Origin of the sequence: Streptomyces sp. NPDC058751 (genome assembly GCF_042746485.1) — a bacterium.
Classification (GTDB): Bacteria; Actinomycetota; Actinomycetes; order Streptomycetales; family Streptomycetaceae; genus Streptomyces.
In genome coordinates this window covers 1-57,523 of the sequence record NZ_JBHYPZ010000033.1, presented here as the reverse complement: position 1 = coordinate 57,523, position 57,523 = coordinate 1, and the positions used below count along the sequence as shown (strand labels likewise).

The following is a 57,523-nucleotide window of genomic DNA, read 5'->3' as shown; positions in this document are numbered from 1 at the left end:
AACGCGCTGGTGCGGGCGCTGCCCGGCAGCTCCGAGGTGGCGCTGTACTGCCACAGCTACGGCTCGGTCCTGTGCGGGGTGGCCGCCTCCTCGCTGCCCTCCCGGGTCTCCGACATAGCGGTGGCGGGCAGCCCCGGCATGCGGGCGGCGAACGCGGAGAACCTGCGCACCACCGCCCGGGTCTGGGCGATGCGCGACGCGGACGACTGGATCCAGGACGTGCCGCACCTGGAGGTCGGGGGCCTCGGACACGGCGCGGACCCGGTCTCCAAGGGGTTCGGGGCACGGGTGCTGTCGGCCGAGGGGGCGAAGGGTCACGCCGGCTACTTCGAGCCGGGCACGGAGAGTCTCCGCAACTTCGCGGAGATCGGGATCGGCGCGTACCGCGCCGTCAGCTGCGCGCGTGACGACGACGCCTGCCGGACGGGTTTGTCCGCCGGTGCGTCGTCCTGACGCGCGTAGAGGACGAAGAACTGCGGTCCGCCCAGAGAGGCGACGGAGGCTTGCGTGCCGCATACGATGGCCCGCATGGGTGACGTACTGGCCGGTTTTCATGCCGCCTGGGAGTTCGAGTCCGACTCCGTGCTCATCCGCTTCGAACGGGGGATCCGTACACCGAAGCTGTTCCAGGCGCTCGGCGAACGCCGTGTGCCCCTGGAGGCGATCGCGGCGGTGACACTGACACCCGGGAAGCGAGGCACGGTCGTTCTGCGTGCGGTGCCGAGACCCGGCGCCGATCCGCTGATGGAAGCGGCCGCGGGACAGCTCAAGGAGGGGTGCGACCCGTACCGGCTGGTGCTGCCCGCCGACCGCGAGACGCTCGCCGAGTACTACGCGGACGAGCTGCGCGGACAGCTCACCGCGGACGGCGAGCCCGCCGAGCGCTTCCTCGTGAAGCCGCCCGAGGGGCCGCTGACCTTCAAGGCCTACGACGGGAAGGCCACCTTCGACGGCAGGACGGTGTCCTTCCGGTGGTTCTGGACCGGCGCGTCCTCGGCGAAGTGGAAGGCCGGCGACCAGACCTTCCCGGTCTCCGCGCTGTGCGGGGTCGAGTGGCGCTCCCCGGAGGTGTTCGAGGGCCATCTGCGGCTGCTGCGGCGGGAGCCCGCCCCGGCACATCCCGCCCAGGCGGACCAGGACCCGGCGGCGGTCGTCTTCGGCCTCGGGTACGGGCCCGTCCACGAGTCGCTGCCGTTCGCGGCGGCCGTGCTCGCCGCCACGCGCTCCGCGAGTCCCGCGCCGCAGGACGCGGTCCCGGCCCCGCACCGCGACCCGGCCGACATCGCCGACCGGATCCGGCACCTCGGGGAACTGCACGAGGCCGGGCTCGTCACTGACGAGGAGTTCTCCGTGAAGAAGGCGGAACTGCTCGCCCAGCTCTGAAACCGGTGCCCCGCGGCCGGGCGCGCCCGGTCCCGGCGCGCCCGGACACCGGCCGTGTCCGGGGCCGGGCCGTGTCCGGGGCCGGGCCGTGTCCGGGCCGTGCGGTGTCAGAGCCGTGCGGTGTCAGGAGTGCTCCGGCGCGAGGGCGCGGCTCGCGTCCCCGTAGAAGCCGATCTTCCGGTCGAGGACGGCCAGGGTGTCCTGGAGCTCGGCGATCCGGGCCCGGACGTCCCGGCGGGTCGCCTCCAGGAGTTCGCAGCGCTCCGTGTACGTGTGGTCGCCGGCGCGCACCAACTCCGCGTAGCGGACCATGTCGGCGACCGGCATCCCGGTGAGCCGCAGCTTGCCGACGAGACCCAGCCAGTCCAGGTCGCGGTTGCTGTAGCGGCGCTGGCCGGTGTGCGAGCGGTCGATGTGCGGCATCAGCCCGATGCGCTCGTACCAGCGCAGGGTGTGCGCGCTGAGGCCGGTGAAGGCGACGACCTCGCTGATCGTGTACTTGTCCCGGCCGTCGGGGCGCCGCCGCTCCCGCTCGGGCGGCCCGGCGCAGGCGTCGGTCCCGGTGGCCTCGGCTGTGGTCTCCATCACCGTCATGCCCTCCACGCTAGAACCTTGGAGTCCGCTCGAGGCAAGCCGAACCGGCCGAAAATCCCGGGACGTGGCCGGGGGACGACGGTTACCGTGCGGATCATGAGTCCCGTACGCCGTGCCACGCCCGAGGACGCACCCGAAGTGCTCCGTCTGCGCCAGGTGATGATCGACTCGGTCTCCGGCCCCGGCGCCGGCTCCTCCAGCGCGTGGCACGCCGCGTCCCTGCCCACCGTACGGGCGAAGCTCGCCGATCCCGAGGGGCCCTTCGCCGCCTTCGTGATCGACCACCCGGACCGGCCGGGCGCCCTCGCGGCACTCGTCGCCGGGACGGTCGAGTACCGGATCGGACGGGCGGACAACCCGCACGGCGCGGTCGGGTACGTCTTCAGCGTCGCCACCGATCCGGACGCCCGGCGCCGCGGTCACGCCCGCGCCTGCATGGAGACGCTGCTCGACTGGTTCCGCAGGCGCGGTGTCGCCCAGGTCGACCTCAACGCGTCCGCCGAGGCCGAGCCGCTCTACGCGTCCCTCGGGTTCGTCCGCAAGCCGGACCCCTCGATGCGGCTGAGTCTCGGACCGGCTTAGGCTCGGGGCATGTCCTTGCAGAGCCTGGCGCTGATCTCGAACTGGCCCGTTCCCACCGCCGCAGCCGCGGTCGTCCGCGCGGACGGCACCGTGGCCGGCTCGCACGGGCCGGGCGGGCACCGGTTCGCGCTGGCCTCCGTCACCAAGCCGCTCGCCGCGTACGCCGCGCTCGTCGCGTACGAGGAGGGGGCGATCGAGCTCGACGAGCCGGCCGGGCCCGCCGGTTCGACGGTCCGTCATCTGCTCGCGCACACCTCGGGCCTGGCCTTCGACGAGCACCGGGCGACCTTCACGCCCGGGGAGCGGCGGCTGTACTCCAACGCCGGCTTCGAGGTGCTCGGGGACCACATCGCCAAGGCCGCGGACATGCCCTTCGCGGAGTACCTGCGCCAGGCGGTCCTGGAACCGCTCGGCATGACCGCGACGACGCTGGACGGTTCGCCCGCGAAGGACGGCGTCTCGACCGTGGACGACCTCGTCCGCTTCGCCGCCGAGCTCCAGGCGCCGCGGCTCCTCGACCCGCGCACGGTCGCGGAGGCGATGACCGTGCAGTACCCCGGCACCAAGGGCGTCCTTCCGGGCTACGGCCACCAGAACCCCAACGACTGGGGACTCGGCTTCGAGATCCGCGCCTCCAAGTCGCCGCACTGGACGGGTGCTTCGTCCTCGCCGCGCACCTTCGGGCACTTCGGGCAGGCCGGTACGTTCCTGTGGGTCGACCCGGCCGCGGGCGCCGCCTGCGTCGCGCTGACCGACCGCCCCTTCGGCCCCTGGGCGATCGAGGCGTGGACGCCCTTCACGGACGCGGTGCTGGCCGACCTCGCCTCCTGACGCGGGCGGGCCACCGCGGCCGGAACACGGTACGGCCGGCGGAAGGCCCCGGCCTCGCGCACCGGCGTCGGCGTCCGCGGCAGCGCCGTCAGCCGGCCGTCATCTCCCACACCAGCAGCTCCGCCGGGGCCCCCGCGACCAGTTCCAGGTCCTTCGCGTCCGTGATGCGGGCCGCGTCGCCCTCCTCCAGTTCCACGCCGTCCAGCCGGACCTCGCCGCGCACCACGTGGACGTAGACGCAGGGCGCGTCGGGGACGGCCGTGCGCTCGCCCGCCGTCAGCCGCCGCACGTGGAGCATGGCCCCGGCCTCGGGAACGGCGTACGGGGTGGAGTCGGCGATGCCGCGGACGGTCTCGTAGGCGGGGTCGCCGCCCGGTTCCAGCGGGGCCAGCCACATCTGGACGAAGACCAGCGGCAGCTCTCCGTCGTTGCGCTCGACGTGGCGGACCCCGCCCGCCGAGCTCAGCCGCTGGACGTCTCCGTGCCGCAGCACCGACTCGTTGCCCGCCGAGTCGCGGTGGGTCAGCTCGCCCTCCACCACCCAGGTGACGATCTCGGTGTGGCTGTGCGGGTGCTCGTCGAAGCCCGCGCCGGGGGCGAGCCTCTCCTCGTTGCAGGCGATCACCGCGCCGAAGCGGAGATTGTCCGGGTCGTAGTGCGGACCGAAGGAAAAGGCGTGGAGCGAGGAGATCCCGGCCGCCGGGTCCCCTCCGCGGTAGCGCTCGTCGGCGCGGCGGACGTCCATCACCCCACCACGGTAGCCCCGGACCGGCGACGGCTCCCCGCCTACTTGCGACCCGCCGCCGCACGGCTCCGTCCGGATAAGGCAGTCTTGTCCCGTGCCCGAACCCGAAGCCAGCAACACCGAGCGCCCGGCCCACGACGTCGACTCGCACACCGCGACCCTCAGGCGGCTGGAGAAGTCGGCCGGCAGTCTCGCCGCCCAGGCCATCACGCGGATGGACGAGACACTGCCGTGGTACCGGGCCATGCCACCGGAGAACCGGTCGTGGATCGGGCTGGTCGCCCAGGCCGGTATCGCGGCCTTCACGGAGTGGTTCCGGCACCCGGACGCTCCGCAGGCCATCTCCACGGACGTCTTCGGCACCGCGCCACGCGAGCTGACCAGGGCCATCACGCTGCGGCAGACGGTGGAGATGGTGCGGACGACAATCGAGGTCATGGAATCGGCCATCGACGAGGTGGCGGCACCCGGCGACGAGTCCGTGCTGCGCGAGGCGCTCCTCGTGTACGCCCGCGAGATCGCCTTCGCCACCGCGCAGGTGTACGCGCAGGCGGCGGAGGCACGCGGTGCCTGGGACGCCCGGCTGGAGTCGCTCGTGGTGAACGCGGTGCTCTCCGGCGAGGCGGACGAGGGCGCCGTCTCCCGGGCCGCCGCGCTCGGGTGGAACTCGCCCGAACACGTCTGCGTGGTGCTGGGCACCGCGCCCGACGGTGACAGCGAGCTGACCGTCGAGGCGATCCGGCGCGCGGCCCGGCACGCCAAGCTGCAGGTGCTGACGGGGGTGCTCGGCGACCGGCTGGTCGTCATCGCGGGCGGCAGCGACAACCCGCTCGCCGTCGCCAAGTCCCTGATCGGTCCGTACGCCGCCGGATCGGTCGTCGCCGGGCCGATCGTGCCCGACCTGCTGGCCGCGACCCGGTCCGCACAGGCCGCGGCGGCCGGGCTGAAGGCGTGTTTCGCCTGGCAGGACGCCCCGCGCCCGGTTCTGGCGGACGATCTGCTGCCGGAGCGCGCGATCGCCGGAGACCCCTCGGCCCGCGAGCAGTTGGTGGAGGAGATCTACAGACCGCTGGAGGAGGCGGGCTCGGCGCTCCTGGAGACGCTCAGCGTCTATCTGGAACAGGCGAGCAGTCTCGAAGGCGCGGCCCGGATGCTGTTCGTCCATCCCAACACCGTGCGCTACCGGCTCCGACGTGTGACTGACGTCACCGGCTGGTCGCCCTCGGATGTTCGGTCGGCGTTCACGCTGCGGATCGCGCTGATCCTGGGGCGTCTGGCCGATGGAGATCCACAAACCTAGCCTTTTGTCGGGGACCTACAATTCCCCTTCGTGTTCTTCGTCCCTGTCCCCACGGGCGGCCGTGGCCGTCCACAAGAGAGAGTGTGAGAGTGCTCGTACTCGTCGCTCCCGGCCAGGGCGCTCAGACGCCCGGCTTCCTGACTCCTTGGCTCGACCTCCCCGGTGCCGCCGAACGCCTCGCCGCGTGGTCGGACGCCATCGGGCTGGACCTTGCCCACTACGGCACGCAGGCCGACGCGGACGCGATCCGTGACACGGCCGTCGCGCAGCCGCTCCTGGTCGCCGCCGGTCTCCTGTCCGCCGCGGCACTCGGTGACGTGACCCCCGGTGCCGTCGCCGGCCACAGCGTCGGCGAGATCACCGCGGCCGCGTTCGCGGGAGTGCTCGACGACGCCGCCGCGCTGGCCCTCGTGCGCAAGCGCGGCCTCGCGATGGCCGACGCCGCCGCCGTCACGCAGACCGGCATGTCGGCGCTGCTCGGCGGGGACCCGGACACGACGGTCGCGCACCTGGAGAAGCTCGGGCTGACCCCGGCGAACGTGAACGGCGCCGGCCAGATCGTGGCCGCCGGCACGCTGGAGCAGCTCGCCGCCCTGGAGGCGGACAAGCCCGAGGGTGTCCGGCGGGTCGTGGCCCTGAAGGTGGCGGGCGCGTTCCACACGCACCACATGGCCCCCGCCGTCGACGCGCTGGCGAAGGCGGCCGAGGACCTGACTCCGGGCGACCCGCGGGTCACGTACGTCTCGAACCGTGACGGCCTGGCCGTCTCCTCCGGTGCCGAGGTCGTCTCCCGCCTGGTCGGCCAGGTCGCCAACCCGGTCCGCTGGGACCTGTGCATGGAGACCTTCCGGGAGCTCGGCGCGACCGCGCTGATCGAGGTGTGCCCCGGCGGCACGCTGACCGGTCTGGCCAAGCGCGCGCTGCCCGGTGTCACGACGCTGGCTTTGAAGACCCCCGACGACCTGGACGCGGCTCGCGAACTCATCGCCGAGCACGGCGCCGCCTGAGGAGCCCGAGCATGACGAAGATCAAGGCACCCAAGGGCGCTCCGTTCGCGCGCATCCTCGGCGTCGGCGGCTACCGTCCCGTCCGGGTGGTGCCCAACGAGGTGATCCTGGAGACGATCGACTCGTCCGACGAATGGATCCGTTCGCGCTCCGGCATCGAGACCCGGCACTGGGCCTCCGACGAGGAGACCGTGGCCGCGATGTCGGTCGAGGCGTCCGGCAAGGCCATCGCCGACGCCGGGATCACCGCCGAGCAGATCGGCGCCGTAGTGGTCTCCACCGTGTCGCACTTCAGCCAGACCCCGGCCATCGCCACCGAGATCGCCGACAAGCTCGGCACGAACAAGGCCGCGGCCTTCGACATCTCGGCCGGCTGCGCGGGCTTCGGCTACGGCCTGACCCTCGCCAAGGGCATGGTCGTCGAGGGTTCGGCGGAGTACGTCCTCGTCATCGGCGTGGAGCGGCTGAGCGACCTCACCGACCTGGAGGACCGCGCGACGGCCTTCCTGTTCGGCGACGGCGCGGGAGCGGTCGTCGTGGGTCCCTCCGAGGAGCCGCACATCGGCCCGACCGTGTGGGGCAGCGAGGGCGACAAGGCCGGCACGATCAAGCAGACCGTGCCGTGGGACCAGTTCAAGAACGGCGACGTCTCCGCGCTTCCGCTCGACTCCAAGGGCGAGATCAAGTTCCCTGCCATCACGCAGGAGGGCCAGGCGGTGTTCCGCTGGGCCGTGTTCGAGATGGCGAAGGTCGCGCAGCAGGCGCTGGAAGCGGCCGGAATCAGCCCGGACGACCTGGATGTCTTCATTCCCCACCAGGCCAACGAGCGGATCATCGACTCGATGGTGAAGACGCTGAAACTGCCGGGACACGTCACGGTCGCGCGTGACGTGCGCACCACCGGCAACACCTCGGCCGCCTCGATCCCGCTCGCGATGGAGCGGCTCCTGGCGACCGGTGAGGCGAAGAGCGGCGACACCGCGCTCGTCATCGGCTTCGGGGCGGGTCTCGTGTACGCCGCGACGGTCGTTACCCTCCCCTAGGCACTCCGTACCGGATCATCCGGTCCGTACGGAAAATCGCCACCCCTCTGGAAACACACCGAAGGAGCGCCTGACATGGCCGCCACTCAGGAAGAGATCGTCGAAGGTCTCGCCGAGATCGTCAACGAGATCGCCGGGATCCCCACCGAGGACGTCCAGCTGGACAAGTCCTTCACCGACGACCTGGACGTCGACTCGCTGTCCATGGTCGAGGTCGTCGTCGCCGCCGAAGAGCGCTTCGACGTCAAGATCCCGGACGACGACGTCAAGAACCTCAAGACCGTCGGCGACGCGACCGACTACATCCTCAAGCACCAGGCCTGATCTTCCGGTCACCTGGGCCGACCGCCCGGGTCCGCCGGGGCCCCGTGTCCCGGTTCCCCCGGGCTGATGCCCCGCCACCCGGCGGTGGCGCCGCTGAATCCTCGTATCCGTTGGAGAAAGAATTCCCGTGAGCCCGACCAATCGCACCGTGGTCGTCACCGGTATCGGCGCAACCACACCGCTGGGTGGCGACGCAGCCTCTACCTGGGAGGGCCTGATCGCCGGACGCTCCGGCGTCCGCCCCCTCGAGCAGGAGTGGGCCGCCGACCAGGCCGTCCGTATCGCGGCGCAGATCGCCGTGGAGCCGGGCGAGGTCATTCCCCGCCCGCAGGCCCGCCGACTGGACCGCTCGGCGCAGTTCGCGCTGATCGCGGCCAAGGAGGCCTGGGCGGACGCCGGTTTCACCGACAAGGCCGGTGTGGACCCGAACGCCGACCCCGAGCGGCTGGGCACGGTCATCGCCTCCGGCATCGGTGGTGTGACGACCCTGCTCGACCAGTACGACGTGCTGAAGGAGAAGGGCGTACGCCGTGTCTCCCCGCACACCGTCCCGATGCTGATGCCGAACGGTCCGTCCGCCAACGTGGGGCTCGCCGTGGGCGCCCGCGCCGGTGTGCACACCCCGGTCTCCGCCTGCGCCTCCGGCGCCGAGGCCATCGGCTACGCCATCGAGATGATCCGCACGGGCCGCGCCGACATCGTCGTCGCCGGCGGCACCGAGGCGGCCATCCACCCGCTTCCCATCGCCGCGTTCGGCAACATGATGGCGATGTCCAAGAACAACGAGGACCCCGAGGGTGCCTCGCGCCCCTACGACGTGGCCCGTGACGGCTTCGTCCTCGGCGAGGGCGCCGGCGTTCTCGTCCTGGAGTCCGCCGAGCACGCCGCGAAGCGCGGTGCCCGGGTGTACGCGGAGGCGGTCGGCCAGGGCGTCTCGGCCGACGCGCACGACATCGTGCAGCCGGAGCCCGAGGGCCGCGGCATCTCCCACGCCCTGCAGAACCTGCTCGACAACACCGACCTGGACCCGGCCGAGATCGTGCACGTGAACGCGCACGCCACCTCGACGCCCGCCGGTGACGTGGCCGAACTGAAGGCGCTGCGCAAGGTGTTCGGCGACGAGGCCGACCACTTCGCGGTCTCGGCGACCAAGTCGATGACCGGTCACCTCCTCGGTGGCGCCGGTGGTGTCGAGTCGGTCGCGGCCGTGCTCGCCCTCTACCACCGTCTGGCGCCGCCGACCATCAACGTGGAGAACCTCGACCCCGAGGCCGAGGCCGCCGCCGACATCGTCCGCGGCGAGGCCCGCAAGCTGCCCGTCGAGGGCCGCATCGCCGCGCTGAACGACTCGTTCGGCTTCGGCGGGCACAACGTGGTGCTGGCGTTCCGTTCGGTCTGACGCCGGCTCCCCCGCTCCGCATGACGTGTGGCCCGTACCCCTGGATCCAGGGGTACGGGCCACACGTCGTTCGTTCCCGTCCCGCGCTCCGGCCCGCTTGACGGAGCGTCACGTCACGGCGTCGCGCCGGGCGTCACACCACCTGGTGGAGCCAGCGGACCGGGGCGCCCTCGCCCGCGTAGCGGAAGGGCTCCAGCTCGTCGTCCCAGGGCTTGCCGAGGAGTCTGGCGAGGTCGGCCTCCAGGTCGCTCTCGCCGCGCTGGGAGCGCAGCAGCGCGGCGCGCAGCCGGTCCTCGGGGATGAGGATGTCGCCGTGGATGCCGGTGACGGCGTGGAAGATGCCGAGTTCGGGGGTGCAGCTGTAGCGCTCCCCCTCGGCGGTGGGGCAGGGTTCGGCGGTCACCTCGAAGCGCAGCAGGTGCCAGCCGCGCAGCGCGGAGGCGAGCTTGGACGCGGTGCCGACCTCGCCCTTCCAGGAGAACTCGGATCTCCAGGTGCCCGGCGCGGCGGGCTGCCGGATCCAGTCGAGGTTGACGCGTGTGCCGAGCACCCCCGCGACCGCCCACTCGACATGCGGACACAACGCGCGGGGCGCGGAGTGCACGTAGAGAACTCCACGTGTCGTCACTGGGGCCTCCGGACAGAGCGAGACATCTTGTAACTTAGCGGAACGGCAGTGGCAGGGCGGCCACGTGGCGAGGCTACCCTGCGGCGGCGCAAGGAGTGTGACGTACCGTCGGTCCAAGCGCCGTGAACCTCCGAGGTTTCACCCGGCGGGACGTGTCCGGACTCCCCTGTCGAGGGTCCGGGCCCGCCTCCCGGGCGGAGCCGGCCGCACCGCGGAACGCGGTGTGACCGACCGTGTACGACGTGGTGCGACCGACCGCGTGGAGCGGGTGCCGACCAACCCTGTACAACGAACGAGGAGACCAGGGGATGCGGAATCGCAGCCACCGTTCGCGGTCCGTCCTGGCCGCCGTCGCGGCGGCGGCCCTCCTGGGCGTCGCCGCGTGCGACTCCGGCGGTGGCGACCCCGCCTCGCCCGGCGGGAGCACGAGGGCCCGGCCGTCCCCGAAGCCGCCCCTGTGGGACCGCAGCCCGGACTCCGTGGCCGCGGTCGGCGACTCCATCACGCGCGGCTTCGACGCGTGCAGCGTGCTGTCCGACTGCCCCGAGGTGTCGTGGGCGACCGGCAGCGATCCCCGGGTCGGCTCCCTCGCCGTACGGCTGCTCGGCACGGCCGGGGCGGCCGAGCGGAGCTGGAACTACGCGGTGACCGGCGCACGGATGGCCGACCTTCCCGGCCAGATGGAACGGGCGGCGGCCCGGAAGCCCGAGCTGGTCACGGTGATGGCGGGCGCCAACGACGCCTGCCGGTCCTCCGCCTCGGCGATGACGCCCGTCGCCGACTTCCGCGCGGAGTTCCAGGAGGCCATGGGCACGCTGCGCGCCGCCCTGCCCAGGACCCAGGTGTACGTGTCGAGCGTGCCGGACCTGAAGCGGCTCTGGTCCGAGGGGCGGGGCAGTCCGCTGGGCAAGCAGGTGTGGAAGCTGGGCATCTGCCCCTCGATGCTCGGGGACGCGGACTCGCTGAACGCGGCGGCGACCCTCAGGCGGAGTCAGGTGCAGGACCGGGTGAAGGCGTACAACCAGGTGCTGCGCGAGGTGTGCGCCAAGGACCGGCGCTGCCGCTTCGACGGGAACGCCGTCTTCGACTACCGCTTCGGCACGGACCAGCTCAGTCACTGGGACTGGTTCCACCCGAGCAGGGACGGCCAGGCGCGGCTCGCGGAGATCGCCTACCGGACCGTCACGGCACGCGAACCCGTGTCCTAGGGTTTCCCTCATGAGTGAACTTTTCGGCACACTTTCCGACGGCACCCCGGTCCACCGCTGGACGCTGGAGCGCGCCGGGGTCCGGGTGCGTGTGCTCACGTACGGCGGGATCGTGCAGTCGGCCGAGGTGCCGGACCGGGCCGGGCGGGCCGTGGACGTGACCCTGGGCTTCTCCGCCCTGGAGGGTTACACGGCCCATCCCGAGCCGTACCTCGGCGCGCTGGTCGGGCGGTACGCGAACCGGATCGGGGGCGCGCGCTTCACGCTGGACGGGGTGGCCTACCCCCTGGAGCCGAACGACGGGCCCAGCTCGCTGCACGGCGGCCCCGGCGGTTTCGACAAGCGCGTGTGGGACGCGGAGCCGCTCGAACACGGGGTCCGGCTCTCCCGGGTCAGCCCGGACGGCGAGGAGGGCTTCCCGGGACGTCTGGAGGTCTCGGCGGCGTACACGCTCGACGAGCGGGGCGCGCTGCGGATCGCCTACGAGGCGGTCACCGACGCGCCGACCGTGGTGAACCTGACGAACCACACGTACTGGAACCTCGCCGGATCCGGCAGCGCGCTCGGGCACGAACTGCGGCTCGACGCCTCGCGGTTGACCAGGGTGGACGAGAACCTCGTCCCGACCGGGGAGCTCGACCCGGTCGAGGGCACCCGCTTCGACTTCCGTGAGCCCCGCAAGACCGGCGCGGGGTACGACCACAACTACGTGCTGGACAAGGGGGTCACCGGCGCTCCCGTGGAGGTGGCCGAGCTGTACGACCCGGCGTCCGGGCGGGTGCTGACGGTCGCGACGACCGAGCCCGGTCTCCAGCTCTACACCGCGGACCACCTGGGCGACCCGTTCGCCCCGAACGACGGCATCGCGCTGGAGACGCAGCACTTCCCCGACTCCCCGAACCGGCCGGACTTCCCGAGCACCGAGCTGCGGCCGGGCGGGGTGTTCCGCTCCGAGACGGTGTACGGGTTCTCGGTGCGCTAGTTCTCGGTGCGCCGGCTCTCGGTGCGCCAGGGAAAACGGCGAGCCCCGGTCCGGAGGTCAGGTTCCGGGCCGGGGCCGGCCGAAGGGGGGCGCTGTTCACCTCCTTCTTGCGAGGATGCCCCGGCGTTCACGCCGGGGATGAATCGCATCCCGGTGTTGCGGCGCGGAGCGCCGCCGCCTGCGGTCCGTGGGCGCGGAGCACCCGCATGGCTGCCAGGCAGAGCCGGGGAATGCGAACGCGCGCACCCATGATCACCGGTTGGAGTGATGGTCGCGCGATTGGGCATGTGCGTGCGGGCCTCGCACGTACGGTCGCGTTGAGGGAACCGGGGGCTGCGGTAGCGCGGTCCGGGGTGAGGCGAAGGGGTGAGAGGGGCGGCGGAAGTGGGGGAGGCCGAGGAGGTGGGGCATGCCCGCTACACCTACCGCCTTCGGGTGTCGTCCACCGCACGCGCCGCGCTGGAGGCGGAGTGGGACCGGTGCCGGTGGATCTGGAACGAGAGTGTGGCCAAGTCCCAGCAGGTCCACGCCCACAACAGGACCCGGCCCGACGGCACCGACAAAGAGACGTGCGGCCCGGCCCAACTCGACAAGATGCTCACCGGGGCCCGCGCCCGCACCCCGTGGCTGCGCGACGGCAGTTCGGTGCCGCAACAGCAGATCATCCGCGACTTCGGCAAGTCCCGGACGAAAGCACTGAAGGACATCCGCGAGCGGCTTCCGCAACGACAGCGGGCCGGGATGCCGACCTGGAAGACCAAGCGCGAGGCGCTGCCGAGCCTGAACTACACGAAGCGCGGGTTCCGCCTGACGGACGGCCGCCTGCACCTGGCCGGGGGCATCGTCCTCACCCCGGTATGGTCGCGGGAACTGCCCGCCGCACCCTCCTCAGTCCGCGTGTACCAGGACAGCCTGGGGCACTGGTATGCCTCGTTCATGGTCCCCGCCGAGGTGCAACCGCTGCCTCGGACCGGCCGGGTGATCGGCGTCGACTGGGGCGTACGGGAGATCGCGACCACCACGTCCGACGCCCACGATCTCCCCCATCCGCAGCACGGGAAGAAGGCCCGGACCCGGTTGTCCCGGTACGACCGCATGATGGCCCGCCGCAAACCGAAGAAGGGACAGGCCGGATCCAAGGGCTACCGTCAGGCGAAGAATCGGCGGGCGAAGACCTACGCCAAGATCGCCCGGCAGCGCCAGGACACCGCTCGTAAATGGGCGAAGAAGGTCGTGACCGACCACGACGCGATCGCCGTGGAGGACTTCCGCCCGAAGTTCCTGGCGAAGTCGACGATGGCCCGCAAGGCCGCTGACGCGGCGATCGGCGCCACGAAGACGGCCCTGCTGGAGATGGCCCGCAAGCACTGCCGGATCGTGCACCTGGTGCACCCGGCCCACACCACCATGGACTGCGCGCAGTGCGGAGCGAGAACCAAGCACACACTGCCGCTGTCACAACGAACGTATACCTGCACCGCGTGCGGAGCCGTCTCCCCCAGAGACAAGAACTCCGCCCGCGTGATGCTCGTCCGGGCTGGTCTCAACCCGGCTGGTGCCGACGGCGCAAGACCTCCGGGAGCGCCGCTCCCAGAGGCGGCCTGAGCCAGGAATCCCCTCTCATTCATGAGGGGGAGGATTCAAGCCTCGACGATCGTGCTCAGACGGCGGTCCACAAGGGAACGACCTGCCTGAACCTCGTACGAACCCTTCACGAACGCCCAGGTGTCCGTGGCGGTGTCCCAGATCTCGAAGGCGCGGCGCGGGAGTTCCACGACGGCCTCGACGCTCTCCCCGGGCGCGGCCTCGACCCCGGCGAATCCGGCGAGCACCCGCGCGGGCCGGTCGGTGCCGGGGTCGACCGGGGCGAGGTAGACCTGGACGACCTCGCGCCCGGCCCTCCGGCCGGAGTTGCGGAGGCGGACGGTGACGGTCGTGCCCTCGGCCTCGACGGACTCGTACGTCCAGTCGGTGTAGCCGAGGCCGTGCCCGAAGGGGTACGAGGGGGTCCTGCCCTCCTTCTCCCAGGCGCGGTAGCCGATGAACACGTCCTCGGTGTACGGGAGTTCCCCGTCGACGGGACGGACCCGGGTGACCGGGGCGTCGGCCAGGGAGCCCCAGGTGGTGGGGAGGCGGCCGCCCGGCTCGTGGGCGCCGGTGAGGACGTCGGCGAGGGCGGCGCCGCCCTCCTGGCCCGGGAACCAGCTCAGGAGCACGGCGGCGACCTCGTCACGCCACGGGAGTTCCACCGGGGAGCCGGAGTTGACGACGACGACGGTGTTCGGGTTGGCGGCGGCCACGGCGCGGACCAGGTCGTCCTGGCGGCCGGGGAGCCCGAGGTCCGCGCGGTCGAAGCCCTCGGACTCGACGCGTTCGGTGGTGGCGACCACGACGACGGCGGTGTCGGCGGCGCGGGCCGCCCGGGCGGCCTCGGCGATCAGTTCGTCCGCGTCGCGCACGGGTTCCTGGTGGGCGAGGGAGAAGCCGACGGCCTTCGCCCTGCCGTCCCGGGGGACCGTGACGACGTGGGTGAGGGAGACCTCCACCGGTTCGCCCGCGGTGAGTTCGGCCCGGCCGCGGGCGACGGGGGCGCCGAAGAACGTCACGAACGGGTCGTCCTGGCCCGCGCCGTGGACGTCGTCGTAGTACGTCGTGCCGTCGACGGTGAGGGTGAACGCGCCGAGGCCCTTGGTGCCGAAGGTGTGCGGGCCGCTGACGCGCGGGGTGAAGGTGCCGGTGAGTTCGACGCTGTGGAGGGTGCCGGGGGCGTCCGCGGCCCGGGCGGAGCCGGCGGGCCGCGGGAGGGCGACCCCCTCGGGCAGGTCGTCGCCCGTCCACTTGATCTGGCCGTTCGGGACGGAGACGGTGGCGATGGCCTCGCCGGTGGCGTCCCGGCAGACCGCGCGCAGCTCGAACCCCTTGTCGGCGACGGGGAGTTCGACGACGAGGTCGGCGCCGAGGGCGTACGTCACACCACCCTCGGGGAGAGCGGCGGTGAGGCCGTCGAGGGGCGAGACGATCCGGGCGGGGAACACGGTGGCCGAGCCGCCGCCGAGGACACGGGCGTCGCGGGCGGCGGCGCCGACGAGGGCGACCCGGTGCCCCTCGGGGAGCGGCAGGGCGCCCTCGTTGCGGACGAGGACGAAGCCGCGGCGGGCCACCTCGCGGGCCAGCGCCGGCCCGTCCACGGGCGCCGGGACCTCGGTCACGACGGGCTCGGCGCCCTCCAGCGCGCCGACGCGGGCGGCGAGCCGGAGCACGTTGCGGACGGCCGTGTCGACCGTGGCCTCCTCGACCTCGCCCGCGCGCACGGCGGCGGCGAGCGGTTCCCCGTAGACGGTCAGGGGGCCGGGCATGGCGACGTCGAGGCCGCCCTCGATCGCGGCCGTGGTGGAGCGGGCGGCCGTCCAGTCGGAGACGTTGAACCCGTCGAAGCCCCATTCGCCGCGCAGGACCCCGTTCACGAGCCGGCCGTGCTCGCTCATGGTCGTGCCGTTGACCGAGTTGTAGGCGGTCATGACACCCCACGGGCGGGCCTTCTCGACGATGGTCTCGAAGGGGGCCAGGTACAGCTCGCGCAGGGCGCGTTCGGAGACGAGGTTGTCCACCGTGAAGCGGTCGGTCTCGGCGTCGTTGGCGACGAAGTGCTTGACGGTGGTGGCGACCCCGCCGGACTGCACCCCCCGGACGTAGCCGCTGCCGATCTCGCCGGTCAGGAGCGGGTCCTCGCTGTACGCCTCGAAGTGGCGGCCGCCGAGGGGTGAGCGGTGGAGGTTGACGGTGGGGGCGAGCAGGACGTGGACACCCTTGCGGCGCGCCTCCTGGGCGAGCAGCACGCCGGCGCGGCGGGCCAGGTCCGGGTCCCAGGAGGCGGCGAGCGCGGTGGGCGAGGGGAGCGCGACGGAGGGGTCGTCGGCGGTCCAGCGGACGCCCCGGACGCCGATCGGGCCGTCGGACATGACGAGGGAGCTCAGCCCGATCTCGGGGAGCGCGGGCAGCGTCCACATGTTCCGCCCGGACAGCAGCCGGGCCTTCGCGTCCAGGCCGAGCCGGCCGAGTGCCGCCTCGACGACGGCCTCGCGGGCCGCGTCCGCCCGCGCGCCCTCCGGGTCCTTCGCCGTCCCCACCTCGGTGTCCGCCATGGCGGTCCCTCCTCGTCGAAAGCCGTCGGTCTCCCCGTCCCCACATCGTGCAACGGGCGCCCGCCGCCTGCCGAGTGGCGGGGAGCGGCTTCCGGACGGGATCACGCCGGAGCGCGCCGCTCCCCGCCCGCCCCGGTGCCGGACGGCCTTCGGTCCCGCGGTCCGGCGCCGACGGCCGCGACGACCTCGACCTCGACGAGGGCGTCCGGCTCGAACAGGCGCGCGACCTCGAAGGTCATGCTGGTCGGGGCCGTTCCCGTGAGGAACTCCCGGCGTACGGCGCCGTATTCGTGCAGTCCGCCGATGTCGGTCAGATACGTGCGGATGTTGATGACGTCGTCGAGGGTCGCGCCGTGCGCGTCGAGCAGCGCGGCGATCGTCTCGAAGACGCCGCGGCTCTGGGTGGCGAGGTCGGGGCCGTCCGCGACCTGACCCGAGAGGTACAGGAGGGCTCCCTGGCCCGGGAGTTCGACGCGGGCGACCTGGGAGTAGTAGGCGTTGGCGGGCTGCGGCGCGGAGGCCGGGCTGTCGAGCGTGACGCGCATGACGTCCTCTCAGGCGGGGTTCCGGATGCGGGTGACGGCCCGCGCGATGTCCTCGTCGGCCGCGGCCGGGTCCTCGGCGGCGTGCCGGTAGTGCTCCAGCGCGGCTTCCACGGCAGGGAGCCGGGCCCGTTCCGTGGCGAGCGCGAGGTCCTTCACGGCGAGTGCGGTGCCGAAGTGCACGCCTTCGGCGAAGGCGCGGCCGACGGCGCCCGCCCCGACGAGCGGGCCGGCCTTCGCGGGCGTGCGGTTCCACACCGTCAACGGGTGCTGTGCGCCGAGGAGTCGGCGGGCCATGGCGGAGCCCATGTGCCCCAGTCCGAGCAAGGCGATCTTTTCCATGCACGGGACGCTAGGCGCGGCCCGGTGATGCGACAAGCGAATGTCTAGCATGTCCTCCATGCCGAATCAGCATGACTCCGCCGCCCCTCACGACCCCGCCGCGCGCGACGCGGACGGCCCGGAGGCGGAGCCGTACGGCGGGGGCGCGGACGGCTCGGGCTTCTTCGCCGCTCCCGACCTGTCCACCGTCTGGCTGCGGGTCTTCCTCGACGTCGCGCGGCACGGTTCGTTCACCGTGGCCGCCCGGACCCTCGGGTGGACGCAGTCCGCGGTGTCACGCCAGATCTCCGCGCTGGAGGCGGCGCTCGGAGGGGCGCCGCTCTTCGACCGGCTGCCCCGGGGCGTACGGCTGACGGAGGCCGGCCGGGTCCTCGTACCGCACGCCGAGGCGGTGGTGGAGCGGCTGCGCGGGGCCGGGCGCGAGCTGGCCGCGCTGCGGGAGGCGGCGGGCGGACGGCTGCGGGTGGGGTCCTTCGCCTCGGCGGACACGGCGCTGGTGCCCCGGGCGATCGCGGCGTTCCGCGCCCGGCACCCCGCGGTCCTGCTCACCCGCAGGCAGGACCTCACCCCCGCCCTGCTGGACCTGCTGAGCGCCGGCCGTCTCGATCTGGCGGTCGTCTCGACGACGGGCCGCCCCCGGCTGGACGGCCACTGCCTGCACCATCTGCTCGACGAGTCCCTCTACGTCGCCGTCCCCGCCGGCCACCCGCTCGCCGGGGAGCCGTCCGTGCGCCTGCCCCAGCTCGCCGACGCCGACTGGATATCGGGCAGCCCCCGCCCCGAGGGCACCCTGCTCGACGCCGCGCTGCGGCACGGGTTCCGGCCGCGGGTGGCGCATGTGGTCGCCGAGTGGACCGCCAAGCAGGGGTTCGTGGCGGCCGGACTCGGGGTGGCCCTGATCCCCGCGCTCGCCGCCGAGTCCGTACGCCCGGACATCGCGCTCCTGCCCGTGCTCGACGAGGAGGCCCCGGCCCGGGCGGTGTACGCGGCGACGGTGCGGGGGCGGTCCCTGACACCGGCGGCGCGGGCGTTCCTGGCCGCGCTGCGGGAGTCGGCGGCGGGGATTCCCCGCTGAGCGGCGGGATCCCGCCCGGTCAGCGGGGCGGGGCGAGGGCGGCGCGTGTCCCGGTCACGGGGTGGCGCTCCGCGCCCGGGACGCCTCCGCGGAGCCCTCGAAGTCCTCGGGGTTCTCGGGGTCCTCGTCCGCGTCGCCCTCGCGGATCTCCTCGCCGAGCAGGTCCCGGGCCATCAGCGTGGCGCCCGCGACGGCCCCCGGCATCAGGAACACCGCGACGAACGGGACGAGGAAGGCGAGGCCCAGCGGGGTGCCGAAGCCCCAGACCAGGGTCTTGCGGGAGCGGAGCAGGGCGAGGCGCGCCCGGAGGTCGACGTCGCGGCGCTGGAGGGCGACGGCGACGAGTTCCTCGGTGAGGAAGAAGCCCGTGACGAAGAAGCCGAGCACCGGGACGACGGTCTGGCCGACGAGCGGGACGAAGCCGAGCGCGAAGAGGAGGACGCCCCACACGAGGGCCCGCACGAGGATGCGGACGCTGTCGCGGGCGGAGATCCACAGCTCGCGCCACAGCGGCAGTCCGGACTCGGGGGCCGTGCCGTCCGGGGAGACGTCGCGGTCGACCTGCTCCGAGAGGCTCTCGTAGAAGGGCTGGCCGACGAGCAGGGTGACCGCGGTGAAGGTGAGGACGGAGAGGAGCAGGGCCAGGGCGAACAGGACGACGGTGAGGAAGGCGCGGAAGAGTCCTTCCCAGGGGCTGCTCCAGTCGTCGGCGAACGGCGTCGCCCAGGTGACGAAGTCCTCCCCGTACACGGCGAGGGCGACGAGCGCCGCCGCGTAGAGGACGAGCGTGATGAGTCCCGGCAGCAGCCCGAACCCGAAACTCTTCCCGTGCCGGGCCACCCACCGCTGGCCGCGCAGCAGATAACCGAAGCCCACCCCAAGATCGCGCATGGGAAGACCCTATCGGGGCGCCGCGCCGGACCACAGCCCGCGGTGGCGGAGGCCGCCCTTCCCGGGCCGGCCGTCGCCTCCGCGGCGGTCACCCGCTCCCCGTTCAGCCGCCGGCTCCGCGGCGGGCCGGTGTCCCCGGCCCGCCGCCCCTCCCGGGTCAGAGCTTGACGATCATCTTTCCGACGTTGTCGCCGCGCAGGACGCCGAAGAACGCCTCCAGGTTGTTCTCGATGCCCTCGACGACCGTCTCGGTGTACTTCAGTTCGCCGGAGCGGATCCAGGCGCCGACCTCCCGCACGAACTCCGGCTGGAGGTCGTAGTGGTCGCCGACGAGGAAGCCCTCGATGCGGCCGCGGGTCTGGATCAGCCGGGCGAGGTTCCGCGGGCCCGGGGCGGGCTCGGTGGCGTTGTAGACGGAGATCATGCCGCAGACCGCGATGCGGCCGTCCCGGTTCAGCGAGCCGATGGCCGCCTCCAGGTGGTCACCGCCCACGTTGTCGAAGTAGACGTCGACGCCGTCGGGCGCGGCCTCGCGCAGCTGCTGGGAGACGGGGCCGTTCTTGTAGTTGAAGGCCGCGTCGAAGCCGTACTCCTCGACGAGCAGCTTGACCTTGTCGTCGGACCCGGCCGAGCCGATGACGCGCGAGGCGCCCTTGAGCCGGGCGATCTGGCCCACCTGGCTGCCGACGGCACCGGCGGCGCCGGACACGAAGACGGAGTCGCCCTCCTTGAAGGAGGCGGTGCGCAGCAGGCCGGCGTACGCGGTGAGGCCGGTCATGCCGAGGACGCCGAGGTACGTCGACAGCGGCGCGGCCCCCGGGTCCACCTTGACGGCCTGCTCGGCCTTCACGACGGCGTACTCGCGCCAGCCGAGGAAGTGCAGCACGTGGTCGCCGGGCTCGACGCCCTCGGCGTTCGAGGCGATGACCTCGCCGACCGCGCCGCCCTGCATGGTCTTGCCGAGCTCGAAGGGGGCGACGTAGGACTTGGCGGCGCTCATCCGGCCGCGCATGTACGGGTCGACGGAGACGTAGGCGTTGCGCACCAGGACCTCACCCGGGCCCGGCTGCCGGACCTCGGCCTCGACCAGGGCGAAGTCGGAGGGCTGGGGGAAGCCGACCGGGCGGCTGACCAGGTGCCATTCACGGCCGGTGGAGGGGAGCTGGGGGGTCTCGGACATGAGGGTGCGCCTTTCAGGTGACCGGCGAGCGGCTAATGCTTCACTACCTGAAACAACGATGCTCATGAATATTTCATGATGTCAAGTAACGCGGTAGGATCGGGGGCATGGCCACCCACAAGAGACCACGGATCGACCCTTTGACCCTGGAGGTCGTCGAGCTGATCGGCACGGTCGTGGCCCGCTACCACGACGAGTACGAGGACGCGGCGGCCCGGCACGCCCTCACCGGGGCGCAGGCGCGGCTGCTGAGCCTGCTCTCGCTGGAGCCGCTGCCGATGCGCCGTCTGGCGCAGAAACTGAAGTGCGAGCCGTCGAACGTCACGGGGATCGTGGACCGGCTGGAGAGCCGGGGGCTGGTGGAGCGCCGCCCCGACCCGGCGGACCGCCGGGTGAAACTGGCGGTGGCGACGGCCGAGGGCCGCAGGATCGCCGGGGGGCTGCGCGACTCGCTGGACTTCGCCCGCGAGCCCCTGGCGGAGCTCTCGGACCGGGAGAGGCTGGCCCTGCGCGACCTGCTGCGCCGCATGCTGGGCGGGACCCCGGGCACGGCCGGCGACGGCGCCTGAGTCCGCGGGCCACTCCTCGACGGCGCGGCGGGGACGGCACGGCGGGCGGGCGACCGCGTCGCACGCCCGGCACCGGGCCGGGGCGCCCCGGAAGGGGCGGATCACCTCGTACCGGGCGACCCGCCTACGTGCACCACCACAGGGAGCTGCTGCAGTCGTCGTCGGCCGAGGGCGAGGGCGTCGGCCCGGGCGCCGGCACCGTGGGGTCCGTGGCGGCGGGGGCCGAGGTCCCGGGAGCCGGGGAGGCGGTCGCCGGGTCCGAGGCGGACCCGTCCGGGAGGGTGTCGGCGGCCGGGGAGCCGCCGCTCCCGGCGCTCCGCCCGCTCGTCACCGTGGCGGAGGCCGCGGAAGCGGGGACGTACGCGGAGGCCGACGGCGAGGAGCCGGACGTACGGACGGCCGAGGGGGACGCCGAGGGGGAGCCCTTCCTGAGCAAGGACGCCGTCGGCGAGGCCGGGCCTTCGGGCGACTCCGCCGCGGCGGGGCCGATACCGGGCGCGTCGACGCCGACCTCGGCGAGGCTCAGACCAGCGGCCGCGAGGACGAAGCCCACCGCGACGTACAGGGTGCGGCGGCGGCGCCGGCGGTGCGCGGCGGCCTTGCGGTCGCGCCGGCCGCCGCCCGGGGCCCTCGGGCCCCGCAGCTCGTCCGGACCACCGGCCTCCGCGTCCAGGACCTGGCCCCCGCGCCGGCGCGCGGCCCGCCGGGAGCGCCGCTCGACGTCACCGTCCCCGCCGCGACGCGCGTCGGCGTGCGCGGGCACGCGCGTGCCGGCCTCCTCGGCGTCCTCGCCGAGTTCGTCGACCGGGGTGCCGCACCCGGGACAGGCGAGGGCGCCGTTGAGGTGCCTGTGGCACACGTGGCAGTAGTCCATGACGCGGGAAGACTAGGGTCACCGCCGGTAACGTTCCTAGGCACGGTTGTGAAGATGTTGTGAAGAATCCAGCGTTCTGGCACGCCGAGCCCCGTCACCACCCACGACCTCCCGCCATCCTGCGCCCGTCACATCGGAACCGTTGTGCGCGCGACCCATTGACACCCCCCGGGCGGCGTCCTTACTGTCACGCCAACATTTCGAACATGTGACGAAATTTCGAACAGAGTTGAGAGCACAGGGGGCATCTGCCGTGCGCATCACGGGAATCACCACACACGTGGTCGGGACACCCTGGCGGAACCTGACCTACGTCCAGGTGCACACAGACGAGGGCATCACCGGGGTCGGCGAGACCCGCATGCTGGGCCACACCGACGCGCTGATCGGCTATCTGCACGAGGCGCAGGCCAACCATATTCTCGGCTCCGACCCGTTCGCGGTCGAGGATCTGGTCCGCCGGATGAAGTACGGCGACTACGGGCGCGCCGGCGAGATCGTGATGTCCGGCATCGCGGTCGTCGAGATGGCCTGCTGGGACATCAAGGGCAAGGCGCTCGGAGTGCCGGTCTGGCAGCTCCTCGGCGGCAAGGTCACCGACAGGGTCAAGGCGTACGCCAACGGCTGGTACACCACCGAACGGACCCCGGAGGCCTACCACAAGGCCGCCCAGGAGGTCGTCGCGCGGGGCTACAAGGCCCTCAAGATCGACCCCTTCGGCACCGGGCACTTCGAGCTCGACCACGAGGCCACGCTGTACTCGGTCTCGCTCATCGAGGCGGTGCGCGACGCGATCGGGCCCGAGACCGAGCTGATGCTGGAGATGCACGGCCGCTTCTCGCCGTCCACCGCCGTCCGCCTCGCCCACGAGCTCGCGCCCTTCAAGCCCGCGTGGCTGGAGGAGCCGGTGCCGCCGGAGAACCTGAAGGCACTGGAGAAGGTGGCCGCCAAGGTCGACATGCCCCTCGCCACGGGCGAGCGGATCCACGACCGCATCGAGTTCCGCGAGCTCTTCGAGAGCCAGTCGGTCGACATCATCCAGCCCGACGTCGGCCACATCGGCGGCATCTGGGAGACCCGGAAACTGGCCGCGACCGCCGAGACCCACTACATGCTGGTCGCCCCGCACAACGTCGGCGGGCCGGTCCTGACCGCGGCCTCCCTCCAGGTCGGCTTCACCTCGCCGAACTTCAAGATCCTGGAGCACTTCAACGACTTCGCCGACGCGGAGATCAAGAAGGTCGTCAAGGGCGCCCCGCAGGTCGTGGACGGCTACTTCGAGCTGTCCCACGAGCCGGGTCTCGGCGTCGAGCTGGACGTCGACGCGGCGGCCGAGTTCCCGCAGCAGCAGGCCCGGTTCGACCTGTGGGCCGACGGCTGGGAGCAGCGCAGGCCCAAGGGGGCGAAGTGAGCACCGCTGTCGTCGTCGACGGCCCGGGCGAGCACCGGCTGGTCCCGCACGAGCCGGTCCGGCCCGCGGCGGGCGAGGCGCTCGTACGGGTCCACGCGGTCGGCATCTGCGGCAGCGACCGCGAGGTCTACCAGGGCAACCGGCCCGAGGGCTACGTCCGCTATCCCCTGACCCCCGGCCACGAGTGGTCCGGGACCGTCGAGGAGGTCGGCGCCGGCGTCCCGGCGTCGCTCGTCGGCCGCAAGGTCGTCGGCGAGGGCTTCCGCAACTGCCAGGTCTGCGACCGCTGCCACGCGGGCGAGACGACGCTGTGCACGGCCGGGTACGAGGAGACGGGTTTCACCGTGCCCGGCGCCATGGCGGGCACGCTGACGCTGCCGGCCCGGCTGCTGCACGTCCTGCCCGACGACGCCGACCTGAGCGCCGCCGCCCTGCTGGAGCCGGCCGCCTGCATCGCGGCCGCCGCGCTCAAGGCGGACGCGCGGCCCGGTGAGCGCGTGGCCGTGGTGGGCACCGGGACGCTTGGGATGTTCGCCGTGCAGTTCCTGAAGGCCGGTTCTCCGGCCGAGCTCCTCGTGGTGGGCACCCGCCCGGACCGGGCCGCGCTGTCGAAGGAGTTCGGCGCCACCGACTTCCGCACCAGGGACCAGGAGCTGCCCGACGACTTCGACGTCGTCGTCGAGACCGCCGGGTCCGCGTCCGCCGCGCGCACCGCCGCCTCCCTGCTGCGGCGCGGCGGGCGCCTGGTCCTCACGGGGATCCCGGCGCCGGGTGCCGAGGGTCTGGACCCGACCGACCTGGTCGTACGGCAGCTGGAGGTGCACACCGTGTTCGGGGCGCCGCCGGAGGCCTGGGCGCACACGGTGCGGGTCTTCGGAGCGGGTCTGCTGGACCCGTCGCCGCTGGTGACGCACGAGCTGCCGCTCGCCGCCTTCCCGGAGGCCATCGAGCTGGTGGGTTCCGGTGATCCCCGGGTCGGCAAGGTCCTGCTGAAGCCCTGACCACCCGAGCCGCACGCCGGTACGGGGTTTCCTGACGGCCCCGTACCGGCGTGCACCAGGCTTCGCGCGCCCAGCGTCGCGAACCATGACCGAAATATCGAACAATGAAGGACAGCTTGTGACCGACGCCCCTCCCACGGCGCCCCGTCGCCCCGGCGAGCCCGCACTGGCCGCGCTCGGCCTGGGCGCGCCCGCCCTCTCCCCCGACGACGCCTCGCCGCACACCTTCCCCGGAGGCGGTCGCTGGCGCACCGAGGTCCCCTCCGTGGAGGGCCCCGAGGCGCTCGCCGTGGTCCTCAAGGAGGCCTCGCGGCTCGACGTGCCGATCCACCGGATCAGCCAGGGCAGCGGTGTCTGGATGCTGACCGACGCCGAGATCACCGAGATGGTCGAGGCCACCGGCGAGCGCGACATCGAGCTCTGCCTGTTCACCGGGCCGCGCGGCATCTGGGACATCGGCGCCTCGGCGCGCACCGACTCACGCGGCGGCGGGCTGCGCGCCCGCGGCCACGACGCGGTGGCCGGCTGCGTCGAGGACGCCGTGCGGGCGACGGAACTGGGCGTCAAGTGCCTGCTCGTCGCCGACGAGGGCGTGCTGTGGACGCTGCACCGGGCGCGTGTCGCCGGGATCCTGCCGGCCGACACGACGTTCAAGGTCTCGGCGCTGATCGGTCCGGTCAACCCGGCCTCGTACGCCGTGTACGAGAACCTCGGCGCCGACTCGCTGAACGTGCCGAGCGACCTGACGCTCGATCACCTCACCGAGATCCGGCGGGTCTCCGCCGCCCCCATGGACATGTACATCGAGGCCCCCGACGATCTCGGCGGGTACATCCGGATGTACGAGGTCGCCGAGCTGATCCGGCGCGGCGCACCGCTGTACCTGAAGTTCGGGCTGTCCAAGACCCCCGGGATCTACCCCTACGGACACCATCTGCGGGACCTGACCCTGAGCACGGCCCGGGAACGGGTGCGGCGCGGCCGTCTCGCCCTTGACCTGCTGGCACGCCACGGAGCGGACGGCGACATGGCCCCGCTCGGCTCCCGGCTGCCCGGCACGCTCTCGCGCTTCGACACTCCCTCATAACGTTCGCACAAAGCCCCTTCACACAAGCAGACACAGTCGCGCACAATCCAACACACCTTCTCAGCCTCACCTGCAACGCTCCCGGAACATCCCAGCTCCGTGAGACTCAGCCCGGTCCAAGACATCAAGGATGATGATCATGCGTAACCGCAGAGCCGCCATCGCCGCCATCGCCGGAGCCGCCTCCCTCGCCCTCACCCTCACCGCCTGCGGCCAGAACGGCGAAGGCGGCAGCAAGGAGGACAAGGGCAGCAGCAAGGGCGGGACGATCGGCATCGCGATGCCGACCAAGTCGTCCGAGCGCTGGATCGCGGACGGCGACAACGTCGTCAAGAACCTGGAGTCCAAGGGCTACAAGACCAAGCTGGTCTACGGGGAGGACGACCCCGACCAGCAGGTCGCGCAGATCGAGAACCTGATCACGCAGGGCGTCAAGGCCCTGATCGTGGCGGCCATCGACAACAAGTCCCTGAACAACGTGCTCCAGCAGGCGGCCGACGCCGACATCCCGGTCATCGCCTACGACCGTCTGATCCTCGGCTCGAAGAACGTCGACTACTACGCGTCCTTCGACAACTCGAAGGTCGGCGAGCTCCAGGGCAACTACATCCTGCAGAAGCTCGGCCTCGCGGACGGCTCCAAGAAGGGCCCGTTCAACGTCGAGCTCTTCGCCGGCTCGAACGACGACAACAACACGAAGTACTTCTTCGGCGGCGCGATGAAGGTGCTCCAGCCCTACATCGACAAGAAGCAGCTCGTCGTCCAGTCCGGCCAGACCGCGCTCAACCAGGTCACCACCCTGCGCTGGGACGGCGCCACCGCCCAGAAGCGCATGGACGACATCCTCACCAAGTCGTACTCCAGCAAGAAGGTCGACGCGGTCCTCTCCCCGTACGACGGCATCTCCATCGGCATCCTGTCGGCGCTGAAGTCGGACGACTACGGCTCCAAGAGCAAGCCGCTGCCGGTCCTCACGGGCCAGGACGCCGAGCTGGCGTCGGTGAAGTCGATCATCGCGGGCGAGCAGACGCAGAGCGTCTACAAGGACACCCGTGAGCTGGCCAAGATCGCCGGCAGCATGGTCGACGAGGTCCTCAAGGGCAAGAAGCCGCAGACCAACGACACCAAGACCTACGACAACGGCGCGAAGGTCGTTCCCGCCTACCTGCTCCAGCCGGTGAGCGTCGACAAGTCCAACTACCAGTCGGTCCTGGTCGACGGTGGCTACTACACGGCGGACCAGCTCAAGTAAGCGTCGAACCTCACGGATTGGAAGGCACGACCATGGCGGGACCCGTCCTGGAAATGCGCTCGATCGTCAAGACCTTTCCCGGCGTCAAGGCGCTGTCGGACGTCACACTGACCGTCCAGCAGGGCGAGGTCCACGCCATCTGCGGTGAGAACGGCGCCGGCAAGTCCACCTTGATGAAGGTGCTCTCCGGCGTCCACCCCCACGGCAGCTACGAGGGCGAGATCCTCTTCGAGGGAGAGGTCTGCCGCTTCAAGGACATCCGGGCGAGCGAGCAGCACGGCATCGTCATCATCCACCAGGAACTGGCGCTGTCGCCCTACCTCTCCCTCGCGGAGAACATCTTCCTCGGCAACGAACACGCCAGGCGCGGGTTCGTCGACTGGAGACTGACGCTCCGTCACGCCACCGAGCTGCTGCGCCGGGTGGGCCTGAACGACCACCCCGAGACCCGCGTCGCCGACATCGGCGTGGGCAAGCAGCAGCTCGTGGAGATCGCCAAGGCGCTCTCGAAGAAGGTGAAGCTGCTCATCCTCGACGAGCCGACCGCGGCGCTCAACGACGAGGACAGCGACAAGCTCCTGGACCTGATCCTGGAGCTGAAGAAGCAGGGCATCACCTCGATCATCATCTCCCACAAGCTCAACGAGATCCGCAAGGTCGCCGACTCGGTGACGATCCTGCGGGACGGCCGGAGCATCGAGACGCTCGACGTGAAGAGTGAGGGGACGACCGAGGACCGGATCATCAGCGGAATGGTCGGCCGGGACCTCGACCACCGCTTCCCCGAGCGCACCCCGCACCACGCGGAGGAGGGGGCGGCCCCCGCGCTGGAGATCCGCGACTGGACCGTGCACCACCCGATCGACCAGCAGCGCAAGGTGGCTGACAACGTGTCGCTGCAGGTGCGGCGCGGGGAGATCGTCGGCATCGCCGGTCTCATGGGCGCCGGCCGCACCGAGCTCGCGATGAGCGTCTTCGGGCGGTCGTACGGCCGCTACGCGGGCGGCACGGTCCTCAAGGACGGCGAGGAGATCCGTACGAGGACCGTCGCGGAGGCCGTCGGTCACGGCATCGCGTACGTCACCGAGGACCGCAAGCACTACGGTCTCAACCTCATCGACACGATCAACCGCAACATCTCGTTGTCGGCGCTCGACAAGGTCGCCAAGCGCGGGATCGTCGACGAGCACGCGGAACGCCAGGTCGCCGAGGGCTACCGCACGTCGATGAACATCAAGGCGCCGACCGTCTTCGAGCCGGTGGGCAAGCTCTCCGGCGGCAACCAGCAGAAGGTCGTCCTCAGCAAGTGGATCTTCGCGGGTCCTGACGTGCTGATCCTGGACGAGCCGACCCGCGGCATCGACGTGGGTGCCAAGTTCGAGATCTACACGGTCATCGACAAACTGGCGGCCGAGGGCAAGGCGATCGTCTTCATCTCCTCCGAGCTGCCCGAACTGCTCGGCATGTGCGACCGCATCTACACCATGGCCGCGGGACAGCTGACCGGTGAGTTCTCGGGGGCCGAGGCCACGCAGGAAGTGCTGATGCGCCAGATGACGAAGGACAAAGAGGTAACGCGATGAGCACCGATGTGACCGACAAGATCCCGGCCGCCGCGCCGCCGGGCAAGGACGGGAGCGCCGACACCGGGGAGAACCTGCTGCGGCTGATGCTCGCCGGCCTGCGCCAGAACATGCGCCAGTACGGCATGCTGCTCGCGCTCGGCCTGATCGTCGTCCTCTTCGCGGTCTGGACCGACGGGCAGCTCCTGCTGCCGCGCAACGTCTCCAACCTGGTCCTGCAGAACAGCTACATCCTGATCCTCGCGATCGGCATGATGCTGGTGATCATCGCGGGCCACATCGACCTGTCGGTCGGCTCGCTGACGGCGTTCGTGGGCTCCTTCGCGGCCGTGCTGATGGTCGAGCACCGGATGGCGTGGCCGCTGGCCCTGCTGCTGTGCCTGGCGGTGGGCGCCGTGGCGGGCTCGGTCCAGGGATTCCTGATCGCCTATCTCGGCATACCGTCCTTCATCGTCACCCTCGCGGGCATGCTGCTCTTCCGCGGTCTGACGGAGATCCTGCTCAAGGGGCAGACCCTCGGCCCGTTCCCGGACGGTCTGCAGGAGATGGGCAACGGCTTCCTCCCGGAGGTCGGTCCGACCACGAACTACCACAACATCACCCTGCTGCTGGGCCTCGCGGTGATCGTCTTCGTGGTCCTCCAGGAGATCCGCGACCGCAAGCGCCAGCAGGAGTTCACCCTGGACGTGCTGCCGGCGAAGCTCTTCCTGCTCAAGCTGGTGGCGCTGGTCTCCGCGGTGCTCACCGTCACGATGCTGCTCGCCAGCTACAAGGGCGCGCCGATCGTGCTGCTGATCCTCGGCGCGCTGGTCGTGGGCTACGGCTACGTCATGCGCAACGCCGTCTTCGGCCGTCACATCTACGCGATCGGCGGCAACCTCCCGGCGGCGAAGCTGTCGGGCGTCAAGGACAAGAAGGTCACCTTCTACGTCTTCCTGAACATGGGCATGCTCGCGGCCCTGGCGGGTCTGGTGGTGGCCGCCCGCCTGAACGCGGCCTCCCCGAAGGCCGGCCTGAACTTCGAGCTGGAGGCCATCGCCTCGTCGTTCATCGGCGGCGCGTCCATGAGCGGCGGTGTCGGCACCGTCCTCGGCGCGATCATCGGCGGTCTGGTCCTCGGTGTGCTGAACAACGGCATGAACCTCCTCAGTGTCGGCACCGACTGGCAACAGGTCATCAAGGGCCTGGCCCTGCTGGCCGCGGTCGGGTTCGACGTGTGGAACAAGCGCAAGGTCGGTTCGTAAGTCAGCCGGGGCCCCGCCAGAAGGCGGGGCCCCCTCCATTGGGCAGGAGCCGCGAAATGGAAACGAGCAGACGTACGGTCATCGCAGCGGCGGCGGCAGCGGGGTTAACCGCGGCGGCCGGCATCGGCACGGCGCACGCAGCGGGCGCGAAGAGGCCCCTGAGGGAACTGTTCGGCAGGCTCGCCGACGGGACGAAGGTCCACCGGTGGTCCCTGGAGAACGGCGGTACCCGGCTGGGGGTCCTGTCCTACGGCGGGATCGTCCAGTACCTGGAGGTCCCCGACCGGCACGGCAGGTACCGCAACGTCTCGCTGGGCTTCGGCGACCTCGACTCCTACGTCGCCTCCAGCCCGTACTTCGGCGCCCTGATCGGCCGGTACGGCAACCGCATCGGCAAGGGACAGTTCACCCTGGACGGCACGAGCCACCAGCTCTCCGTCAACGACGGCGTCAACAGCCTGCACGGCGGCGCCAAGGGCTTCGACAAGCGGGTCTGGGACGTGGAGGGCTTCACCTCGGGCTCCGACGTCGGGCTCGTCCTGCACCACACCAGCCTCGACGGCGAGATGGGCTACCCGGGCACGCTCCGGGTGAAGGTCACCTACACCCTGACCCGGAAGGGCGACTGGCGCGTCGACTACGAGGCCACCACCGACAGGGCCACCGTCGTCAACCTCACCAGCCATGTGTACTGGAACCTCTCCGGGGAGGGCAGCGGCTCGGTCTACGACCACGAACTCGAGATCGCCGCCTCCCGCTACACCCCCGTCGACTCGGGCCTGATCCCCACCGGGGAACTGGCGAAGGTCGCCGGCACCCCCTTCGACTTCCGCCGGACCAAGACCGTCGGCCGGGACATCCGGGTGGCCCACCAGCAGCTCCTGTACGGCAAGGGCATCGACCACAACTGGGTCCTCGACAAGGGGATCACGGCGAGGCCCGAGCACGTCGCGACGCTCCGCGACCCGTCCTCCGGCCGCACCCTGACGATCGCGACGACCGAACCCGGCCTGCAGTTCTACTCGGGCAACTTCCTGGACGGCACCCTGGTCGGCACCGGCGGTCACGTCTACCGCCAGGGCGACGCCCTGTGCCTGGAGACCCAGCACTTCCCGGACTCCCCGAACCAGCCGTCGTTCCCCTCGACGGTGCTGCGGCCGGGACAGACCTACCGGACCAGCACGATTCACTCGTTCGGCACCTGATCCGACCTCACAGCCGGTTCACATCATCGGCACAACCTCACAACGATTGAACAGCGCCGCATCCGCATCCGTATGAGAGGGCGGCCCGTGCTCCCCCGCGCGGGCCACCCAAAGAACGGGGGCCCGTCCTCCCCAACGGGCTCGCCTTATACGGAGGTTCCATGGCCGGCAATGTCACCTCGCTCTTTCGCGGCACCGCGGCGCACAGTCCGTCGATGGCCGCACTGGCGCGGGAGAGCGACGGGGCCGGTCCCGTGGACTTCTGCATTCCCTGCAATCCGTACTTCCCCACCCCGGCGATGTTCGACGAACTCGGAAGCCGACTGCGCGAGATCATCACCTACTACCCGAGCAGCGCCGACACGATCACCAGCGAGCTGTGCTCGCTGCTCCAGCTTCCGCCGCAGTGCGTCGCGATGGGCAACGGTTCGACCGAACTCATCACGTGGATCGACCACCTGCTGGTCCGTGAGTCCCTCGCGATCCCCGTTCCCACGTTCGGCCGCTGGACCGACCAGCCGATGGAGACCGGCAAGCGGGTCGACATGTTCCCGCTCCAGGAGTCCAACGGCTTCGCGCTCGACCTCGCCGCGTACGCCAAGTTCATCCGCTCGCGCGGCACCAAGGTCGCCGTCATCTGCAACCCGAACAACCCCGACGGCGGCTTCCTGCCGCGCCAGTCGGTCATCCAGTTCATGGACGCGCTGGCCGACCTCGACCTGGTCGTCATCGACGAGTCCTTCCTGGAGTTCGCCGACGCCGAGCAGGAGCCCAGCGTGGTCGAGGACGCGGTCATGCGGCCCAACGTCATCGTGCTGCGCAGCCTCGGCAAGAACTTCGGTCTGCACGGCATCCGCTTCGGCTACATGGTCGCCAACCCCTCGCTGGCCGGCAAGGTCCGCTCGATGCTGCCGAAGTGGAACCTCAACTCCTTCGCGGAGACCGTGGTGTTCATGCTCAAGAACCACGGCAAGGAGTACATGGAGAGCCTGCACATGGTCCGCCGCGACCGGCTCGACATGGCCCGTCAGCTCTCCGCGCTGCCGGGGCTGACGATCTACCCCTCGCAGGGCAACTTCCTGTTCGTGCGTCTTCCCGTCGGCGCCGAGGGGACCGTGGTCCGGGACCGGCTGCTCACCGAGCACCGCATCCTGGTCCGCGAGTGCGGCAACAAGGTCGGCTCCTCCAGCCGCTTCCTGAGACTCGTGGTGCGCCCCCAGTCGGACGTGCTCCGGCTGGTGGCCGGCCTGGAGCAGGTGCTCTACGGGTCCCGCAAGGAGACCGCCGTACCCGAGCTGAGCAACAACAACGGCTACGGCTCGGGCAACGCCATGGTGGACCGTCTCGTCGGCTCGACCAACGGAGCGGGCATGCAGGAGCTGGCCGCGCAGGCGAACGCCTGGCCCGGACAGCCCGCCCCGGCGCCCCAGCCGGTGGCCGCGGCCGCCCCGCAGCCCGGTCTGCCGTCCGTGCCGCAGCAGCGGTCCGCCCCGGCCTCGCCCTACCCGGCCCAGCAGCCCGCCGCCGCGCCGGGCTACCCCGCGCCGCAGCAGCCCGCCGCCGCCCAGGGCTACCCCGCGCCGCAGCCCGCCAGCTGGCCGGCCCCGGCCCAGGGCGCCATGCCGGCCCAGATGCCCCCCGCCGCCATGCAGGCACCGGCGCCCTCGCCCGTCCTCCAGCCGGCCGCCCAGACCGCCATGCCCGGCATGGGGGGCGCCGCCTCCATGGGCGCGCAGGGCGGCCTGACGGCGGCCCAGGTCCGCGGCAGGACACAGCCGGAACCACCCCCACCCCAGTCGTCGAGCAACGGCAGCGGCTGGGGCGCCGTGGGCGCCATGCTGTACAACCAGGCCGGATAGGCCACTCGTACCGCCGCGCGGAGATCCGTGCGGCCGGCCTCCCCACAGGCCGGGCGGGTACCCCGTGCTGCCGGCCTCCCCACGGGCCGGGCGCGGGGAACCGCCGCAGTCCAAGGGCCCGGGCAGGGGCAGAGGTATCCCCGCCCGGCACCACGGAACCCCTGTGCAGGGGCGCCGCGACCGGCGTCCGGCACCACGGCGGAGCACCGCCGACACCACGGCGGAGCGCCGGGCGGACCGACCCGCCGGCGTCTCCGCCTCCTTCGTGTCTCCGCCCCGCCGCCCCGCCGCACCCCCGTGCGGCGGGGCGGCCGGACAGTGTGTCCTGCAAGGAGCTTGACGGCCCGTCGCTTTACGGAACTGACAGCCGATCGACAGCATCCCTCCCTACGGTGCCGTGTCCATGACAGAAACCCCCACGAAGGACACGTCGGAGGCCCCCGTCGGGCGCCGGACCGTACTGATCGCCACGGGCGCCTCCGCCGCGGCACTGGCCGTGGCCGCCGCGGCACCCGCCGCCCCCTCCCCCACACCCGCTCCCACACCGGCCGACGCGGCCCCCGCCGCCGCGGCCGTCTGCACCCTCACCAAGGAGATGACCGAAGGCCCCTACTACCTCGACGGCCAGCTCGTCCGCTCCGACGTCACCGAAGGCAAGGCGGGCGCCCCGCTCAAGCTGGTGCTCACCGTCGTCGACGACGACACCTGCGTGCCGATCGGCAACGCCCTCGTCGAGATCTGGCACTGCGACGCGCTCGGCGAGTACTCCGGCTTCGTCGGCAACAACGGCCACAGCGAGCCGGACGACGGCACCTTCCTGCGCGGCGGCGTCCTGACGAACACGTCCGGCGTCGCGAACATCACCACCCTCTACCCCGGCTGGTACCGGGGCCGCTGCGTGCACATCCACGTCAAGGTGCACACCGGCGTCACCCTCACCTCCGACGGCTCCTTCACCGGCGGCCGGGAGATCCACACCGGCCAGCTCTTCTTCAACGAGACGATCACCGCGGCGATGGCCAGGGTGTCCCCGTACTCCACCAACACGGTCACCCGCACCACCCTCGCCCAGGACTCCATCTACGACGACGGAGGCGCCTCCTCCGGCCTCCTGACCCTGACGGCCCTCGGCAGCACCACCTCCGCCGGCTACACCGGCACCCTGACGCTCGGCGTCGAGACGAGCTGACCCGCGCCTTCCCCCCACACACACGGAGGCCGGGGGCGGTCCGCGCACCCGCGGGCCGCCCCCGGCCGCGACCGCCGGGGCGGCGGCTGCGGCATCCGGACGTCCCGGTCACGGCCATACCGCGTAATCCCCCGCGCCGGGATTGTCGTACGACCATCGAATGACCTGCTCCTGTGGACAATGGCCGCACCTCCGCCGTCCGGCCGGCCCCGGCCTGACGGAGGGAACCCCCGTCGCCGTCCCCCGGGAGAACCCGCATGGTGTTGAGCAGACGTACCTTCAGCGCGCTCGCCGGTACCGCCGCCCTCGGCCTCTCGCTCGGCGGCAGCGGGGACGACGCGGCGCGCGCGGCCGGAAGGGCGCCCCTCGCACCCACCGGCCCCGCCCCCGCACCGCCCTCCGCCGACGGCGGGAAGCACACGGTCGGCTTCGACCGCTACTCGATGCTGATCGACGGCAGGCGCCTGGTGATCTGGTCGGGCGAGTTCCACCCCTTCCGGCTGCCGAGCCCCTCCCTGTGGCGGGACGTCCTGCAGAAGATGCGCGCCCACGGCTACAACGCCGTCAGCATCTACGTCGCGTGGAACTACCACTCCCCCGCACCCGGACAGCACGACTTCACCGGGGTCCGCGACCTCGGCCTCTTCCTGCGCATGGCCGCCGAGACCGGTCTGTACGTCATTCTGCGCCCCGGCCCGTACATCAACGCCGAGGTCGACGCGGGCGGCTTCCCCGGCTGGCTGACGGCCACCCCTGGCGTCGCCCGCACGTCCGACCCCACGTACCTGCGGCACGTCGACGCCTGGCTGACCGCCGTCGACCGCATCGCCGTCCGCCACCTCCACACCGACGGCGGCGGCACGATCGTCCTGTACCAGCTGGAGAACGAGTACGCCGACCATGTCGACGAGCCCGCGGGCCGCGACTACATGGCGCACCTGTACGCCAAAGTGCGCTCCGACGGCATCGACGTCCCCCTCTTCCACAACGACAAGGGCAGGAACGGCCACTGGGCCCCCGGCACCTTCGACACCGGCGGAGAGCGCGGGCGTTACCTCTACGGCTTCGACGGCTATCCCTCGCCCTTCAAGACCCCGCCGGACTGGGGGCACTTCGGACCCGGCGGCCTCAAGGGCGGCTCGACCGCGAGCCCCGACACCCCGGGGTTCGTCCCCGAGTTCGGAGGCGGCTGGTTCGACCCGTGGGGCGGGGCGGAGTTCGACGGCCGCGGGTACGCCGAGTCCCGCCGGACCCGCGACGCGGCCTACGAACGGCGCTTCTACCTCACCAACCTCGCCAACGGCATCACGCTCCACAACGTCTACATGACCTTCGGCGGCACCTCCTGGGGCTGGCTGCCCGCGCCGATCGTCTACACCTCGTACGACTACGGGGCCGCCATCGACGAGGCCCGGCAGCCGACGGACAAGCTCGTCCCCATGCACCAGATCGGCCGGCTGCTGCAGTCGGTGCCCGACCTGGCCAAGCTCGACCGCGCCGACCCCCTCCCCGGCGACGGCCCGGGGGCGGGCCCCGGCGTCAAGGCGTACCACCTGGTCAACCCGGACACGAAGGCGCGCTTCCACGTGCTGCGCAACGACTCCCCCACCGAGGCCGTGGCGACCGTGGAGTTCGCCGGAGCCGCTGCCCGGGTGCCGGTGCCCGGCCTCGACGCGCGGCTGCTCGCCGAGGGGATCGCGCTGGGCCGCCGGAAGCTGCGCTGGTCCACCGCCCAGCCCATGCTGTGGCTGACCGCGGGACGGCAGGACATCGCCGTGTTCACGGGCCGGACGGGCGAGCCGACGCGCACCTGCCTGGAGGCCGCGAGCGAGCCGACGGTCACCGTGCTGGACGGGGACGCCGGGTACGGCTACGAGGACGGAGTCCTGCGGATCGACGCCGTGCTGGACGGCATCACCCGGGTCCGGGTGGAGGGCGGCGGGGTCACGGCCCCCCTCCTGCTGCTGTTCGCCGATGACGAGAGCTCCCGCCGGCTGTGGCGCCACGACACACCGTCGGGCCCCGTGCTGGTGCACGGCCCGGCCCTGCTGCGCGAGGCCGTGCTGCGCGGCACGGCCGTACGTCTGACCGGCGACACGACGAAGGCGGCGGACCTGGAGGTGTGGGGCCCGCGCGGGACGAGCGAACTCGTCTGGAACGGCCGCGCGCTGAGGGCCCGCGCCACCCCCTCCGGAAGCCTGCGCGCCGAGCGGCCGACGGCCGGTCCGGGCCCGGTGCGGCTGCCCGCCCTGACCGGCTGGCTCCGGGCCGAGGAGAACCCCGAGTCGGCCCCCGGTCACGACGACGGCGCGTGGCGGCCCGCGGACCGGACGGCCTCGCACAGCGTCACCCCCGTACCCGCCGGGCAGCCGGTCCTGTTCGCCGACGACTACGGCTTCCACTACGGAGACGTCTGGTACCGGGGGCACTTCGCGGACGCGGGCGACGCGCACTCCGTGTCCCTGAGCTACGTCACCGGCGCCCAGGGGCTGCTGATGGCCTGGCTGGACGGTGAACCCCTCGGCACGCACCGGATGCCGGTGCCGGACAAGAAGACCGTGCGCAAGGGCACCTGGGCGGCCACCGCCACCTTCCCCGTCCGGCCGCGGGAGCGGCGCTCCCACGTGCTGTCCGTCCTGGTCCGGCGGATGCAGCACGACCAGGACGGCAGGGCCGACGACGCGCACAAGGCGGCCCGGGGCCTGACGGCCGTCACCTTCGCCGGGGCCGCTCCGGCGGTCCGCTGGCGCATCCGGGGCGAGGCGGCCCCCGACCCGGTGCGCGGACCGCTCAACACCGGCGGGCTGCACGGGGAGCGGCACGGCTGGCACCTGCCGGGCTTCGCGGACGGCGGCTGGAAGGCCGTCGGCTTCCCGCGCGCCGAACTGCGCCAGGGCGTCACCTGGTACCGCACCGGCTTCCGGCTCGGTGTGGACAGCGCGGTGGACGCGTCGATCGGGCTCACCCTCACGGACGATCCGGCCCGTGCCTACCGCGTCCAGATCTTCCTGAACGGCTGGAACATGGGCCAGTACATCAACGACGTGGGCCCGCAGCACACGTTCGTGCTCCCCAACGGGGTGCTGCGCACACGGGGGCACAACACCCTGGCCCTCGCGGTGCTGTCCGACGGGACCACGCCCGCCGGTCCCGGCCGGGTGGAACTGACCCTGCTGGGCAGCGCGGCCGGAGGAGTACCGGTGACACCGGTCGCCTCCCCCGGCCCCCGGGGCGCGTAGAAGAGGAGAGCCCTAGGCGAGCCTGATCACGTTCCAGGACAGCGGTTCCAGGACGGCGCTGAGCGTGCCGTCCCGGAGCGTGGTCCCCTCGACCGGGTGCGGGGTGACCCGCTCCGGGTCGTGCAGGCTGTTGACGGCGTCCGGGTCCGCGTCGGCGAGCGCGCTGTGCTCGACGACCGTCGTCAGGCCCGTCCGCTCCAGGGCGACCTCCAGCGGCAGCGGCTCGGTCCGGCTGCGGTTGACGGCGAAGACGGTGACCGAGCCGTCCTCGGCGCGTACCGCGGTGGCGTGCAGCAGGTCGACCTCGCCGTACCTGCGGGTCTCGTACGTCGGGGAGTCCACCCGGACGTCGAGGACCTGCCCGCGCCCGTGGGCGGAAGCCTGGGCGAACGGGTGGAACGTCGTCTGCCGCCAGGCCGGGCCGCCCGGTTCGGTCATGATCGGCGCGATGACGTTGACGAGCTGGGCGAGGCAGGCGACGGCCACGCGGTCCGCGTGCCGCAGCAGCGCGATGAGCAGCGAGCCGACGACGACCGCGTCGGTGACGGTGTAGACGTCCTCCAGCAGGCGCGGGGCCTCCTGCCAGTCCTCGGCCGGGTGCGGGTCGCTCCGGCTCTGGTACCAGACGTTCCACTCGTCGAAGGAGAGGGTGATCTTCTTCTTGGACTTCAGCCTGGCGCCCACGTGGTCGCAGGTCGCGACCACGTTCTCGATGAACGACTCGGTGTCGACGGCGGAGGCGAGGAACGAGTCCCGGTCGCCGTCGGTCTCCTCGTAGTAGGCGTGCAGGGAGATGTGGTCGACGAGGTCGTACGTCTCGGCGAGGACCGTCGCCTCCCACGCGGCGAAGGTCGCCATCGACTGGCCGGACGAGCCGCACGCGACGAGTTCGAGGCCGGGCTCGATCTGCCGCATCGCCCGGGCGGTCTCGGCGGCGAGCCGGCCGTATTCCTCGGGGGTCTTGTGGCCGGTCTGCCAGGGACCGTCCATCTCGTTGCCGAGGCACCACAGCCGGATGCCGAAGGGGTCCTTGTCGCCGTGCGCGATCCGCTGCTCGGAACGGGCGGTCCCCGAGGGGTGGTTGGCGTACTCCTGGAGCGCCAGGGCCTCGGCGACGCCGCGGGTGCCGAGGTTGAGGGCCATCATCGGCTCGGCCCCGGGGCCGATCTTCCGCACGAAGCCGATGAACTCGCCGAGCCCGAAGCGGTTGGTCTCGGTGGAGCGCCAGGCGAGGTCCAGCCGGCGGGGCCGCTCCTCGGCGGGGCCCACCGAGTCCTCCCAGTCGTAGCCGGAGACGAAGTTGCCGCCGGGGTAGCGGACGGCCGTGACACCGAGCTCGCGGACGAGTTCCAGCACGTCGGTGCGCAGGCCGTCGGCGTCGGCCGCCGGATGGCCCGGTTCGAAGACTCCGGTGTAGACGCAGCGGCCGAGGTGTTCGACGAAGGAACCGAAGAGGCGCGGGTCGACCCGGCCGACGGTGAAGGCGGGATCGAGGACGAAGCGGGCGGTGCGCATGGCGGGTGTCCTTTCGCGTTCCGTCGGCCGGGAGGGGACTCACGCGTGTTCGGCTAGCCGGCGAACTCCGGCTGCGGCAGGCCCTTTCCGGCGCCCGGGACGACGAGCAGGGAGCCGGACATCGGGTGCGGTGCCGCAAGGCCCGTACGCGCGGTGGTGATGTACAGGTCGGTGAGGTCGGGGCCGCCGAACGCGCAGGCGGTGGGACGGCGGACCGGCAGTTCGAGAACCCGGTCCAGTACGCCGTCCGGCGTGTAGCGGCGGACCGCCCCGCCGTCCCAGAGGGCCACCCAGACGCAGCCCTCCGCGTCCACCGTCAGACCGTCGGGGAACCCGTCCTCCACGGTGGCGAACGGGCGCCTGCCGACCGGCAGCAGGTCGTCGCCGACGTCGAACACGTCGATGCGGCGGGTCGGCGAGTCGATGTAGTAGACCCGGCGGCCGTCGGGGCTCCAGCCCGTGCCGTTGCTGACGCTCACGTCGCCGAGGACCGGGGTGACCGTGCCGTCGGCGGCGATCCGCGACAGGGTGCCCCCGCCGGGCGCCTCGTCGTAGCGCATGGTGCCGCACCACAGCGAGCCGTCGGGCGCGACGGCCGCGTCGTTGCCGCGCCGGCCGGGCACGGGCTCCCGGTGCAGCCAGCGGAACGGGCCGGCGTGCCCGTCCGGTCCCGGCGGTCCGTAGAGCCCCACGCCGTCACGGAGGTTGACGACCAGTCCGCCGCCCGCCCGGGGCTTGGCCGCGCCCACGTGCTGCTCGGTGGCCGACGCCGTGCGGCGGCCGGAGGCGGGGTCGTAGGTGTGGATCCGGGAGCCGAGGATGTCGACCCATACGAGCCGCCCCGCCCGGGCGTCCCAGGTCGGGCCCTCGCCGAGCGCGGCGTGCGCCCGGACCGCGACCTCGACGACGGTCACCGGGCGCTCCGGTGGCCGAGCCGCTCGGACAGTTCCGCGGCGCCCTTCACCGCGAGCTGCTCCAGCTCGGCACGGCGCTCGTCGCTCCAGCGGATCATCGGCACGGAGATCGACAGCGCGGCGACGACCTGTCCCGCCCGGTCGCGCACGGGCGCGGCGACACAGCTCACGTCCGGGTTGGACTCACGGCTCTCGACGGCGATCCCGCGCCGGCGGATCCCGGCGAGGGCCTCGCGCAGGGCGCCCGGCTCGGTGATGCTGTTCGGGGTCATCGCCACGAGGTCGGCGTCGTCCGGGACGCGTGAGGCCAGTTCCGGCTCGGAGAGGGAGGCGAGCAGCATCTTGCCTACGGAGGTGCAGTGCGCGGGAAGCCGGCGGCCGGCGGCCGAGACCATGCGCACGGCGTGCGTGGAGTCGACCTTCGCGATGTAGATGACGTCGGTGCCCTCGAGGATCGCCACGTGCACGGTCTCGTCGCAGGTCTCGGCGACGGAACGGGCGACCTGCTGGCCCTCGGCGGCGAGGTCGAGCTGCTCGGCGTAGCGGCTGCCGAGCTGGTACGGGCGCACGCCGAGCCGGTAGCGTCCCGGCTGGCCGGGGACCTGGACGATGTACGACCGGGCGGCGAGCGTGGTCACCAGCTCGTGCACGGTGGTGCGCGGAAGCTGGAGCTTGCGCACGATGTCGGGGGCGGAGAGCGTCCCGTCCCCGTCGAGAAAGAGCTCCAGTATGTCCAGAGCCCGGGTCACGGCAGGTACGAGGCGTCCCACAACCGGCCCCCTCTCTCTTTGTTCGAAATTTCAACAGACGACCGGGATGACGAACACAGGCTAGTCATTCGCCCGGGGGCGGGCAATGGTTTGCGGGGCCCGGGTACGCGACCATGGACCGCATGCCTGCCGGACGCCCCGCCCCGCCCTTCACCCCGCTCGACTTCCAGCTCGTCCTGCTGCGCCGCATGGCCGACCACAACCCCGGCCTGGTCGAGGACGCGCGTCACGAACTGGGGGTGTCCGTCGCGGACATGCGCGAGGCGAACCGGCGCTGGCAGGCGATGCTGCACGCTCCCCGGGCCCGCTCCGCCGCCTCGCGCTACCGCTCGGTCCTCGGCGCACCCGAGTCCGCGCGCGAGCGCCGGATCGGTGATCTGACCTGCGAGGCCCTGCACTGGCCGGTCCCGCTGTGGCCCGGGCTGCGCTTCGAGGTCCTGCTCGCCCCGGACGGCGCCGCCTGGAACGAATGGCTGGTACGGGCCCCGGGTGCCCCCGCGCCGACGCTGGAGACCCTGGAGGACCTGACTCCCTGGAGCTGCACGGCCGACGAGGCGGCCCGCGCCTTCGCTCCCGCCCGGCCCCTGGAGGGCACGGCCCCGACCCGGTGGGGGCTGGCGTTCACGGCACCGGACGCGTCGGGCGTGCCGCACGCGTGCGCGGCGGAGTTCACCTGGGGGCTGCTCCAGCGGGTGGGCGTCAAGGGACCGGGGTGATCCGGACGGCGGCCTCGGCCGACGGCGGTCTCGGTCGGCGACGCCCTCAGCCGGTGGCGGCCTCACCGGGTGGCGGGCCTCAGCGGACGGCGGCCTCAGCCTGCGGCGGCCTCGACGATCCGGTCCACGACGACGGGCAGCGACTTCGGGTGGAGCCACAGGAAGAGGTTCGGCTCGACGAGTTCCAGCTCCATCAGTCTGGGCTCGCCGTCGTCTCCGTCCACGAGGTCGACACGGGCGTAGAGCACGCCGTCCGCGCATCCCGGGACGGCGGCCAACGCCTTCTCGGCGACGGCCAGTTCGGCCGCGGTCGGCTCCCACGGCTCCAGCCGGGGGTGGGGTGTCTTGTCCGCGTCGTAGGGGGTGCCCGGCTCCAGCACGGCTCCCTTGCGGCTGGCGTGCAGCAGCCGTCCGCCGAAGAACTGGAGCGCCCGCTCGCCCCGGACGTCGATGTCCGTGACGTACGGCTGGACCATGGCGGTCAGCCCTTCGGCGTGCATCCGCGCGATCTGCCCGAGGGCCGTCTCCCGTTCCCCGGGGGTGTACCGGGCGGCGTAGCGCGCCCCCGCCCCCGCCGTGGGCTTCACGACGAACTCGTGCTCGCCGGGCAGGCCGACCGGGTCGCCCGGCGCGAGGTACCGGGTCGGTACGACGGGCACCCCCGCGTCCGCCAGGTCGCCGAGGTAGCGCTTGTCCGTGTTCCACCGCACGACCGGGGCCGGGTTCGCCAGCCGGGTGAGCCCCGCGCACCGCTCGGCCCACCCCACGAACTCCGCGACGCGCAGGCTGTAGTCCCAGGTCGAGCGGATCAGCGCCAGGTCGAACCGCGCCCAGTCGACCGCGGGATCGTCCCAGTGCACGACCTCCGCGCCCGCCCCGGCGTCCTCCAGGGCTCCCCTCAGAACGGGCAGGTCCCGGTCCGCGCCGGGCTCCCCGCCCGGGTCGTACGTGACGAGCGCTATACGGACCACACCGGACTCCATCCTCGTACGGCGCCGGTGCGGGGCACCGGCGGACAGCCTGGGGCGCGCCCGTCGGCACGCCGTCCCGGGACACCCCGCCGCAGGTTAACAACCAACCGCCCGGACTCCCGGGCGGGCCGTTCTTGACCTTCACCAAGGGGCAGGGCCCAGCATCGATGACAGAACGAGGAACGGGACCGGAACCCGGCCCCGGAGCACGACCGGGACCAGGACCGGAGCCGGGTACGGCCCGGACAGGGAGACGACGGGGTGGACGTGTGGACATGCTGACGATCGGGGCCTTCGCGAAGGCCTCCCGGCTGTCGCCCAAGGCGCTGCGGCTCTACGACGAACTGGAGCTGCTGCGCCCCGCCCGGGTGGATCCCGAGACCGGGTACCGCTACTACGCGGCGGAGCAGCTCGGGCAGGCCCGGCTGGTGGCGTGGCTGCGACGGCTCGGCATGCCGCTCGCCCGCATCCGCCGGGTGTGCGCCCTGGAACCGGAGCCGGCCGCGCGGGAGATCGGCGCGTACTGGGCCGAGGTCGAGGCCGAGACGGCGGCCCGCCGGGACCTGGCGGCGTTCCTCGTGGACCAACTGTCACCGTCCCTACGAAAGGACACCACCATGCTGGAACTCCGTTGCTCGGCACTCTCCGACACCGGCCTCGTCCGGGAGGCGAACCAGGACAGCGTCCACGCCGGCGCCCGCGTCCTCGCGGTCGCCGACGGCTGCGGGCCGGGCGGGGCACCCGCGAGCACCGCGGCGGTACGGGCCCTCACGTTCCTGGACGACGAGCCGCTGTCGGCCGGCGGCGTGCTCAACCTGCTGGAGGACGCCGTGGAGGGCGCGGCACGGGCGGTGGCGGACCTGGTGCCCCGGTACACCACGGCAGGAGCCCCGGACGGCGGCACCGGCAGCACGCTCACGGCCATGGTGTGGACCGGCTCCCAGCTCGCGCTCGTCCACATCGGGGACTCCCGGGCCTACGTGCTGCGCGACGGCGGGCTGTTCCGGATCACCCACGACCACACGGTGGTCCAGTCGATGATCGACGAGGGCCGTCTCACCCCGGAGGAGGCGGCCACGCATCCGCAGCGCGCCATCCTGCTCAAGGCGCTGGGCATCGACACGTCCGCGCCCGACCTGCGGCTGCAGGACGTCCGGGCGGGCGACCGCTACCTGCTCTGCTCGGACGGCCTGTCCGCCGTCGTGCCGGACGAGGGGATCGAGCGGCTGCTCGCGTCGGCCCCCGATCCCGACGCGGCGGTCCGGGCCCTGATAGGGGCGGCGAACGACGCGGGCGGGCCGGACAACGTCAGCTGCGTGGTCGCGGACGTGGCCGAGGCGGCCCGTGCGTGAGTCCGTGAGGATTCCGGCAGGTCCGTGAGGATCCCGGCAGGTCCGTGAGGATCCCGGTTCGGTCGGCGGGCCCTCGGGCCCGCCGACCGGCCCCGGCGCCGGACTCCGGGTCGCGGGGGCCGTTCCCCGGCCGCCGCGGACGGCCCGGGGCCCGGGTCATTCCCCGGGCCTGCGGTAGCCGAGGGAGGTCTCGATGGCGCGGCCCACCGGGTCGACGGGGGCGTCGCCGCCGGGGCCGGTCAGCCAGGAACGGAAGACGCTCGCCAGTTGCAGGCCGAAGGCCTCGGCCTGTGCCTCGTCCGCCTGGCGCGAACCGTCGCGGGCGGCGACGGCACGGGCGACCTCCTCCCGGAGAGGCGTCGCCCCCGGTCCGTGCCCGCCGGAACGGCCCGAGAGGGCCACCCGCGCCACCGCCGTCGCCCGGTCCACGTGGTGATCGCGGTGGCCTTCCTTCATGTGCCACAACTCGTGGCCGAGGATGACGAGTTGCTGCACCGTCTCGGCGCGCTCCTCGACGACCACGAGGTCGAAGTCGCTGAACTCCATCCACAGACCGGTGACTTCGATCTCGTCGGGGAAGCGCTCGAAGCGGAGCTGGACCGGACGGCCGCCCCTGCGCCGGCTCATCTCGTCGCACAGGGCCCGCGCCAGTTCCCCCATGTCGACAGGCGTATCGATCCTTCTCCGCAGCACCCGGCCGAGCTCCACCGCCAGCGCCCGCATCTCGGAGCGGGTCCCGCGCGGACGCAGCGCCGCCACGAACCTGCCGACGGAGCCGGCCGGCCTCGTCGTCATCGCTCCGCCTCCTCGCCGTCCGGCAGGACACCGGGAAAGCGCGACGGGCACTCACTCACCAAAGGTCTCCCGGCAGTTGACTCATCAAGTTGTGACGCGAGGCCGACACTACGTGTCCGGGTCCGTCCACGCCACGGTTCCCCGGCGATCGTTCCCTGTTTCGGAGCGATCCTCACGGCGCCCGCGCTCCCCCTCCGCGTCCTCCTCCACGTCCTCGGCGGGAACGGTCGGCCGGGCACCCGGTTCCCGGGCCCGATCGTGTAGGAAGGGCCTGTTGCTCCCGGTGAAGTCCTCTCGGCAAGGAGTTCTCGTGTTCTCCCTCTTCCCGGCCCTGGTGGGCGGCTCGGTCGCGGACCGGTCCGCGCTCCGCTTCGGCGATCGGTCCCTGACGTACGCGGAACTGGCGGCCTGTGCGAAGGCGCTGGCCGCACGGCTCGACGGTGCCGGGAGGGTCGCCGTCTGGGCGACGCCGACCCTGGAGACGGCCGTCGGCGTCGTCGCCGCGCTGCTCGCCGGGGTGCCGGCCGTGCCGCTGAACCCGAAGTCGGGGGAGACCGAACTCGGTCACATCGTCGGTGACAGCGCGCCGTCCCTGGTGCTCGCGGCCGCGGGGGACCGGCTCCCCGCTCCGCTCGGGACGCTGGACCGCATCGACGTCGAGGTGGAGCCGGAGGCGGCGGGGGCACGAGCGGGGGCGGACGCGAGGGCGGGGGCGGACGCGGGGGCGGGCGCGGGCGCGGGCGCGGGGGCCGGGATCGCCGGTGACGCCGGGGCCGGTGGCGCGGGGGCGCCCGGTTCCGGCACGGTCACCGACCCCGCCGCCCCCGCCTTCGTCGTCTACACCTCCGGCACGACCGGCCCGCCCAAGGGCGCGGTCGTCCCGCGCCGGGCGATCGCCGCGACCCTGGACGCGCTGGCGGACGCCTGGCAGTGGACCGGCGACGACGTCCTGGTGCACGGCCTGCCGCTGTTCCACGTGCACGGGCTGATCATCGGCATCCTGGGCCCGCTGCGCCGGGGCGGGTCCGTACGGCATCTGGGCCGGTTCAGCACCGAGGGCGTGGCGCGGGAGCTGGGCTCCGGGGCGACCATGCTGTTCGGGGTGCCGACGATGTACCACCGGCTCGCCGAGGCGCTCGGCGAGGATCCCGGGCTCGCCGAGGCGATGGGCGGGGCGCGCCTGCTGGTGTCGGGCTCGGCGGCGCTGCCCCTGCACGACCACGAGCGGATCAGGGCGGCGACCGGGCGCGGGGTCGTCGAGCGGTACGGCATGACGGAGACCCTGATGAACACGAGCGTGCGGGCCGACGGGGAGGTCCGCCCCGGAACGGTCGGCGTGCCGCTGCCCGGCGTGGACCTGCGGCTGGTCGAGGAGGACGGGACGGCGATCGCCTGGTACGAGGCCGACGGCACCCCGGCCGGGGCGCACGACGGCGAGAGCGTCGGCGAGATCCAGGTGCGCGGGCCGAACCTCTTCACCGAGTACCTGAACCGGCCCGACGCCACCGCCGCCGCGTACAGCGCCGACGGCTGGTTCCGCACGGGCGACATGGCGGTCCTCGACCCCGACGGATCCGTCCGCATCGTCGGCCGCAAGGCCACCGACCTGATCAAGAGCGGCGGTTACAAGATCGGCGCGGGTGAGATCGAGAACGCGCTCCTCGAACACCCGGGGGTGCGCGAGGCCGCCGTCGCCGGGGAGCCGGACGCGGATCTCGGCGAGCGCGTCGCGGCCTGGGTCGTCCCGCTCGACCCCCAGGCGCCGCCGTCCGCCGAGGAGTTGTCCGACCACGTGGCGCGTGGGCTCGCCCCGCACAAACGGCCGCGCACCGTGCGCTTCCTGGACCGGCTGCCCCGCAACGACATGGGCAAGATCCTGAAGCGGGAGCTGCCGCGTGACTGAACGGATCTCGGCCCGCGAGGCCATCGCCCTGGTCACCGACAGTTTCGCCGAACTGCCCTGCCCCGAGGGCGATTCCCCGCCCGACGGCCCGCTCTCCTGGCAGGGGTACGGCGACGCGCGGGCGCGCGCGGCGGCCCGTACCGGCGAGGAGGAGTCCGTCGTCTGCGGCACCGCGACCTTCGGGACGGCGAGTTTCGGCACCACGATCGACGGCAGGGCCCCGCTCGGTCCGGTCACCGCCGTCCTCGTCGCCTTCGAGTTCGGCTTCCTCGGCGGCTCCCTCGGGGAACGCGCCGGGAACCGCCTGGAGGCGGCCTACGACCACGCCCGTACGCACCGGCTGCCCGTCGTCTCGCTCGTCGCCACCGGCGGCAGCCGGATGCAGGAGGGCATGCTCGCGCTGACCCAGCTCCAGCGGGTGGCCCGGCAGTCGGCGCTCACCAGGGAGGCGGGGCTCGCGCAGATCGCGGTCCTGCGGGACCCGACCACGGGAGGGGGCTGGGCCACGCTCGGCGCGGGCGCCGACGTCACCCTGGCACTGCCGGGCGCCCAGGTCGCCTTCGCGGGCTCCCGGGTCCGCCCGCCCGACGCGGACCCGGCCGCGTACACGGCCGAGGCGCAGGTCGTGGCGGGCTCGGTCGACGCCCTCGTACCGAAGGACGGGCTGCGGGAGGCGCTCGCCCTGTGGCTGGACCTGCTCACCCGGCCCTCCGCCGGGGCGGCTCCCGTCCCGGCCGCGCTGGGCGGCGCGACCGGCCTGCCCGCGACCGGCTGGGAGGCGGTGCAGCGCGCCAGGGCCGCCGGACGCCCGCGCGCCGAGGCCTACCTGGACGCCTTTTTCACCCGCAGGGCGGCGATATCCGGTGACCGCTGCGGCGGCACGGACGAGGGCGTGCTGTGCGGATTCGGCCGCGCGCACGACGGGCGGACCGTCGCGTACGCCGCCCAGCGCGGGACCCCGACCCGCCCCGCCGGATACCGCACGGCCGCCCGGCTGGTGCGGATGGCGGGACGGCTCGGCATACCGGTCCTGACCCTGGTGGACACCCCCGGCGCCGCGAACGACGCCCTCGCCGAGCGGCAGGGGGCCGGGGCGGCGATCGCGGACCTGTTCGCGGCGGTGGCCGGCGCCCGGACGCCCGTCACCACACTGGTGATCGGCGAGGGCGGCTCGGGCGGGGCGCTGGCACTGGCCGCACCCGGCAACACCTGGGCCACGCCGGACAGTTACTTCTCGGTGATCGCACCCGAACTGGCGGCGGCCATCCTGAAGCGGCCGCCGGGCGACGTCGAGGCGACGGCGAACGACCTCCGCGTCCGTCCGCAGGACCTGGTGGAGCTGGGCGTGATCAGGGGCGTGCTGACGCGGGAGTAGACGGAGCGGTGCGTACGGCGGCGCCGTCTCCCCTTCGCTCGGGAGACGGCGCCGCCCGCCGGCCCGCGGAGGCTACTTCACCCCCAGGGCCCGGATGATCTCCTGCCGCACCGAACCGCCCTCGTCGTCGCTCACGGAGGCCCGCAGCGAGACGTACGAGGTGCCGCGCGGGACGTTCAGCGTGCCGCGCCAGTCGGTCCGCCCGGCCCCGGTGAGCTTCACCGGCCGCCAGGTGGCGCCGTCGTCGTAGGAGACGTCGAGGGTCCCGCCGCGGAGGGTTCCGGTGCCGACGGCGTCCTCTATGTAGCGGCCCCCGATGCCGATCGGCAGCCGGCGGCCGGCCCGGACGTCGCCCGCGAGGTCGGTGTCGACGTCGAAGGAGAGGTTGATCAGGGGCAGATAGCTCCAGTGGTCGTCGGGGGTGGCCGCCGACCGGAAGGTCCACTCGGCGTGGCCCTTCGTCGCGAGCCGCCAGCGCTCGGGGGCGAGCGTGGTGTCGGTGACGACCTTGTAGGTGTGCTCGTCGGCGGGCGCGTTCCAGTCGTAGCTGCTGGAACCCGTCCGCCGGTCGACGCGCACCCCGTCGAGATACAGCTCGGTGAACTGGGTCATCCCGTTCCCGGTGTCCCACACGCTGCCGAAGCCGGTGTGGTCGGGGCCGGAGTCGCCCCAGCCGGGGGTGTTGAACCGCATCGCCTTCCCGGCACGCTGCTGACCCCAGCCGAGGCCGGTGCCGAGCCAGGGGTGCCAGACCGGCTTGAACCAGTCGAGCTCCGGGTGGGAGCCGCCCTTGTACGTGACCAGTCCGCTGCGTTCCTCCAGGGCCGCGTCGGCGGAGAACACGGTCTCGTGCCACTTCTGTCCGGGGCCGGTGGAGACGTAGTCGGTGCGCTCGGCGGGGTGGTCGATCCGCTGGAGGTAGCCGATCCCGACGGGGAAGGCGTCGGTGAGGGAGTAGCGGAACTCCGCGCCTTCGGTCGGCGTGCTGCCGTGGAACTTCACGTCCAGGGCGGCGAGTTCATGCCCCTTCGGCCGGTAGGTGAGGTCGGTGGCCGGGATCGCACCCCGGTGCCCCTGCGAAAGGTCGTACATGTAGGGCGAGTTGGCGGTGCCGGTCATGTCGACGCGGCCCGCCCGGCGCAGCCGGGCCGCGTCGGCGACGTCGACGGTGGCGATCTGGAGCGGGCGGTCGCCGCCGTCGTCCGCTCCCCACCAGGTGTTGAGCCGTCCGGTCACGTCGTCGGTCACGAACAGCGCCTCGGCCCCGGCGTCCTGGGCGGCCTGGGCGAGCGCTCCCGGATCGGCGCCGTCGGCGAGGCGGGCGAGGACCGCCTTGCCCGCGACCGCGGTGAAGGGGCCGTCGCCGACGTCGACGAGCGGGAGCCCGGTCCGGCCCTCGAGCAGGGTGCCGCCCGCCTGGACGAGCGCGTCGCGGACGCCGTCGACCTCCAGCAGCGGCTTGCCGAGCCGCCACACGGTCCGGTACTCGAAGGTGCCCTGTTCGACCTTCGCGGTGGGCGCGGCGAAGACGCTGTCGTACCTCGGCCCCACGAGGACCGCGCCGAGCAGGTCGGAGCCGCCCGCGTCGCGGTCGTACTCCATGAGCAGGTGCCGGGTCTCGGTCCTGCGGTTCACCTCGGCCTTGACCTCCCGCAGCCGCCGCCCGTCGAGGGTGACCTCGCGGTCCCGGTCGAGGGTGATCTCGGGGGCCGCGAGGAAGCCGAGCCCGAGCGAGTCGGCTCCGTGGCCGCCGCGCACGTCGAGGAAGGAGTTCAGGCTGTACGTCCCGGGCGCCAGGCGCAGCTTCAGGGTGCCGGAGTCGCCGACGTAGGCGGAGAAGGCGTCGGTGTCCGCGACGAGCGGCTGGACGGCGAGGGAGGCGGCGGTGGCGGCCCCGTCGCGGTCCTTGACGTGCACCGTGAGGGTGTAGCGCTCGTCCTCCTTGACCAGCCCGAAGGCGGTGTGCGCGACGGTCGTGCCGTCGGCGGCCGAGGCCACGATCTGCCCGCTGTTGTTCCCCACCGCGGCCTTGGCGCCGTCGCCGGTCACCGTGGTGGACGCGGTGCCGTGGGCGGGCACGGTGAGGGTGGTGTCGGCGAGGGTGGCCAGCCCCTCGGGGGCGCCCCGCACGGACAGGGTCAACGGCACGTCGGAGTCACCGGAGTTGGTGTAGGTGACGGTCTTCACCACCGGCTCGCCGTCCGGGTACGGCCAGCTGAAGAAGCCGAGGTCGGCGCTGCCGGTGGCGGTGACCTTCGCGTCGACCGCGTCCGGGACGCTCACCCTTCCGGCGCCCAGCTGGTACGCGGAGGCGTCGAGTTGCCTGGAGGTGGACATCAGCGCGTCCTTGAGCCGGGCGCCGGTCCAGTCGGGGTGTTCCTCGGCGAGCAGCGCGGCCGCTCCGGCGACATGGGGCGTCGCCATGGACGTACCGCTCATGGAGGTGTAGTAGCCGCTGCCGCCGACCAGTTGGGAGCGGGCGGCGAGGATGCTCACGCCGGGGGCCGACAGGTCGGGCTTGAGGGCGTTGTCGCCGTGGCGGGGGCCGGCGCTGGTGAAGTAGGCGGCCCTGTCGGCGGAGTCGACGGCGCCGACGGTCAGGGCCGCGTCGGCGGCGCCCGGCGAGCCGATGGAGGAGGGGGCGCCGGTGTTCCCGGCGGCGATGACGAAGAGGGCGCCGGTCTCCTTCGACAGGGTGTCGACCGCCCGTGCCATCGGGTCGGTGCCGTCGCTCGGCTCGCTGGAGCCGAGGCTCATGGAGACGATCCTGGCGTGCTGGTCCCGCGCGGCCCACTCCATGCCGGCGATGATCTGTGACTCGCTGCCGGAGCCCGCGTCGCCGAGCACCTTGCCGACGACCAGGTCCGCGCCGGGGGCGACGCCCTTCTCCTTGCCGTCGGAAGCGGCGCCGCTGCCGCCGACGGTCGAGGCGGTGTGGGTGCCGTGGCCGTTGCGGTCGGCGACCTCCTGCCCCTCGACGAAGCTCTTGGTGGCGGTGATCCGGTCCTTGAGGTCGGGGTGGGTCAGGTCGGCCCCGGTGTCGAGCACGGCGACGGTGACGCCCTTGCCGGTGAGCCCGGCCGCCCAGGCCCGCTCCGTGCCGATCTGCGCGTTGCTCTGGGCCATGTCGGCGCTGACGCGCCCGTCGAGCCAGAGGCCCTTCACCCCGTCCTGCGCGGTGAACGCCCGCCAGAAGGCGCGGCCCTTGTCCGCCTCGACGGCCGCCCCGTGCACGCTGGGCAGCGTCCGGGTGCGCTCCGCTCCGCGCGGGACGACGGTCCGGGCGCCCCTGTCGTAGGTCATGATCAGCGGGAGCTCGCCGGTCTCGCTGTCGGCGAGCCCCTGCCGTATCAGCTCGCTGACGTCGAACAGCCGCTCGTCGAGGGTGCCCGCCCGCAGGTACGGCAGGGCCTCGTCCGGTACGACGCTGATCTCGCCGTCGGCCGTCTGCGTCCGCACGGTTCCCAGGACCCCTTCGGGCCGCTCGACCGTGACCGTCTTCTTGCCGCCGCCCAGATCGGTCACGGTCGCCTTGTCACCGGTGACGAGGGTGACGGTGTGGACGGCGCTCGGGGTGTCCACCGTGCTCGCGGCGCCCGCCTCGCTCACGGTGCTCGCCGGGTCCGGGCCGCCGGTTCGCGCACCGGCGTCCACCGCCGGCAGCAGGCCGATCACGAGCCCGGCCGACAGGAGGGTCACCCCACGTCTGACAGGTCCTCTGTTCATACACGCCTCTCTTCGGTCGTGTGTTGCGAAAAGAGTGTCAGGGACCTTGTGTTGCGGGGGAGTTGACGGAGCCGGGCGGAAACGTGCCATGACGGCTGCCCGCCAGGACAGGCGGACACGAACCCGCGGAAACCGGGACGGCGTCGAGCGCCGCCCCCGGCACGGCCGGGGCCGGACCGCCGCACCGGCGTTCCCCGCACCGGCCGCCCCGCCGCCGGAGGTCCTGGCGCCCCGCCTCCGGGGTCTCCCGGCGGCCGGCCGGGTTCGGCCGGGGTCGGCCGGGGTCGGCCGGGGTCGGCCGTCCGGGCACCGGGGTCCTTGCGGAGCAGGGCCCGACGCCGTCAGCGGTGCCGCGTGCGGACCGCGGGGCCACCCGGCCGGCAGCACCCCGCCCGGCCCTCCAAAAGGGGCGCCCGCCGCCCCGCGCCCGCAGGATGCGAGTAAGGACCGCCGCCCGGCGGAGCCCCACGGTCTGCGCTCTCGGGAGGACCTGCCATGACCGCCAGTCTGGAGCAGCTGCGCCGCTGTCACTTCGCCGTCGACATGGGCGCGGCGAGGACCCGTGTATGGGTGCGGGGCGGGGGCCTGGCCGTCGACCAGCCGAGCGTCGCGGCGATCAACACGAGGACGGGCGCGCTGATCGCGGTCGGGGAGTTCGCGGAGCGGATGACGGGTCGTACGCCCGAGTACATCCGGGTGGTGCGCCCGGTGTCCGGCGGCACCGTCGTCGACATCGACATGGCCCAGCGGATGCTGCGCCAGCTGCTGGGGGACAAGGTCCGGCGCACTCTGCGCCGCAAGCCCCGGCTGCGGGCCGCGGCCTGCACCCCGCACGACGCGGGCCCGCTGGCCCAGCGCGCCACGGTCGAGACGCTGGTCGGGCTGGGCGCGCGGCGGGTCGAGCTCGTCGACACGCTGATCGCGGCGGCGGTCGGCTGCGGACTGCCCGTCGAACAGCCCGAGGCCACCATGGTCATGGTGTGCGGGGCCGCCGCGACCCAGCTCGCCGTGCTGTCGCTGGGCTCGATCGTCACCGCCGAGCGCATCCCGGTCGGCGGTGAGGCCGTCGACCACGCGATCGTGCAGCACCTGCGCCACCGGCACGAGCTGCTGCTGCCGAGCCAGGCCGTACGGCCGCTGCAGCTGGCCCTCTCCGGGAACGGGCTGACCCCGCACGGACCGGCCCTGACCGAGATCCACGGGCGGGACGTGGCGACCGGTCTCGCGCGTTCCGTGAAGGTCGACACCGCCGCCGTGCGCACGGCGATCGAGACACCGCTGACCGCCGTGCTGGACGGCATCGGCAAGGTGCTGCGGTCCTGCCCGCCCGATCTGGTGGCCGACGTCGCCGACCGCGGGATCATGCTGGTCGGCGGCAGCGCGCTGCTCCCCGGGCTCGACGAGATGCTCCGGCAGGCGACCGGTGTGCCCGTCCACATCGCCGAGCGGCCCGAGCTCTGTGCCGTCCAGGGCCTCGGCTACATGCTGGAGGGCAAGATCGAGCCGAGGATCCTGGATCCGCTGGCGAAGTGACGCCCCGGCGTCCGAGGGCCCCCTATGACCGACCCCGTTCCGGGACTCCCGCCCCTTCTGGAGGCGGTCCTCAGCGTCGGCACCGAACTCGAACTGCGCGCGACCCTCCAGCGGATCGTGGACGCGGCCGCCGAGCTGACCGGGGCCCGGTACGCGGCGCTGGGGATGCGGGACCCGGGGCGGGACGGGCCGGTACGGATCCGTACGGCGAGACCGCCCGCCCCTGGACCGCCCGTCCCCGGGACGGGCCTTCGGGCGGAGGGGCCCGGGGAGTCCGGGAAGCCCGCCCCGTACGACTCCCCCGGACCCGCCGGCTCTCCCGGGCCCACCGGTTCCCCCGAGTCCCCCGGGTCCTCCGAACCCGACATCTGTCTGGACGTCCCCATCCGGGTCGACGACGAGGTGTTCGGCAACCTCTACCTCGCGGACAAGTCCACCGGGCCCGTCACCCGTGAGGACGAGCAGCTGGTGCGCCTGCTCGCCACGCAGGCCGGCATCGCGATCGCCAACGCCCGGCTGTACGAGACGGCCCGGCAGCGGGAGCGATGGATCGAGGGCGCCGCCGCCGTCACCACGGCCCTGCTCAGCGGCGGGACAGGAGCCGACGCGCTGACGACGGTCGCCGAACGCGCCAGGCTCCTCGCGGGAGCCTCGGCGGGGATCATCCTCGAACCCACGGACGAGGGCGGCATGGAGATCGTGGTCGTCTCCGCACCCGGGGACCCCGCGGACCTCGTGGGCGCCGCCATCGCGCCCGGCAGCCCCCTCCTCGAACAACTCCTGGGCGGGGAGCCGGTGTTCATCGAGGACTCGGCGACCGACCCGCGGATCACGTCTCCCGCGCGGTCCCGGTTCGGGCCGAGCATGATGCTGCCCCTGCAGACCGAGGGCCGGCTCATCGGCACGCTGGCCCTGCCGCGCGGACGGGGCGAGCGCCCGTACACGGAGGTCGAACGCCTGCTGGCCGCCCAGTTCGCCTCGCAGGCCGCGCTCGCCCTGGTCCTCGCCGACGCCCGGCACAGCCGTGAACTCCTCGCGGTGTACGAGGACCGGGACCGCATCGCCCGCGACCTGCACGATCTGGTCGTGCAGCGCCTCTTCGCGACCGGCATGATGCTGGAGTCCACCCGGCGCAGGAACGCCGCGCACACGGGCGGGGACGGTGGCGGCGGGGCCGAGGAGGTCTCGGCGATCCTCGGCCGGGCGGTCGACGAACTCGAGGCCACGGTCCAGGAGGTGCGCACCGCGATCTTCGCGCTGCAGCAGCCGCCCGCCGACGCCCCCACCACGTTCCGCGGGAAGGTCCTGCACGAGACGGACGGCGCGGCGGCGGTGCTCGGCGTCAGGCCGTCCACCCTGTTCACGGGCCCGGTGGAGAACCGGATCACGGATCCGGTGGCCGGCCGGCTGCTCACCGCCCTGCGGCGCGCCCTGGCCGCGGCCTCACGACGCGCCGTGGTGTCGCGCATCGAGGTGACCGTCGACGTGACGGTCACCCTGCCGGACGGCCGTCCCGGTGTCCGCCTGACCGTCCGCGACGACGGGAGCGCGAACGGCGGGGAGCCGGGCGCCGACGGTACGAGCGTCACGTGGGAGTCCCCTCTGCGGTGACCGGAACCGGCCGGCCGGGTGCGCCGTCCGCCCTCTTGACGCTGCCCCGGACTCTCCGTAGCCTCCCCGTCCGTACCTGTACGTGACCGAGGTTCATATCCAGGAATACCGAGAACGGGTGGGCGGACATGGGCGGACGGCGTGTGGTTGGTGTCCGGCGGGGGTACGGGAATCGGGCTGGCGACGGCGGAGGCGTTCGCCGCGGACGGGGACCGGGTGGTGCTCCTGGGCCGCCGCGAGGACGTCCTGCGCAAGGCCTCCGACGGGCTGAACGAGCGGTTCGGACCCGAGGCCGCGTCCTGGCACGCGGCCGACCTGGCCGACCCCGAACAGGTCGGCGCGGTCCGGGACTCCGTCGTCGCGGACGGCACACCGGTGGACGTCCTGGTCGCCAACGCGGGCGGCAACGTCGCCGCGTCGCACGACGGCGGCCTCGCCTCCGTCGCCGAGAGCTACCGGCGCAACTTCGAGGCCAACGTCCTGACGGCCGTCCTGCTCACCGAGGCGCTGCTCCCCCACCTGCGCCGGCCCGGCGGCCGCATCGTGCAGCTCTCCTCGATCGCCTCGCTGCGCGGCCCCGGCTCGTACGGCGGCTCCAAGGGCTGGATCAACACGTACACCTACGATCTCGCCCGGCGGGTGGGCTCCGAGGGCATCACCGTGAACGCGGTCGCCCCCGGCTTCGTCGGGGACACGGAGTTCTTCGGGGACCGCGCCACCCCCGAGTTCGTCGCCTCCCGCGTGGCCCAGTCCCTCACCGGACAGCCCGGCCGGCCCGCGCAGATCGCGGCCGCCGTCCGGTACCTCGCGTCCCCGGAGGCGGCGTACACGACGGGCCAGCTCCTGCACGTCAACGGCGGTGCGGCACTGGGCCGTTAGGGCCTGTACCGGGTGGGCGGCGAAGCGGGTTCCGGGCCCCTGTTCCCCCTCGCCTCCGGTTTCCCTCCGGAGTCGTACAACCGTCCGACGGCGGAAGACGTCTGACGTTCGGGAATCACCGGTTCCCCGCAGTTCACCCTTACGCATCCGCCGATCCACCGAGGAATCCCCCCATGCTCCGGACCTCACTCGACCGCCGCCCGTCCCGCAGGACCGCGGCCACGGTGGCCGCCGCCGCGATCGGCGTCGTCGGCCTGATCCCCCTGGCCGCCGCGCCCGCCTCCGCCGACGGCTCCCCCACCGGTCTGGCGCTGGCCCCGCTGACCTCGGTCGACGGGGTGAAGCCCGGCGGCAGCTTCCAGGTGCCCGGCACCTTCGCGAACAAGGGCGCCACGGATCTCGACAAGGTCTACCTGTCCTACTCCGTCACCCGGGGGCTGGCCCACCAGGAACTGCCGTCCAACTGCACCCGCTACGAGACCACCGCCTACGACGAGAACCCGAGCCACTCCGTCGCGGTCTGCGAGTTCGACCAGACGCTGAAGGCCGGTGCCGTCTACGCGCCCGAGAAGAACCTGTCGCTGAACGTCCTCGGCCACGCGCTGTACGACACCCTCCGCGTGACGGTGGCCACGTACAACTCCGAGCCCTCCGACGGGACCAGGGAGACCGTCCGGGGCACCGGGCCCGCGGTGAAGCTGACCGAGCTGCCCTCGACCACCCCGGTGCGCGACGGCGACGTGAACCACCCGGACTGGGACTCGGTCAGCCTGACGGTCACCGCGGACAACACGGCCGACTTCCAGGTGGCGGACACCCTGCTGAAGGGCCGCGTCGGGGACACGGTCTCCCTGGACGCCAAGTTCACCAACGCGGGTCCGGGCTGGGTACTGTCCGCCCTGGGCGACCCCGTCGCCCAGGTCCTGATCAAGATGCCCGCCGGCACGACGGTGACCAAGGCGTCCGGCGCCTGCTCGAAGGTGGCCACCGGGAGTTACAGCTGCGGCCTCGCCAACTCCTGGATCGAGGAGAAGGGCTCCGTCACCTACCAGTTCAAGCTGCGGATCGGCAAGGCCGTCCCCGGGGCCGAGGGTTCGGTGGCGCTGGGCGCCGAGGACCGCCCGTACGACAAGAACAAGAAGAACGACTCTGCCGCGATCCGGCTCGACGTCGACGGCGCCGACGGTTCGACGGGCGGCTCCGGCTCCACGGGCGGCGGCGGCTCCACGAGCGGCGGCGGTTCGACCGGCGGATCCGGTTCGACGTCCGGCACGGGCGGTTCCGGCGGTACCTCCACCGGCGGCTCGGGCTCCACGGGCGGCTCGGCGGCGACCGGATCCTCCGGCTCCTCGACCACCGGCGGCGACCTGGCGAACACCGGCTCCGGTTCCGCGCTCCCCCTCGCGGGCGCGGCCGCCGCGGCCCTCGTCGCCGGCGCGGGCGCGGTCCTCGTCGTACGCCGTCGCGCGGCCCGGGGCTGACGACCGGCCGCACCCTTCGGACATGGCACGGCCCGCCGGGCATCCGCCCGGCGGGCCGTTCGTGCGTGATCACGGGTGGGTCGGTGCGGTTCGGGTCAGGGCGCGTGGACGTCCGGCGCGCGTGTCAGTAGGGCAGCAGGCGCCCCGACGGCGTCCTGCGGTCGATCGGCGTCTCGCGCGGGGCGGAGGGCCGGCGGTGGACGCGAATCCGGATCTGACGGTTCATGACCCCTCCTCATGACTGATCCCCATGACTGATGAGACCGGCGTCCTCATCGACGCGCATAGACGCATGGTGCCCACGGAAGCGCCCCTCCTACCCTCCGAGCAGCATGTTCCGCCGCGGCTCCGCCGCGGTGACGCCCCGCCCGTACGGGGTCGGCGCGAACCGGCGTTCCCGGCTGGTCGCGGCTGTTCGTCCGTGGTCACCTGGAGCGCATGAACAGCAGACACGGCGCGCGCGTCGCACAGTGGTGGGAAGCACTGGACCCTTCGGCACGGAAGGCACTCCTCGATCTCCACCTGGTCGAGGGCGGCAGACTGCCCGAGCAGTTCGTGCGGGGCCTCAAGGACCACGGCATCCACCCCGTCCAGTGGGAGGAGCCGGAAGCCGGGCACATCGTGCCCGCGGAGGTGGCGGAGTTCCTCGCCGGGAAACGGCCCGCGAGCGGCTGACCGTCCGCCGCACGGGGGAACCGGGCTCCGGCGGCGCCGCCCGTGTCCCACGACCGTCCCAGAGGTGATGCGTTCCCGCAGGTCACAGGTGTGGGACTGTCCCGCCGTCCCGATCCGGACGGAGAGGGTCCGCTGCGGGGCTGGCGCTGCCAGCCTGGTCGGCGGCCGCACCCTCGCCGTCGGGGCCGGCGACAGCACGCACCCGTACGGCACCGCGGCCGACCTCGACGTGCCCGGGGTGGCCGCCAAGACCGTCCACCAGAAGGCCGGGACCTGCGGGTTCTCCGGCCCGGAGCGATACGCCGTCGACCACCAGCACGCCGGCGGCCGGGCCGACCTCGGCCGCGACCGGTGGTGGGAGAGCGGCACGGTCTGACGCTCCCGGTGATCCGGGGCACGGAGGTCCGGGTACCACGGGGTTGTACCCGGGGCTCTCGTGCCCCACCCTTCCGGCGCGGGGGGGGGGGGGCGGGCCGCCCCCCCCCGGCGGCGGCCGGCGCGGCCCCCCGCGCGCCCCGCCGCCGCCCCCCCCCCCGACCCTACGCGCCACGTGTCCGCCCCGACCGCCCTTTTCCGAGCCAGTGGCTGTTCAGCCC

General features: G+C 72.8%; 49 protein-coding genes (1 of these 49 cut by a window edge). 34 read left to right on the top strand and 15 right to left on the bottom strand.

Features of this window, described 5'->3' with window-relative positions:
• Both ACFW6B_RS27670 and ACFW6B_RS27665 read left to right on the top strand, forming a co-directional pair.
• Positions 1-453 carry the 3' end of an alpha/beta hydrolase gene (locus ACFW6B_RS27670; RefSeq protein ID WP_386599932.1) on the top strand. The gene continues 756 nt to the left of window position 1, outside the view, so 453 of the gene's 1,209 nt are visible here — the last part of the coding sequence; the start codon falls outside the window, past its left edge; it ends in the stop codon at positions 451-453.
• Positions 454-528: 75 nt separating this feature from the next.
• Positions 529-1,383, top strand: coding sequence for a DUF4429 domain-containing protein (locus ACFW6B_RS27665; protein ID WP_386599930.1), 855 nt, complete (start codon positions 529-531; stop codon positions 1,381-1,383).
• 123 nt (positions 1,384-1,506) lie between these two features.
• Here the strand turns inward: ACFW6B_RS27665 and ACFW6B_RS27660 are convergent, their stop codons facing one another.
• Entirely contained in the window at positions 1,507-1,977 is a 471-nt protein-coding gene (locus ACFW6B_RS27660; RefSeq protein WP_386599928.1) for a MerR family transcriptional regulator, read from the bottom strand.
• Positions 1,978-2,073: 96 nt separating this feature from the next.
• Here ACFW6B_RS27660 and ACFW6B_RS27655 point away from each other — a divergent pair, with 96 nt between their 5' ends.
• Together ACFW6B_RS27655 and ACFW6B_RS27650 are read left to right on the top strand one after the other, a co-directional pair.
• The gene (locus ACFW6B_RS27655) at positions 2,074-2,559 is read left to right on the top strand and encodes a GNAT family N-acetyltransferase (RefSeq protein WP_386599926.1); all 486 of its coding nucleotides are present in this window, start codon (positions 2,074-2,076) and stop codon (positions 2,557-2,559) included.
• Positions 2,560-2,568: 9 nt separating this feature from the next.
• Positions 2,569-3,390: a serine hydrolase domain-containing protein gene (locus ACFW6B_RS27650; protein WP_386599924.1), complete on the top strand. Its 822-nt coding sequence runs from the start codon at positions 2,569-2,571 to the stop codon at positions 3,388-3,390.
• Between the two features lie 88 nt (positions 3,391-3,478).
• Here ACFW6B_RS27650 and ACFW6B_RS27645 read toward each other — a convergent pair whose 3' ends face one another.
• Entirely contained in the window at positions 3,479-4,135 is a 657-nt protein-coding gene (locus ACFW6B_RS27645; RefSeq protein WP_386600030.1) for a pirin family protein, read from the bottom strand.
• 94 nt (positions 4,136-4,229) lie between these two features.
• Here ACFW6B_RS27645 and ACFW6B_RS27640 point away from each other — a divergent pair, with 94 nt between their 5' ends.
• The 5 genes from ACFW6B_RS27640 to fabF all read left to right on the top strand — a co-directional run bounded on the left by ACFW6B_RS27640 (position 4,230) and on the right by fabF (position 9,208).
• Positions 4,230-5,435, top strand: coding sequence for a PucR family transcriptional regulator (locus ACFW6B_RS27640; protein ID WP_386599922.1), 1,206 nt, complete (start codon positions 4,230-4,232; stop codon positions 5,433-5,435).
• 89 nt (positions 5,436-5,524) lie between these two features.
• The gene (locus tag ACFW6B_RS27635; protein WP_386599920.1) at positions 5,525-6,442 is read left to right on the top strand and encodes an ACP S-malonyltransferase; all 918 of its coding nucleotides are present in this window, start codon (positions 5,525-5,527) and stop codon (positions 6,440-6,442) included.
• Positions 6,443-6,453: 11 nt separating this feature from the next.
• The gene (locus tag ACFW6B_RS27630) at positions 6,454-7,485 is read left to right on the top strand and encodes a ketoacyl-ACP synthase III (RefSeq protein WP_386599918.1); all 1,032 of its coding nucleotides are present in this window, start codon (positions 6,454-6,456) and stop codon (positions 7,483-7,485) included.
• Between the two features lie 75 nt (positions 7,486-7,560).
• The gene (locus tag ACFW6B_RS27625) at positions 7,561-7,809 is read left to right on the top strand and encodes an acyl carrier protein (protein ID WP_028800941.1); all 249 of its coding nucleotides are present in this window, start codon (positions 7,561-7,563) and stop codon (positions 7,807-7,809) included.
• A gap of 127 nt (positions 7,810-7,936) precedes the next feature.
• Positions 7,937-9,208: a beta-ketoacyl-ACP synthase II gene (gene fabF / locus ACFW6B_RS27620; protein WP_386599916.1), complete on the top strand. Its 1,272-nt coding sequence runs from the start codon at positions 7,937-7,939 to the stop codon at positions 9,206-9,208.
• Between the two features lie 133 nt (positions 9,209-9,341).
• Here the strand turns inward: fabF and ACFW6B_RS27615 are convergent, their stop codons facing one another.
• Positions 9,342-9,836 carry a DUF3145 domain-containing protein gene (locus tag ACFW6B_RS27615; RefSeq protein WP_386599913.1) on the bottom strand — a complete coding sequence of 165 codons (495 nt, stop codon included), beginning with the start codon at positions 9,834-9,836 and terminating at the stop codon, positions 9,342-9,344.
• A gap of 308 nt (positions 9,837-10,144) precedes the next feature.
• Between ACFW6B_RS27615 and ACFW6B_RS27610 the strand changes: the two genes are divergently transcribed.
• The 3 genes from ACFW6B_RS27610 to ACFW6B_RS27600 all read left to right on the top strand — a co-directional run bounded on the left by ACFW6B_RS27610 (position 10,145) and on the right by ACFW6B_RS27600 (position 13,631).
• Complete coding sequence (locus ACFW6B_RS27610) at positions 10,145-11,044, top strand: SGNH/GDSL hydrolase family protein (RefSeq protein WP_386599911.1); 900 nt, start codon at positions 10,145-10,147, stop codon at positions 11,042-11,044.
• A 10-nt stretch (positions 11,045-11,054) separates the two neighbouring features.
• Positions 11,055-12,026, top strand: coding sequence for an aldose epimerase family protein (locus ACFW6B_RS27605; RefSeq protein WP_386599909.1), 972 nt, complete (start codon positions 11,055-11,057; stop codon positions 12,024-12,026).
• 384 nt (positions 12,027-12,410) lie between these two features.
• Positions 12,411-13,631, top strand: a complete 1,221-nt coding sequence (locus ACFW6B_RS27600; RefSeq protein WP_386599907.1) for an RNA-guided endonuclease InsQ/TnpB family protein — start codon at positions 12,411-12,413, stop codon at positions 13,629-13,631.
• 35 nt (positions 13,632-13,666) lie between these two features.
• Here the strand turns inward: ACFW6B_RS27600 and ACFW6B_RS27595 are convergent, their stop codons facing one another.
• From ACFW6B_RS27595 to ACFW6B_RS27585, 3 genes are all read right to left on the bottom strand, one after another.
• Positions 13,667-16,168 carry a beta-glucosidase gene (locus tag ACFW6B_RS27595; protein ID WP_386599904.1) on the bottom strand — a complete coding sequence of 834 codons (2,502 nt, stop codon included), beginning with the start codon at positions 16,166-16,168 and terminating at the stop codon, positions 13,667-13,669.
• Positions 16,169-16,269: 101 nt separating this feature from the next.
• Entirely contained in the window at positions 16,270-16,713 is a 444-nt protein-coding gene (locus tag ACFW6B_RS27590; RefSeq protein WP_386599902.1) for a RidA family protein, read from the bottom strand.
• 9 nt (positions 16,714-16,722) lie between these two features.
• Positions 16,723-17,052, bottom strand: coding sequence for an NAD(P)-binding domain-containing protein (locus ACFW6B_RS27585; RefSeq protein ID WP_386599900.1), 330 nt, complete (start codon positions 17,050-17,052; stop codon positions 16,723-16,725).
• A gap of 178 nt (positions 17,053-17,230) precedes the next feature.
• Between ACFW6B_RS27585 and ACFW6B_RS27580 the strand changes: the two genes are divergently transcribed.
• Entirely contained in the window at positions 17,231-18,127 is an 897-nt protein-coding gene (locus ACFW6B_RS27580; RefSeq protein WP_386600028.1) for a LysR family transcriptional regulator, read from the top strand.
• Positions 18,128-18,181: 54 nt separating this feature from the next.
• Here ACFW6B_RS27580 and ACFW6B_RS27575 read toward each other — a convergent pair whose 3' ends face one another.
• Positions 18,182-19,018 carry an EI24 domain-containing protein gene (locus ACFW6B_RS27575; RefSeq protein ID WP_386599898.1) on the bottom strand — a complete coding sequence of 279 codons (837 nt, stop codon included), beginning with the start codon at positions 19,016-19,018 and terminating at the stop codon, positions 18,182-18,184.
• A 157-nt stretch (positions 19,019-19,175) separates the two neighbouring features.
• Positions 19,176-20,198, bottom strand: coding sequence for an NADP-dependent oxidoreductase (locus tag ACFW6B_RS27570; protein ID WP_386599896.1), 1,023 nt, complete (start codon positions 20,196-20,198; stop codon positions 19,176-19,178).
• 107 nt (positions 20,199-20,305) lie between these two features.
• Here ACFW6B_RS27570 and ACFW6B_RS27565 point away from each other — a divergent pair, with 107 nt between their 5' ends.
• Positions 20,306-20,767, top strand: coding sequence for a MarR family winged helix-turn-helix transcriptional regulator (locus tag ACFW6B_RS27565; protein ID WP_386599894.1), 462 nt, complete (start codon positions 20,306-20,308; stop codon positions 20,765-20,767).
• A gap of 124 nt (positions 20,768-20,891) precedes the next feature.
• Here ACFW6B_RS27565 and ACFW6B_RS27560 read toward each other — a convergent pair whose 3' ends face one another.
• Positions 20,892-21,641, bottom strand: coding sequence for a hypothetical protein (locus ACFW6B_RS27560; RefSeq protein ID WP_386599892.1), 750 nt, complete (start codon positions 21,639-21,641; stop codon positions 20,892-20,894).
• Between the two features lie 253 nt (positions 21,642-21,894).
• Between ACFW6B_RS27560 and ACFW6B_RS27555 the strand changes: the two genes are divergently transcribed.
• From ACFW6B_RS27555 to ACFW6B_RS27510, 10 genes are all read left to right on the top strand, one after another.
• Entirely contained in the window at positions 21,895-23,052 is a 1,158-nt protein-coding gene (locus ACFW6B_RS27555) for a mandelate racemase/muconate lactonizing enzyme family protein (RefSeq protein WP_386599890.1), read from the top strand.
• Complete coding sequence (locus tag ACFW6B_RS27550) at positions 23,049-24,053, top strand: zinc-binding dehydrogenase (protein WP_386599889.1); 1,005 nt, start codon at positions 23,049-23,051, stop codon at positions 24,051-24,053. The genes ACFW6B_RS27555 and ACFW6B_RS27550 overlap by 4 nt, the downstream gene beginning before the upstream one ends.
• Positions 24,054-24,138: 85 nt before the next feature.
• Positions 24,139-25,140 carry a hypothetical protein gene (locus ACFW6B_RS27545; RefSeq protein ID WP_386599887.1) on the top strand — a complete coding sequence of 334 codons (1,002 nt, stop codon included), beginning with the start codon at positions 24,139-24,141 and terminating at the stop codon, positions 25,138-25,140.
• Between the two features lie 139 nt (positions 25,141-25,279).
• Entirely contained in the window at positions 25,280-26,392 is a 1,113-nt protein-coding gene (gene chvE / locus ACFW6B_RS27540) for a multiple monosaccharide ABC transporter substrate-binding protein (RefSeq protein WP_386599884.1), read from the top strand.
• A 32-nt stretch (positions 26,393-26,424) separates the two neighbouring features.
• Positions 26,425-27,975 (top strand): multiple monosaccharide ABC transporter ATP-binding protein, encoded by a 1,551-nt coding sequence (gene mmsA / locus ACFW6B_RS27535; protein WP_386599883.1) that lies wholly within the window; start codon positions 26,425-26,427, stop codon positions 27,973-27,975.
• Positions 27,972-29,219, top strand: a complete 1,248-nt coding sequence (mmsB, locus tag ACFW6B_RS27530; protein WP_386599880.1) for a multiple monosaccharide ABC transporter permease — start codon at positions 27,972-27,974, stop codon at positions 29,217-29,219. Before mmsA ends, mmsB begins: the two co-directional genes overlap by 4 nt.
• Before the next feature lie 56 nt (positions 29,220-29,275).
• Entirely contained in the window at positions 29,276-30,424 is a 1,149-nt protein-coding gene (locus ACFW6B_RS27525) for an aldose epimerase family protein (protein ID WP_386599878.1), read from the top strand.
• Between the two features lie 161 nt (positions 30,425-30,585).
• Complete coding sequence (locus ACFW6B_RS27520; RefSeq protein ID WP_386599875.1) at positions 30,586-32,283, top strand: pyridoxal phosphate-dependent aminotransferase; 1,698 nt, start codon at positions 30,586-30,588, stop codon at positions 32,281-32,283.
• Between the two features lie 403 nt (positions 32,284-32,686).
• Complete coding sequence (locus tag ACFW6B_RS27515; RefSeq protein WP_386599873.1) at positions 32,687-33,472, top strand: intradiol ring-cleavage dioxygenase; 786 nt, start codon at positions 32,687-32,689, stop codon at positions 33,470-33,472.
• A gap of 257 nt (positions 33,473-33,729) precedes the next feature.
• On the top strand, positions 33,730-36,711 hold the full coding sequence (locus tag ACFW6B_RS27510; protein WP_386599871.1) for a beta-galactosidase: 2,982 nt from the start codon (positions 33,730-33,732) through the stop codon (positions 36,709-36,711).
• Positions 36,712-36,723: 12 nt separating this feature from the next.
• Here ACFW6B_RS27510 and ACFW6B_RS27505 read toward each other — a convergent pair whose 3' ends face one another.
• The 3 genes from ACFW6B_RS27505 to ACFW6B_RS27495 are packed head-to-tail and all read right to left on the bottom strand — an operon-like array spanning position 36,724 to position 39,910.
• Complete coding sequence (locus tag ACFW6B_RS27505; protein ID WP_386599869.1) at positions 36,724-38,226, bottom strand: alpha-N-arabinofuranosidase; 1,503 nt, start codon at positions 38,224-38,226, stop codon at positions 36,724-36,726.
• 53 nt (positions 38,227-38,279) lie between these two features.
• Positions 38,280-39,140, bottom strand: coding sequence for an SMP-30/gluconolactonase/LRE family protein (locus ACFW6B_RS27500; RefSeq protein WP_386599868.1), 861 nt, complete (start codon positions 39,138-39,140; stop codon positions 38,280-38,282).
• Entirely contained in the window at positions 39,137-39,910 is a 774-nt protein-coding gene (locus ACFW6B_RS27495) for an IclR family transcriptional regulator (protein WP_386599866.1), read from the bottom strand. Before ACFW6B_RS27495 ends, ACFW6B_RS27500 begins: the two co-directional genes overlap by 4 nt.
• Before the next feature lie 113 nt (positions 39,911-40,023).
• Between ACFW6B_RS27495 and ACFW6B_RS27490 the strand changes: the two genes are divergently transcribed.
• On the top strand, positions 40,024-40,626 hold the full coding sequence (locus ACFW6B_RS27490; RefSeq protein ID WP_386599863.1) for a hypothetical protein: 603 nt from the start codon (positions 40,024-40,026) through the stop codon (positions 40,624-40,626).
• A gap of 95 nt (positions 40,627-40,721) precedes the next feature.
• Here the strand turns inward: ACFW6B_RS27490 and ACFW6B_RS27485 are convergent, their stop codons facing one another.
• Complete coding sequence (locus ACFW6B_RS27485; protein WP_386599861.1) at positions 40,722-41,597, bottom strand: RimK family alpha-L-glutamate ligase; 876 nt, start codon at positions 41,595-41,597, stop codon at positions 40,722-40,724.
• A 269-nt stretch (positions 41,598-41,866) separates the two neighbouring features.
• On the opposite strand from ACFW6B_RS27485, the gene ACFW6B_RS27480 reads away from it, so the two are divergent.
• On the top strand, positions 41,867-42,949 hold the full coding sequence (locus ACFW6B_RS27480) for a MerR family transcriptional regulator (RefSeq protein WP_386599860.1): 1,083 nt from the start codon (positions 41,867-41,869) through the stop codon (positions 42,947-42,949).
• A gap of 156 nt (positions 42,950-43,105) precedes the next feature.
• On the opposite strand, the gene ACFW6B_RS27475 is transcribed toward ACFW6B_RS27480, so the two are convergent.
• Positions 43,106-43,744 (bottom strand): toxin-antitoxin system, toxin component, encoded by a 639-nt coding sequence (locus tag ACFW6B_RS27475; protein ID WP_386599859.1) that lies wholly within the window; start codon positions 43,742-43,744, stop codon positions 43,106-43,108.
• Positions 43,745-44,054: 310 nt separating this feature from the next.
• Between ACFW6B_RS27475 and ACFW6B_RS27470 the strand changes: the two genes are divergently transcribed.
• Together ACFW6B_RS27470 and ACFW6B_RS27465 are read left to right on the top strand one after the other, a co-directional pair.
• Entirely contained in the window at positions 44,055-45,647 is a 1,593-nt protein-coding gene (locus tag ACFW6B_RS27470) for an acyl-CoA synthetase (protein ID WP_386599857.1), read from the top strand.
• Positions 45,640-47,022, top strand: coding sequence for a carboxyl transferase domain-containing protein (locus ACFW6B_RS27465; protein WP_386599855.1), 1,383 nt, complete (start codon positions 45,640-45,642; stop codon positions 47,020-47,022). The genes ACFW6B_RS27470 and ACFW6B_RS27465 overlap by 8 nt, the downstream gene beginning before the upstream one ends.
• A gap of 72 nt (positions 47,023-47,094) precedes the next feature.
• On the opposite strand, the gene ACFW6B_RS27460 is transcribed toward ACFW6B_RS27465, so the two are convergent.
• The gene (locus tag ACFW6B_RS27460; protein WP_386599853.1) at positions 47,095-50,748 is read right to left on the bottom strand and encodes a S8 family serine peptidase; all 3,654 of its coding nucleotides are present in this window, start codon (positions 50,746-50,748) and stop codon (positions 47,095-47,097) included.
• A gap of 495 nt (positions 50,749-51,243) precedes the next feature.
• Between ACFW6B_RS27460 and ACFW6B_RS27455 the strand changes: the two genes are divergently transcribed.
• The 6 genes from ACFW6B_RS27455 (at position 51,244) to ACFW6B_RS27430 (ending at position 57,303) form a co-directional block, all read left to right on the top strand.
• Positions 51,244-52,281 (top strand): rod shape-determining protein, encoded by a 1,038-nt coding sequence (locus ACFW6B_RS27455; protein WP_386599851.1) that lies wholly within the window; start codon positions 51,244-51,246, stop codon positions 52,279-52,281.
• Between the two features lie 24 nt (positions 52,282-52,305).
• The gene (locus ACFW6B_RS27450) at positions 52,306-53,892 is read left to right on the top strand and encodes a GAF domain-containing protein (protein ID WP_386599849.1); all 1,587 of its coding nucleotides are present in this window, start codon (positions 52,306-52,308) and stop codon (positions 53,890-53,892) included.
• Positions 53,893-54,042: 150 nt separating this feature from the next.
• Complete coding sequence (locus ACFW6B_RS27445; protein ID WP_386599847.1) at positions 54,043-54,771, top strand: SDR family NAD(P)-dependent oxidoreductase; 729 nt, start codon at positions 54,043-54,045, stop codon at positions 54,769-54,771.
• A 173-nt stretch (positions 54,772-54,944) separates the two neighbouring features.
• Positions 54,945-56,252, top strand: coding sequence for a hypothetical protein (locus tag ACFW6B_RS27440; RefSeq protein WP_386599845.1), 1,308 nt, complete (start codon positions 54,945-54,947; stop codon positions 56,250-56,252).
• Between the two features lie 438 nt (positions 56,253-56,690).
• On the top strand, positions 56,691-56,927 hold the full coding sequence (locus ACFW6B_RS27435) for a hypothetical protein (RefSeq protein ID WP_386599843.1): 237 nt from the start codon (positions 56,691-56,693) through the stop codon (positions 56,925-56,927).
• Positions 56,928-56,991: 64 nt separating this feature from the next.
• On the top strand, positions 56,992-57,303 hold the full coding sequence (locus ACFW6B_RS27430) for a hypothetical protein (protein ID WP_386599842.1): 312 nt from the start codon (positions 56,992-56,994) through the stop codon (positions 57,301-57,303).
• Positions 57,304-57,523 lie beyond the last annotated feature (220 nt).

Coding starts and splice junctions, on each gene's coding strand:
- ACFW6B_RS27665 (WP_386599930.1), top strand. CDS start 529: ATGGGTGACGTACTGGCCGGTTTTCATGCCGCCTGGGAGTTCGAGTCC.
- ACFW6B_RS27660 (WP_386599928.1), bottom strand. CDS start 1,977: ATGACGGTGATGGAGACCACAGCCGAGGCCACCGGGACCGACGCCTGC.
- ACFW6B_RS27655 (WP_386599926.1), top strand. CDS start 2,074: ATGAGTCCCGTACGCCGTGCCACGCCCGAGGACGCACCCGAAGTGCTC.
- ACFW6B_RS27650 (WP_386599924.1), top strand. CDS start 2,569: ATGTCCTTGCAGAGCCTGGCGCTGATCTCGAACTGGCCCGTTCCCACC.
- ACFW6B_RS27645 (WP_386600030.1), bottom strand. CDS start 4,135: ATGGACGTCCGCCGCGCCGACGAGCGCTACCGCGGAGGGGACCCGGCG.
- ACFW6B_RS27630 (WP_386599918.1), top strand. CDS start 6,454: ATGACGAAGATCAAGGCACCCAAGGGCGCTCCGTTCGCGCGCATCCTC.
- ACFW6B_RS27625 (WP_028800941.1), top strand. CDS start 7,561: ATGGCCGCCACTCAGGAAGAGATCGTCGAAGGTCTCGCCGAGATCGTC.
- ACFW6B_RS27610 (WP_386599911.1), top strand. CDS start 10,145: ATGCGGAATCGCAGCCACCGTTCGCGGTCCGTCCTGGCCGCCGTCGCG.
- ACFW6B_RS27605 (WP_386599909.1), top strand. CDS start 11,055: ATGAGTGAACTTTTCGGCACACTTTCCGACGGCACCCCGGTCCACCGC.
- ACFW6B_RS27595 (WP_386599904.1), bottom strand. CDS start 16,168: ATGGCGGACACCGAGGTGGGGACGGCGAAGGACCCGGAGGGCGCGCGG.
- ACFW6B_RS27590 (WP_386599902.1), bottom strand. CDS start 16,713: ATGCGCGTCACGCTCGACAGCCCGGCCTCCGCGCCGCAGCCCGCCAAC.
- ACFW6B_RS27585 (WP_386599900.1), bottom strand. CDS start 17,052: ATGGAAAAGATCGCCTTGCTCGGACTGGGGCACATGGGCTCCGCCATG.
- ACFW6B_RS27575 (WP_386599898.1), bottom strand. CDS start 19,018: ATGCGCGATCTTGGGGTGGGCTTCGGTTATCTGCTGCGCGGCCAGCGG.
- ACFW6B_RS27570 (WP_386599896.1), bottom strand. CDS start 20,198: ATGTCCGAGACCCCCCAGCTCCCCTCCACCGGCCGTGAATGGCACCTG.
- ACFW6B_RS27565 (WP_386599894.1), top strand. CDS start 20,306: ATGGCCACCCACAAGAGACCACGGATCGACCCTTTGACCCTGGAGGTC.
- ACFW6B_RS27560 (WP_386599892.1), bottom strand. CDS start 21,641: ATGGACTACTGCCACGTGTGCCACAGGCACCTCAACGGCGCCCTCGCC.
- ACFW6B_RS27545 (WP_386599887.1), top strand. CDS start 24,139: ATGACCGAAATATCGAACAATGAAGGACAGCTTGTGACCGACGCCCCT.
- chvE (WP_386599884.1), top strand. CDS start 25,280: ATGCGTAACCGCAGAGCCGCCATCGCCGCCATCGCCGGAGCCGCCTCC.
- mmsA (WP_386599883.1), top strand. CDS start 26,425: ATGGCGGGACCCGTCCTGGAAATGCGCTCGATCGTCAAGACCTTTCCC.
- mmsB (WP_386599880.1), top strand. CDS start 27,972: ATGAGCACCGATGTGACCGACAAGATCCCGGCCGCCGCGCCGCCGGGC.
- ACFW6B_RS27525 (WP_386599878.1), top strand. CDS start 29,276: ATGGAAACGAGCAGACGTACGGTCATCGCAGCGGCGGCGGCAGCGGGG.
- ACFW6B_RS27520 (WP_386599875.1), top strand. CDS start 30,586: ATGGCCGGCAATGTCACCTCGCTCTTTCGCGGCACCGCGGCGCACAGT.
- ACFW6B_RS27515 (WP_386599873.1), top strand. CDS start 32,687: ATGACAGAAACCCCCACGAAGGACACGTCGGAGGCCCCCGTCGGGCGC.
- ACFW6B_RS27510 (WP_386599871.1), top strand. CDS start 33,730: ATGGTGTTGAGCAGACGTACCTTCAGCGCGCTCGCCGGTACCGCCGCC.
- ACFW6B_RS27505 (WP_386599869.1), bottom strand. CDS start 38,226: ATGCGCACCGCCCGCTTCGTCCTCGATCCCGCCTTCACCGTCGGCCGG.
- ACFW6B_RS27490 (WP_386599863.1), top strand. CDS start 40,024: ATGGACCGCATGCCTGCCGGACGCCCCGCCCCGCCCTTCACCCCGCTC.
- ACFW6B_RS27475 (WP_386599859.1), bottom strand. CDS start 43,744: ATGACGACGAGGCCGGCCGGCTCCGTCGGCAGGTTCGTGGCGGCGCTG.
- ACFW6B_RS27460 (WP_386599853.1), bottom strand. CDS start 50,748: ATGAACAGAGGACCTGTCAGACGTGGGGTGACCCTCCTGTCGGCCGGG.
- ACFW6B_RS27455 (WP_386599851.1), top strand. CDS start 51,244: ATGACCGCCAGTCTGGAGCAGCTGCGCCGCTGTCACTTCGCCGTCGAC.
- ACFW6B_RS27450 (WP_386599849.1), top strand. CDS start 52,306: ATGACCGACCCCGTTCCGGGACTCCCGCCCCTTCTGGAGGCGGTCCTC.
- ACFW6B_RS27440 (WP_386599845.1), top strand. CDS start 54,945: ATGCTCCGGACCTCACTCGACCGCCGCCCGTCCCGCAGGACCGCGGCC.
- ACFW6B_RS27435 (WP_386599843.1), top strand. CDS start 56,691: ATGAACAGCAGACACGGCGCGCGCGTCGCACAGTGGTGGGAAGCACTG.